Consider the following 46,033-nt stretch of genomic DNA (forward strand, 5'->3'; position numbering starts at 1 on the left):
CGACCCGCCGGCCCGGCTCACCCCCGGCACCCCGGTGCGCCTGCTGCCGACATGAGCGAGATCGAGGTGCTGACCGCCGGGGCGTTGACCACCGTGCAGGATCTGGGCCGCCCCGGCTGGGCGCACCTCGGGGTCCCCCGCTCGGGCGCGCTCGACCCGGACGCGTTACGGCTGGCCAACCGGCTGGTCGGCAACCCGGAACCGACGGCCGGTCTGGAGATCACCATGACCGGCTGCGAACTTCGCCTCACCCGGGCCGGCACCGTTGCCGTCGTGGGGGCCGAGGTCGACGTGCGGGTCGGCGACCGGCCCGGCGACACCGGTCGCCCGTTGGCCGTACCGGCGGGGGCGGTGTTGCGGATCGGCCCCGCCCGACGGGGTCTGCGCTGCTGGCTGGCGGTGGCCGGCGGCATCGCCGTGGAGCCGGTGCTGGGCAGCCGGGCCACCGACACCCTCGCCGGACTCGGACCGGCGCCACTGCGCGACGGCGACCGGCTGCCGGTGGGCGTCCCGGTCGGCCCACCCGCCCCGGTCGACGTCACCGTGCCGACGGCGTACCCGCAGGAACTGCACCTGACCGCCCGGCTCGGGCCGCGACACGACTGGTTCGACGCCGTGGCGCTGGACCGGCTGTACGGCACGGCGTACACGGTGAGTCCGTTGAGCAACCGGGTCGGCGCGCGACTGACCGGCGCACCGCTGCCCCGCGCGGTGCCCGGGGAACTGCCCAGCGAGGGTGTCGTCCTCGGCGCGGTCCAGGTGCCGGCGGACGGCCAGCCGTTGATCTTCCTCGCCGACCATCCCACCACCGGCGGATATCCCGTCATCGCCGTGGTGGACGACGTGACCCCGCTCGCCCAGGCCAGACCAGGCACTACCGTCAGGTTCCATGGACCTCAACGCTGATCTCGGTGAAGGCTTCGGTGTCTGGCAACTCGGCGACGACGAGGCACTGCTGGACCTGGTCACCTCGGCCAACGTGGCCTGCGGCTTCCACGCCGGCGACCCGGTGACGATGCGCCGGGTCTGCGCCGCCGCAGCCGAACGCCGGGTCGCCGTCGGCGCCCAGGTCGGCTACCGCGACCTGGCCGGCTTCGGCCGTCGACACATCGCGTACGAGTTCGCGGAACTGCGTGACGAGGTCCTGTACCAGCTCGGGGCGCTCGACGCCTTCTGTCGCGCGTACCGCACCCGGGTCCGCTACCTGAAGCCGCACGGCGCGCTCTACCACGCGGCGGCCCGTGACGAGACCCAGGCGGCGGCGGTGGTCGCCGCCGTCAACGACTACGACCCGGAACTGCCCCTGCTCTGCCTGCCCGGTTCGGTGCTGGCCCAACTCGCCCAGGGCGCGGGACTGAGGGTGGTCGCCGAGGGCTTCGCCGACCGCAACTACCTGCCCAACGGCCAACTGGTGCCGCGTACCTCGCCCGACGCGCTGGTCACCGATCCGCACGAGGTGGCCCGCCGGGCCGTACGGATGGCCACCGAGCAGACGGTGGTGGCCATCGACGGCAGCGTTTTCCCGTGCGTCGTCGACTCGATCTGCCTGCACGGCGACAGCCCCGGCGCGGTGGCCGCCGCGGAACTCGTCCGCGCCGCCCTCATCGACGCCGGCGCCACCCCCACCCCCTTCACCTGAGGTGAAAGGAAGGGCACCTTGTTAACGCCTGCGGTAGAGGAGGGGCCCCCTCTTAACACAATCCGCCCGATGCCCGCGTCAGCCGGCGTCGAGGCCGCGTAGCACCAGCGGAAGGCGGGTCGCGCTGCCGGTGGCGACGCGTACCGGGATGCCCCAGTCCTGTCGGGTCAGGTGGCACGCCGCGTGCTCGACGTCGGCGTCGCAGGTGGCCGCCTGGGCGGTCACCTGGAGCACGCCCTCGGTCACCGAGTCGGAGAGCACCAGTCGGCGGGACAGTTCGGTGCTGGTGCCGGCCCCCTCGACCAGCAACTCCGGCGGGGACGCGGACACCATCACCCGGGTCGACGGGCCGTACGTCTCGTCGAGCTTCTGCCCGGGCGCCGGGGTGAAGATCACGTCCAGCGTCACCTCACCGGCCGCCAGGTCGGTCGGCTTGCGTTCGGTGCGGTGGCGCTGGCCGTCGACGGTGCTCGCGCCGACGGCGGAGAGCGCGCCCGGAGCCAACCGGGTGATCCGGTGCCCGGCGGACTCCACCACCAGCACCGCACCGTCCGGGGTGAGCGCCAGGTCGCTCGGCTCGGCCAGGTCGGTGGCCACTGTCGACACCTCGCCCGTCGCCGGGTCGTAGCGCCGCACCGCCCCGTTGTAGGTGTCCGCGATCAGCACCGAACCGTCGGGCAGCGCGCAGACACCCAGGGGATGCTGGAGCAGCGCCTGCGCCGCCGGCCCGTCCACGTGACCGAAGTCGAACAGACCCTGGCCCACCGATGTACCCATGACGTCGTCCTCGACGTACCGGATGGCACTGCTCTCGCTGTCGGCGACCCAGAGTCGGCGGCCGTCGGCGGAGACGGCGAGCCCGGACGGCTGCGCCAGCCAGGCCTCCGCCAGCGGCCCATCGCGCAGCGCCTCCACGGTCGTGCCGGCGTACATGCCGGCGGTCCGCTTGATCGGATCGAACCACCACAGCTGGTGGATGCCGGCCATGGCGATGACGACCTTGTCGTCGTACCAGGCGAGGTCCCAGGGTGAGGAGAGGTCGACCGAGAGCGCGTCGTGGGCGTGGTCGTCGACCGTGGAGCGCCACTGCCGCCCGGTGCCGGCCACGGTGACCACCTCACCGCTGCTCAGGCGTACGCCGCGCAGCAGGTGGTTGACCGTGTCGGCGACCACCAGGTCGTAGCCGGCCACCTCGGCCACGTGCCGCGGGAGCCGGCAGAGCCCCTGTGGCTCGGAGAAGGTCGCGGTGTCGGCCGTACCGTCGACCCGGCCTCGGCTGCCGGTGCCGATGGCGCGCAGCAGCGTCTCCCCGTCGGAGGCCAACTCGACCACCCGGTGCCGGGCGGAGTCCGACACCAGCAGGGTGCCGTCCGGCCCGACCACCAGCTTGCCGGGGAAACGCAGGGTCGTCTGCGGCTCCGCCGGTGGGACGTACGGGCCGTCGCCCCGGTGCAGCGTGCCCTTGGCCTCGTGGGTGGCGACCAGGTCGTCGATCAACCGGGCCAACCCTTCGGCGTGACCCTCGCCGGCCATCGTGGCCACCACGTAGCCCTCGGGGTCGATCACCGCGAGGGTCGGCCAGGCGCGGGCTGCGTACTGCTGCCACATGTCCATTTCAGGATCATCGAGTACGGGGTGGTGCACGCCGTACCGCTCGACGGCGTCGGCAAGCGCGACCGGGTCCTTCTCGTGCTCGAACTTCGGCGAGTGCACCCCGATCACGACGAGGACGTCCGCGTACTTCTCCTCGAGCGGGCGCAGTTCGTCAAGCACGTGCAGGCAGTTGATGCAGCAGAACGTCCAGAAGTCGGCGATCACGATCTTGCCGCGGAGGTCGGCGAGCGTCAGCTCACGCCCACCGGTGTTCAGCCAACCCCGACCCCGCAGCTCCGGCGCCCGTACGCGTGCACTCATACCCCCATCGTGCCGTACGGCCGGCCGGGACCGACCCGCTGGGCGCGATCTCCGGGTGATCTGCACAGTTGCACCGAAGTTGCGGCATCCAAGCCGCCGGGATACCGCAACTCCGGCGCAACGGAGTGATCAGCCGGTGGAGTTCTTCAGGCAGAGCACCGGGTTGGCCACGTCGCCGCGCAACTCGACGTACGGCAGGGCCGGGTCGGGGCACTTGTCCTTCGACTCGACCTTCGACACCACGCTGAACGACTCCGGCTCCCCGCACACCGCCTCGACGGCGGAGTCGCCCGAGCGCTTGACGCAGGAGCCGACCGCCGGGTCGAAGGCGTTGTCGTCCGAGCCGCCGAACTTGCCGAGCAGCAGCAGCAGGCCGAGCGGGATGGCGAGGATGAGCACCGCGGCGACAAGTACCGCGGCGAGCACCCGGCCGTTGCGTACCTTCGGTGGCGGTGCGTCGGCGGCCGGCTCGGCGACCGGCTTGAACGCGTCGAAGCGGCCCTGCTCCGGCTCGCCTGCCGGCGTGCCCGGACTCCACGGCGCGTTCGGCTGGGGCCCCGGCGGGAAGGCCGACGTGTGGTCTGGGCCCGACTCCGGACGGGCGGGCGAACCGTAGGTGACGCCGGGGCGGTCGGCCGCGCCGCCGAACGGGTCACGGGCCGCGCCGCCGAACGGGTCACCGGCCGGGCCGCCGAAGGGATCCCCGGCCGGGCCGCCGAAGGGATCCCCGGCCGCGCCGCCGAAGCGGTCGGCCGGTCGGTCCGGCTCGGGGTGCGGCTTGACGCCGTTGACCGGCCGATCAGTGGCCGGCGCGTCGGCGAAGGCGGGCAGTCCCGGCGGGAAAGCCGGGGACGCGGGAGCGGCCGCGCCGGTGAAGGCGGCCGGTCCGGCCTGCTCGTGATCGGCGAAGCGTGGTTCGGGGCCCTGGCCGAACCGGGGCGGCTGGGGCTGCTCCTCGCGCTCCTGGACCGGCTCCTCCGGCTCCGGGCGGGCCGGTCGGCCGTACACCCGAGGTGCCGGCGCGCCGGTCGGAAGGGCCGTGTGGTCGGCCGGCGGGGTGACCCGGCTGGCCGTCGGCACCGACGCGCTCGCCGAGACGCCGCCGGCCGCCGCCGTCGGAGTGGCCCGGCCGACCGACTCGGGCGAGGTACGGGGGGCGGGGATCGACGCCTCAGCCGACGGCTGCGGCTCGTCCGGCCGCGACTCGGGCTGCCCCCAGCTGCCGGCCGGCTGGTCGGCACCGGGGCGCTGACTCGGCACGGACTGGTCGCCGGGGTACTGACCCGGGGCGGGGTAGTCGGTGGGGGGTGCCGCGGCCAGGCTGGCACCGGGGACCCGCTGCTCCTGTGGCGGCAGCGGAACCATGTTGGCCGGTGAGATGCCGGGCGCCGGCGCGGGCTGGTACACCGGGCTCTCCTCGGCACGCCCGGTGTCGGATCGGGACGGCCCTGCCTCGGGTGCCCCGCCACCACCCCAGGCCTCGCCGGGTGCCCACGGCTCGACCTCGGTCAGCGGCGCGCGGTCACCGGCGTTGCGGGACGGCAGCGGCGATGCCGATCCGCTGGCGGCCTCGGTGGGCGTCCAGGCCGGGGCCTGGTCCTGAGCCCACCCGCCCGTTTCCGGCTGGCGTCCCTGGCCGCCGGCCCAACCGGGTTGTTCCTGCTCGCCAGGCCAGGCACCGGCACGGGCCGGGTCGCCGGGGGCGGAATGCTGCTGCGGCGCGGGGTCGGCCGGTGGCACCTGGGCGGTGGCCCGGGCGGCCGGCTCGGCGCGCGTCGCGGCCTGATCGGTCTGCGCCCAGTCCGGCTGCGCGGAGGGACCGCCCTGCGCCCACTCCGGTTGGGCGGCCGGGCTGGTCTGCGCCCAGTCCGGCTGCGCCGGCGGGTTGGCCTGCGCCCAGTCGGGCTGCGCGGGCGAGTTGCCTTGCGCCCAGTCGGGCTGCGCGGGCGAGTTGCCCTGCGCCCAGTCCGGCTGTGCGGGCGAGTTGCCCTGCGCCCAGTCCGGCTGCGCAGGCGGGCTGCTCTGCGTCCAGTTGGGCTGTGCGGGGGCGTTGCCCTGCGCCCAGTCGGGCTGCGAAGGCTTCGCCTGCGCCCAGTCCGGCTGCGCCGACTCGGGTGCGCCTGCGGCCCAGCCGGGCGGTTGCTCCGCGGGGCGGGGGGTGGCGTTCCACTCCGGCTGCTGGTTGCCCTGCCAACTGGCGGGCGGGGAACCTGACTGGCTGCTGGCGGACTGGTCCGACGAGGTCTGGTGGGGTGTCCACTCAGCTGGCTGGGTGCTCTCTGATGTGGTGGCACCACCCCAGGCCGGATTGCTCTGCCCAGCGCTGGCCCAGGCCGGCTGGTCCGACGTGGACGCTGCCGGCCAGTTGGCGGCGGGCTGCTCGCCCGGTGGGGTCCAGGACGGCTGGCCGCCGGCAGCCGGCGTCCAGGTGCCGGAGTTCGACGCCTGCGCCTGCCGGTTGGCCTGCTGGCTGCCCCAGCCGGCACCCGGCTGACTCGCCCAGGCGGGAGCGGCCTGGTCGGGGCGGGCCGGCGGTGGGGGTGCCCAGCCGAGGTCCGGGGCGGGTGCGCCGTAGCCGTTGTCCTGCTGAACCGGGCGGTCGCCGTACGGCGCCGATCCGCCGCCGCCCGGCGGCACCTCGTCCGGCTCGTGGCCGGGGTGGTGCGGGCCCTCGGACGTCATGCGTGCGCCTCCTCCATCACATGTCGGCCGCCGTCGCCGAATGTCTCGGCCGGGCAGCCGGCGGTGCCGGCGTGCCGGCCGTGCCGGCTCCCCCCGCACCGTATCCGGTGGTCACCGGGGCGCATCCGGGGAGCGCCAGTCATCACTGTCCGTTGCCGGGTGGTGTCGATTCGCATCTATCGCATCGACCTTCCCGAGCCGGGGATGACGACCGTGCCCCACCGTACCGGGCGCTGGGGCGAGGCGGTATCCCGGTGTCAGGGCATGGGCGCAATGACAACGACCCGCCCGGTGATCCGGGCGGGTCGTCGTCGGGGAGGAGGTGAATAAATGTCGTGGGCGTCAGTGCATGTGACGCTGGGCGATGACGAGGATCTCGTCGCGTACGGCCGGCGAGCTGGCGGAGCGCAGGGCCCGCTCGATGGCCCGGGCGCGGCGGTTGGCGTCGCGGCGGCTACGGATTCGCTCGATCATGCTCATGGTTTTCTCCTGCTGGCTATTCGGTTGTCGGCCCGTTGATGTCTCTATTGAACAGCAAAACCCGGCCAACATCCATCGATTATTAGGTGAGCTGCGCCACGAGCCTACGAATCGTAGGTATCGGATGCGATGTGGACCGGCATTCTTCGCCCAACGGCAACGGCCGGTGTGCCGGGCGTTCACCCGTGGCACACCGGCCGTCGTCGCAGTGCGTCAGGTCCAGGCGAGCAGTGCCGCCTCGGGGTCGGTGAGGAAGTCACCGATGTCGCGCAGGAACTTCGAGCCCAGCTCACCGTCGATGATCCGGTGGTCGAAGGAGAGCGCGAGCGTCGTCACCATGCGTGGCTTGACCTTGCCCTTGTGCACCCAGGGCTGCTCCCGCACCGCCCCGAAGGCCAGGATCGCAGACTCCCCCGGCGGCAGGATCGGGGTCCCGGTGTCCACCCCGAACACACCGACGTTGGTGATGGTCAGCGTGCCGCCCGACATGGCAGCCGGCGAGGTTTTGCCGGCCTTGGCGGTCTGCACCAGGTCCGTCATCGCGTCCGCCAACTCGCGCAGGGTCAGCCGGCCGGCATCCTTGATGTTCGGCACGATCAGGCCGCGCTCGGTGGCCGCCGCGATGCCCAGGTTGACGTACTCCTTGACGACGATCTCGTCGCCGGCCCAGGTCGAGTTGACCATCGGGTGTCGCTTGACCGCCAGCAGCACCGCCTTCGCCACCAGCAGCAGCGGCGAGACCCGTACGTCGCGCCACTCCCGCCGGCCACGCAGCCGGTCCAGCGCCTTCATCGCCCGGGTCATGTCGATGGTGAGGAACTCGGTGACGTGCGGCGCGGTGAACGCCGAGCGGGACATGTTCTCGGCGGTGAGCTTGCGTACCCCCTTGACCGGGATGCGCTGCTCACGGTCGGCGCCGAAGCTCGCGGCGGAGGTGGCCGCCGCGCCGACCGTCAGCGGCTCGGCCGACGACGCCGCCACTGCCTGCTGGACGTCCTCCCGGGTGATCGAGCCGAGCGGGCCCGAGCCGGTCAGCGTACGCAGATCGATGCCGAGATCCTTGGCGAGCTTGCGTACCGGCGGCTTGGCCAGCACCGGGCCGCCGTGGTGACCGTTGCCGTTCACCGTCGGCGCGGCCTGCACCGGCACCGGAGCCGCGACGACCGGGGCCGGCGCGGCGGGGGTGGCCGGGGCGGTGGCCTGGGCCGCGCCCTTGCGGGGACGGCGCTTCGCGGCGGTGGTGCGCGGGCCGTAGCCGACCAGCACGGCCGTACGACCGCCCGGTGCGGGACCACCGATCAGGCCCGGCTCGACCGCGCCCTCCGCCGGGGCGATGTCGACGGCGGCCAGCGAGGCCGCCGAGGGCGTGGGCAGTTCCTCGGCCGAGGACTCGATGGGCCCGGCGCCCGGGTCGGTGTCGATCGCGATGATCGGCGTACCGACCTCGACCGTGGTGCCCTCCGGGTGGAAGATCGCCTGCACCTGACCGGCCCACTTCGCGGGGATCTCCACCGCCGCCTTGGCGGTCTCCACCTCGACGATCGGCTGGTTCAGCTCGATGGTGTCGCCCACCTTGACCAGCCAGGCGAGGATCTCGCCCTCGGTCAGGCCCTCACCCAGGTCGGGAAGGTTGAACTCCTTGATCCGGGACATGCCGCTCACCAGCCGAAGGTGCGGTCGACGGCGTCGAGCACCCGGTCGAGATCGGGCAGGTACTCCTCCTCCACCCGGGCGGCCGGGTAGGGGGTGTCGAAGCCGGTCACCCGCAGCACCGGCGACTCCAGCGAGTAGAAGCACTCCTCGGTGATCCGGGCGGCGATCTCCGCGCCAAGACCCACGTTGGACGGTGCCTCGTGCACCACCACCGCGCGGCCGGTGCGCCGCACCGACTCGTACACCGCGCCCAGGTCCAGCGGGGAGAGCGTGCGCAGGTCGATGACCTCCAGGTCGCGGCCGTCCTCGGCCGCGGCGGTCGCCGCGTCCAGGCAGGTGCGCACCATCGGGCCGTACGCCAGCACTGTGGCGTCCGTGCCGGGCCGCACCACCCGGGCCGAGTGCAGCGGGTACGCCTCGGCGAGCGGGGCGTCCAGGTCGACCTGCCCCTTCTCCCAGTAACGCCGCTTCGGCTCCAGGAAGACGATCGGGTCGTCCGAGGCGATCGCCTGCTGGATCATCACGTACGCGTCCTGCGGGTTGGCGCAGGAGACGACCTTGAGCCCGGCGGTGTGGGCGAAGTACGCCTCGGGCGACTCCGAGTGGTGCTCGACCGCGCCGATGCCACCGCCGAAGGGAATCCGGATGACCATCGGGATGCTCAGCTTGCCGCCCGAGCGGTAGTGCATCTTCGCCACCTGCGACACGATCTGGTCGTACGCGGGGTAGACGAAGCCGTCGAACTGGATCTCGCAGACCGGCCGGTAGCCCCGGATGGCCAGGCCGACCGCGGTGCCGATGATGCCCGACTCGGCGAGCGGCGTGTCGATCACCCGCTGGTCGCCGAAGTCCTTCTGCAACCCGTCGGTGATCCGGAAGACGCCGCCGAGCTTGCCGACGTCCTCGCCCATGATGACGACCTTGGGGTCGTTCTCCAGGGCCTTGCGCAGGCCGACGTTGAGGGCCTTGCCGAGGGTGAGCGTCTCCGTGGCCATCAGTGCGCGCTCCCCTCGAACGAGTCGAAGTACCTGTTGAACTGTGTGCGCTGCTCGTCGAGCAGCGGCGACCCGTTGGGGTAGACGTGGTCGAACATGGTGACCGGTTCCGGGTTCGGCATGGCCAGCACCCGCTCGCGCAGGTCGATCGCCTCCCGGCGGGCCTGCTCGTCGACCTCGGCGAAGAAGTCGCTGTCGGCGATCTTCTCCCGCTCCAGGAAGGCCTTCATCCGGGCGATCGGGTCCTTGGCCTGCCAGGCCTCGACCTCGCTGGCGATGCGGTAGCGGGTCGGGTCGTCGGAGGTGGTGTGCGCCCCCATCCGGTAGGTGTACGCCTCGATCAGGCTCGGGCCCTGCCCGTTGCGGGCGTTGTCCAGCGCGTGCCGGGCCACCGCGTACGTGGCCAGCACGTCGTTGCCGTCCACCCGCACACCGGGGAAGCCGAAGCCGGCGGCCCGTCGGTACAGCGGAACCCGGGTCTGCCGCTCCAGGGGCTCGGAGATGGCGTACTGGTTGTTCTGGCAGAAGAACACCAGCGGGGCGTTGAAGACGCTGGCCCAGACGAACGCCTCGTTCACGTCGCCCTGGCTGGTGGCGCCGTCGCCGAAGTAGGCGATGACCGCCTCGCCGTCCTCGCCGCCGGTCTTGCCGTCCATGGCGACACCCATGGCGTACCCGGTCGCGTGCAGGGTCTGCGCCCCGATCACGATCGTGTACATGTTGAACTTGAATTCGTTCGGATCCCAGCCGCCCTGATCGACGCCGCGGAACAGGCCCAGGGGCATGATCGGATCGATGCCACGGCAGTAGAGGACGCCGTGCTCCCGGTAGGTCGGGAAGGCCATGTCCTGGGCGCGTAGCGCCCGTCCGGAACCGACCTGCGCGGCCTCCTGGCCCAGCAGGCTGGCCCACAGGCCCAGTTCGCCCTGCCGTTGCAGGGCGGTGGCCTCGGCGTCCAACTTCCGCACGAGTACCAGGTCACGGTAGAGGCCGCGGTACTCCTCGTCGGTGAAGTCGACGCGGTATTCGACGCCGTCCGGGCCGGTGACGCTGTCGATGCGCTCACCCGACGGGGTGAGCAGTTGCACCAGTTCCGGGTCGCCGGTCGCGGCCTTCCTGGATCGGGGTGCGGCTCGCCGGCCGCGGGTGCTGGCCCCGGGGTCGCCCTTTGCCATCCGTCTCTCCCTGTCGTGTCTGCGTCGGCACCGGGGGGTCACCCGGCCGCGCGACTCGTGAGCCCGCCCCGGCTGGTGCCGGGATCGGTTCCTGGCGACCGCGCCTAGCCCCGGTGGGGGTTGCCGCGCGGCCTGAGCCGGATTCATGGCCGAACCCGGTTCGGGAGCGCCGGCGCCCAGTCGCGCCTTCCGCGTGGGTGCGCGGAGGTCACGGCTGCGCTGCCGTCGTGGCTCCATATTCGCATCACAGGTGAGCCGCCCCACACCCTGCCTGCCCCGCATCCCAGGGCCGGTCCGGTTCGTTACCTGAAATGCCGGGGTGTCGGCTCCAATGACGCCCGGACGTTCCGGTGATGATTTGTCGCTATTCGGCCATATGAGCGTTTCGACACGCGGTGGGGGGTTGGCTGACCCGGAGTCGCTGACCGACGCTGTTTCCGGCTGGACCCCGATCTCACTCGGCGGTCCGCCGGGGCAGCTCATCACGGTCCAGGCCCCGGGCGACGACGAGGAGTGCGTGGTGTCGGAACCAGACGAGGGCGCCGGGAGTTCCGGCCGGCACCGGGCACCCGGCAGCTACCGCCGGATGGTGGGTACCCACCGCGCCGTACGCACCGCCGGTCCGTCCCGCGGTTACCTGCTGACCGTGGCGCTGCTCGCCGGCACGGCCTCGATGCCGGTTCTCGCCGCGATCAGCACCGGCTCGGCGACGGTGGGCAGCACCGCCCTGCCGGACAGCGGTATGCCGTTCATCCCGACGCCGTCCATCGGGCCGGTGGTCATCCCGCCGCCGCCCACCGGTGCCCCCGCAGCCACCTCGACGGCGGTGCCGTCGACCGCTCCGGCCGCCCCGCCGGTCGACCCCGCCCGGCCTGACCCGGGGCCGACGCTTGTGGACCTGAGGCCCGAGCGGCGCCCGGAGCTACCTGACAACGAACCCCGACCTCGGCCGCCCAGCCCGGTGCCCGCGCCGCTCCCGCGCCCGACCCCGACGCCCCACCCCACGCCGACCCGGCCGGTGCCGGGAGTTCCTTCCGCGCCGACTGCCACACCGACCTCGCCACCACCGGTCCCAAGTGACCCGCCGGTGTCGAGCGATCCGGCCAGCCCGTCCGCCTCGCCGGACCCGGACGGTGCCGGGCCGAGCACATCGGCGGAACCGCCGGACCCGACCGACCCGTCGGCGAGCACCGACCCACCCGCCACCGACCCTCCTGCCACCGATCCGCCCGCCACCGATCCGCCTGCCGCGACGGAGCCGTCCACGTCGGCGAACCCCCACCTGCCCCGGGACCCCGCCACGCCGGACGGGCCCAGCGCCTCGGCGGGTCCGAGCAGGTCGGGCGAGCCGGCCTGCCCCACTCCGGATCACTCGGGAAGCACCGGGTCACCGACGGTACGGTGAGGAGGCCGTCGACGGACCGGAGCGGGGCGGGGGGATCTGATCTTGGTCGACCGTGACCTGGTCGCTGACGACGTCGCTGCGGCCCGGCCGGGCCCAGGGCTGCGAGTGGCCCGGATCGTCACCGAGTTGACCGCGCCCGCCGTCCTGGTCTCGCTGCTCACCGTCGTGATCGGCTGGCACAGCGCCCAGGGCAGGCTGAGCGGTGTGGGCTGGGGGTTGGTCGCGGTCTTCTTCGCCAGCCTGCTCCCGATGGCGTACATCGTCGGCGGGGTGCGCCGTGGCCGCCTCACCGATCATCACGTCCGGGTACGCGAACAGCGGCGCAATCCGCTGCTGTTCGGGCTCGGTTCGGTGGCGGCCGGGCTGGCCCTGCTCGCGGTGCTCGGCGCGCCGCGACCCGTGCTGGCCCTGGTCGCCGCCGGACTGGTGGGCCTGGTGGTCGCGGTGACGGTCAGCCAGTGGTGGAAGATGTCGATCCACTCCGCGGTCGCGGTCGGCACGCTGGCGGTACTGCTAGTCACCTTCGGCATCTGGGTGCTCGTGGCCACCCCACTGCTCGGGCTGGTCGGCTGGTCACGGGTGCGGCTCGGCGATCACACCCCCGCCCAGGTGCTCGCCGGTGGCGTGCTCGGTGGCCTGGTCGCGGCCGTGGTCTTCACCGTGCTGCGCTGACCCGGGTCGATCCGACTGCGGGTCAGCCGTCGTCGGAGAGGCGGTGCCGGTTGGCGTCGATCCAGGCGTCGAGCGCGGCCGGATCGTCCGGGTCGACCCCGTCGGCCATCAACTGCGCCACCGCCGCGGTCGCCGGGCTGCGCCGCTCGCCGGTGGCGTAGAGCCGGACGAACTCGGGCACCATCTCGGCGATCGCGGTGTCCGTACCGGCGGCGGCCGTCTCCGGCAGCCCACGTCTGCGGGCGGCGTACGCGGCCCAGGCCCGCAGCACCCGGGGCAGCATCGCCGCGTCGTCCATGTCGAGTACGGCCCGACGGTGCACCCAGTCGAGCAGGAAGAACCCGGCCACCGTCGGGCTCCAACGCAGCGGGTCGGCGTCGGCGAAGGTGGCCGCGTGGTCGAGCAGCAGGCCCAGGCAGAAGTGCAGCGAGGCCAACTCGGCACCGTCGACGTCGTCGAAGCCCGCCCGACTCGCCTCCGGCGAGGCGAGGAAACGCCGGATCTCGTCGGCCCGTACGGCTGCCGGCAGCGGATCGTCGGACGGCACCGGCACCGCACCCTGCCAGGCCGGCAGGATCGCCAACCGGGCCCCGACCAGCGCCCGATCCGTGGCCAGTGACGTCGTCCCCGGCAACTGCCCCAGGTGGTCGGTGACCGCCAGATGCCGGCTCACCTCGCCACGCATCCGGCTCGGATCCTCCTCCCGGAACCAGGTCAGCTCGTCCTCGGCGCACAACTGCCGGACCTGGGCCAGGATTCGGCTCGCCGGTCCGCCGACGAAGACGTCCTTGGCGATGCCGATGTTGTGGTCCACCAACGCGATAAGCGCATGTTCCGGCCCGCCGACGGTGTCGTCGTAGGCGAAGGTCGCCAGGTAGGAGGTCTGGTCGCCGTAGACGTCGCCGTACGCCCAGGTGCCGGTGAGGTGCACCCGGCCGAGGTGACCCGACCAGGCTGGTGCGGCAGCGCCGGGACGGACCCGGTCCGCGCCCTTCGCGTCCGGCACGAGGGCGGCGAAGACGGCGCGTACGGTGGTGGCGGCGAGAGCCCGACGTCGCGAGGTCGCCGCGAGAAAACCGGCCACGAACTCGCGTACGGCCGTCTCCCGGTCCGTCTCCGCGACCTCGTACACGCTGCCCAGCAGGGCCGCGCCGAGCATCTCCGCATCGAGGGCGGTGTCGAGCTTGGTCACGTCGCGGGCGGCGTGCAGCACCGCTTCGTACGGGGTCTGTGGCGTGGCCATGACCCGACACTACGCCGCTCGGGGCCCGATGACCGGTGAGCAGACGTCCGGCGTTGCTCAGCGATGCCGGGCGACCTCGAGGACGGTCCGCGCGTCGGCGTGCGCGGCGATCACCGCCCGAACCGGCGTGAGCACGTACTCCTCGCCGACCTTGGTCACCGCGCCGGTCAACCGGGCCTCGGCGCGCTGTCGGGCCCGCCGGGCGGCCCACCGTGCCACCGGCCGGGTCAGGGCCGCCATCAGCAGCCCGGCGAGGAGCCCACCGAGCAGCAGCAGGGTCGGCACGGGCACCTCACCGACCATCGGATGACGCAGCTCCGGCAACCCCAGGGCCCGCAGCGCGTAGCCGAGGGCGAGCCAGCCGAGCCCGGCCACGGCGGCCAGGGTCACCAGCCACTGCAACCCGCCGACCAGTCGCCACCAGAGGCGGGGCCGGTTCATCCCCAGGTCGGTGTCGGCGATCGCGCGGTCCAGCGCGTCCGGCAGGTCGCCGAGCCGGGACCGGGCCGCCGCGGTGACCGCGTTCGGCCAGGCGCTCGGCAGGCCGGCACCCGCCCGCTCGGCCACCGTGCGGACCGCGAGCCCGAGCGCGGACCGGTCGGCGACGCTGGGCTCGGGCACGGATGTCGCGGCGACCAGGCTCTCCGCCGGGTCGCGCGGATCGCCCGACCGGTCGGGAAGGTGCAACCGGCGCAGCGGATCGGGACGCAGCCGCCGCCAGAGGCGTACCAGCGGCCAACCGGTCGTGGCGGCGGCCCGGTGTCGGTACGCCTGCTCGACCGCTTCCGCCACCGTCGGTACGCCCGCCACGGCGACAAGCGCCCGATCCAGCGTGGCCACCGCCGGGTCGCCAGCGGTCAACGCCGGGCCTGGCGCGCCGACCATCTCGTCCAGCGCGGCGACCACCGCGTCCACGTCACCGGAGAGTCGACGCAGCGCGGCCTGCCGTTCGGCGACGCAGCGCTCCAGCGCTCCGCGCAGCCCCTCGGTCCCGCCCGGGTCGGTGATCGTGGTGGGCAGCAGCGGTACCCCGTCGAGCCCGTCGGAGTCGAGCAGTCGGCGCAGATCGGCCACCACCCGGTCGACGTCGGCCGGGGGCAGTCGATCGACCTGGTTGAGCACGACCACTGTGACGTCGCGGTGCCTGTGGAACTCGCGCAGGTAGCTGCCGTGCACCACCCGGTCGGCGTACTTCTGCGGGTCGACCACCCAGACCACCAGGTCCACCAGGCCGAGCAGCCGGTCCACCTCCAGCCGGTGCGAGTGCTGCACCGAGTCGAAGTCCGGCAGGTCGAGCAGGATCAGCCCGTGCAGTGTGGACTCGTCGTCGCCGTCGAGTAGGCTCTCCCGGACGAACCGGTGCCGGGGCAGTACGCCGAGCCAGTCCAGCAGTCGGGTGCCGCCGTCGAGCGGCCCCCACACGCAGGCGTGCGTCACGCCGGTGGTGGGTCGGCGCACCCCGACCGGAGAGAGATCCATCCGGGCCATCGCGTTGAACAGGCTCGACTTGCCGCTGCCGGTCGCGCCGGCGAGCGCCACGACGGTGTGGTCGCGGGAGAGCGACAGCCGGGTGCCGGCCCGCTCGACAAGCGTGCGTGCCGGTACCAACGGAGTGTCCGGCAGTTTGCCGTCGACGATGCCGAGGAACCGGCGGATCGCCTCCAGCCGGGCGACCAACTGGTCGGCGTCGACCCGGCCGTCGGCCCGTAACGCCTCACGCAGGCGTCCGCCCATCCCCATCACAGCCGCTCCCGGGCGCTTGTCGCGTCGGCGAATCCGCTGGCCAGTCGGGCCGCCTCCACCCGCTCGGCGGCCTGGCGCAACGCGGTGGCGGCCTGGTCCGCCGGCCGGGCCTGCTCGGTCCGGGTGAGGAAGCGGGCGGCCTCGGCGTCCAGCAGGACGCGCACCCGTTCCAGCAGGTCCGCCCGGGCCTTGTCGGCGAGCGTCCGCACGGCCTGGTCACCGAAGATCGCTTGCAGCACCGCCTGTCCGGCGAGGGTGGTGCCCGCGCCGGTGGCGACCTCCAGCCCGGTCGGGATGAACGCGGTCGAGGTGAACACGGCGATCATGACAACCAGCCCGGTGGCGTTCACCGCGTACGCCGCCGTACGGGCCACGAACCGCCGGTCACCACCCTCGGTGCGGACCAGCTCCAGCACACCCCGCTGCCAGTCCCGGACCAGCCGCTCGGCGCGCTCGGGCAGGTCGTCGCCGTGGTGGGCGAGGTCCGGCACGAGCAGCGCGGCCCCGGCCGGATGAGCCTTCCAGCCGGTGTACGCCTGCTCGGCCGCTTCGGCGGCCACCGCCCGCAGCAGGGTGACAAGCTGAGACTCGATCGCCTCGCGCAGCTCGGTGGCGGGGGCGGCCGGACGTCGGCTGAACGCGGCCACGAGCCGGTCCCGTAGCCTGCCGATCCGCGCCTCCAGAGTGCGGAAGAAGTCGCTGGTGCCGACGAACTCCTGCCAGCGGGCAAGCACCTCGCCGCGGAGCAGCCGACCGTCGCGCAGCCCCTGCTCGACCGTCCGGTTCGCGGCCCGGTACGCGGCGTGTACCCGATCGTCAAGCGCGTCGGCGGCGGCCACCTGCTCGTCTGCGGCGGCGGCCAGGCTCTCGACGGCCGGTTGCAGCGCGACGAGCGCGCCACCCAGGGTCTGCCGGACCACCGCCGAGCGGGCGTCGGCGTCGGCGGCGAGTCGGGCGAACCAGTCGGCCAGCGGCGCGGTGACCCGGGCGGGCAGCAGGCCCTGCCCGTCGACCCAGGTCTCCGGCAGCACGAACAGCGGCGCCGAGCCCAGGTCCTGTTCGGCGAGCATCTCGGCGAGGTGGCCGGCGACCTCGTCGGTGGCCTCGGCCGGCACCCGGTCGAGCACCATGGCGATCACCGCGCCTCGGGCCCGCGCGCCGCGCAGCAGTTCCCAGGGGACGGCGTCGGCGTAGCGGGCGGCGGTGGTCACGAAGAGCCACAGGTCGGCGGCGGCGAGCAGTTGACCGGCCAACGCCCGGTTGGCGTCGACCACCGAGTCGATGTCGGGGGCGTCCAGGAACGCCAGGCCGGGGGCGAGCGCGGGGGCGGTGACCAGGTGCAGGGTGCGCGGGTCGTCGCTGGGCTGGTTGGTACGGGTGAGGCCGGGCAGCAACTCGCCCCGGCGGAACCAGGACGAGTCGGCCGGGTTGCACACCAGTACGGGTGAGCGGGTGGTGGGGCGCAGCACTCCGGCGGCGCTGACCCGCGCCTGTACCAGGCTGTTGACCAGGGTCGATTTGCCGGCGCCGGTGGATCCGCCGACCACCACGAGCAGCGGCGCGTCGAGCCGGGTGAGCCGGGGCAGCAGATAGTCGTCGAGTTGGTCGGCCAGCGCGGCGCCGATCCGCTCGGCGGGCTCGGCCGAGGGCAGCACCAGCGGGAACCTGGCGGCCCCGATCGCGGCACGCAGGCCGGACAGGGCGTCGGGCAGGCGGTCGTCGGCGTCCGGCCGGTCCTCCCCGGCGTCGGTACGGCCGGTGCGGGCTGCGACGGCGGGCGCGCCGGAGAGTGAGGCGGGATCGCCGTTCGTCGTCACCGCTAAAGCGTGCCCGACCGACACAAGGTAAGACAACCGGTCAGTAGCGAGGGGTGAGTTGCGCCGAGTCGACTCAACCTTGACTTGACGATTGCGGTGGGCGTGGCACTATTGAGTCAAGTTCACTCAACTTGAGGTGGGGTCGCTGCGGGCGGCGCCCGCCGGGCAGCGCGACGGGGGTGCTCGTCACCTGCCCAACGTTACGAAGCGAGGAAGCGAAGATGGCACGTGCGGTCGGTATCGACCTCGGCACGACGAACTCCTGCGTCAGCGTCCTGGAGGGCGGTGAGCCCACCGTCATCGCCAACGCTGAGGGCTCGCGGACGACCCCGTCGATCGTCGCGTTCGCCCGCAACGGCGAGGTGCTCGTCGGTGAGGTCGCCAAGCGTCAGGCGGTGACGAACCCGGACCGGACGATCCGTTCGGTCAAGCGGGAGATCGGCACCAACTGGTCCGTCGACATCGACGGCAAGCAGTACACCCCGCAGGAGATCTCGGCCCGGACGCTGATGAAGCTCAAGCGGGACGCCGAGGCATACCTGGGCGAGCAGATCACCGACGCGGTGATCACCGTCCCGGCGTACTTCAACGACGGCCAGCGTCAGGCCACCAAGGAGGCCGGTGAGATCGCCGGCTTCAACGTGCTGCGGATCGTCAACGAGCCGACCGCGGCGGCCCTGGCGTACGGGCTGGACAAGGGCTCCAAGGAGCAGACCGTCCTGGTCTTCGACCTCGGTGGTGGCACCTTCGACGTGTCGCTGCTGGAGTTGGCCGAGGGCGTCATCGAGGTCAAGTCGACGAGCGGTGACAACCTGCTCGGCGGTGACGACTGGGACCAGCGGATCATGGATCACCTGGTCAAGACCTTCCGTGGCGAGCACGGCATCGACCTGTCGCAGGACAAGATGGCGATGCAGCGGCTCAAGGAGGCGGCCGAGAAGGCCAAGATCGAGCTGTCCGCCGCCACCACCACCAACATCAACCTGCCGTACATCACCGCCGGTGCGGCCGGCCCGCTGCACCTGGACGTGACGCTGAGCCGGGCCGAGTTCCAGCGCATGACGCAGGACCTGCTGGACCGCTGCAAGGGCCCGTTCGAGCAGGCCGTCAAGGACGCCGGGATCAAGGTCGCCGACGTCGACCACGTGATCCTGGTCGGCGGCTCGACCCGGATGCCGGCCGTGACCGACCTGGTCAAGCAGATGACCGGCCGGGACCCCAACAAGGGCGTCAACCCGGACGAGGTCGTCGCCGTCGGCGCGGCCCTGCAGGCCGGTGTGCTCAAGGGCGAGGTCAAGGACGTCCTGCTGCTCGACGTGACCCCGCTGAGCCTGGGCATCGAGACCAAGGGCGGCATCTTCACCAAGCTGATCGAGCGCAACACCACCATCCCGACCAAGCGGTCCGAGGTGTTCACCACCGCCGACGACAACCAGCCGTCGGTGCTGATCCAGGTCTTCCAGGGTGAGCGCGACATCGCCGCGTACAACAAGAAGCTCGGCACCTTCGAGCTGACCGGTCTTCCGCCGGCCCCGCGTGGCGTGCCGCAGATCGAGGTCACCTTCGACATCGACGCGAACGGCATCGTCAACGTCCACGCGAAGGACCTGGGCACCGGCAAGGAGCAGAAGATGACCATCACCGGCGGCTCCTCGCTGCCGAAGGATGACATCGAGCGGATGCGCCGCGACGCCGAGGAGCACGCGGAGGAGGACAAGCGCCGCCGCGACGAGGCGGAGGCCCGCAACGTGGCCGAGGCCCTCCAGTGGCAGACCGAGAAGTTCCTCGCCGAGAACGGCGACAAGCTCCCCGCCGAGAACCGCGAGAAGCTCAACGAGGCTCTCGGTGAGCTGCGTGGTGCCCTCGGTGGCAGCGACATCGATAAGATCAAGTCGGCGCACGAGCGGCTGGCGCAGGTCTCCCAGGAGGCGGGCTCGCTGCTCTACGCCCAGCAGGGCGAGCAGGCCGAGGCGGGCGGCGCTGCGGGTGGTGCCGGTGCCGGCGCCGCTGGTGCGGCCGGCGCGGCTGGCGCTGGTCAGGCCGGCGCGCGGCCGGGTGCCGACGACGTGCTCGACGCGGAAATCGTCGACGAGGACAAGAAGTGACGGTCCGGACGCAGGCTCACGGGCAGAGGGATGAGGTAGTCGTATGACGGAGAAGCCACGAGCCGCTGACCCGGGTGACACCGGGTCGGCGCCGGGTGGCTCGGCGTCGGAGCCGGCCGCCGGCGATGCGCCGCGGGTCGTCATCCGCAACAACCGCAAGATCAGCCAGACCTCCGAGCCGGAGGGCGCGGCTGCCGACGCCGGGTCGGACGTTCCGGCCGAGGGCCTGGTCGAGGATGCCGAGGTGGTGGTCGACGCCATCCAGGTCGAGGCCGCCGCGTTGAGCGAGCCGGCCACCGAAGGCCCACCGGTGGTGGACTCTCCGGCGAGTCCGGTCGGCGAGTCCACGGCCGGGTCGGACGGGGCCGGCGGGCTCGGTGCCGAGTTGGCGGCACTGCGCTCCGACCTCGACGAGCGCACCCGGGACCTGCAGCGGGTCACGGCCGAGTACGCCAACTACCGCAAGCGGGTCGAGCGTGACCGTGCACTGGTCACCGAGCAGGCGACCGGCTCGGTGCTGGCCGCGCTGCTGCCGATCCTGGACGACCTGGACCGGGCTCGGGAACACGGCGACCTGGTCGGCCCGTTCGGTTCGGTGGCCGAGCAGCTGATCGCCGCGTTGGGCAAGTTCGGCCTGACTCCCTTCGGGGAGCAGGGCGACCCGTTCGACCCGACGCGGCACGAGGCGGTGGCCCATCAGACCTCGCCCGACGTCACCGAGCCGACCTGCGTGCAGGTGATGCGACGGGGCTACCAGATGGGTGAGCGACTGCTGCGGCCGGCGATGGTCGCGGTGGCCGATCCGGAATAGTGCGCGACGGTGACCGGGGTCGTCTCATCCGCCGATCGACGGCGGGCGGGACGGCCTCGGCCCGGCAGTGGGGAGGAGGTGGACGTTGAGTTCCAAGGACTGGATCGAGAAGGACTACTACGCGGTCCTGGGCGTGGCGAAGACCGCCTCCGCTGACGAGATCAAAAAGGCGTACCGGAAGCTGGCCCGCGAGTCGCACCCGGACCACAACCCCGGTGACCCCAAGGCCGAGGAGCGCTTCAAGGCGGTCTCCGAGGCGTACGCGGTGCTGGGCGACGACACCAAGCGCCGCGAGTACGACGAGATGCGGTCACTGTTCGGCTCGGGCGCGTTCCGCCGGGGCGCCCGCCAGCCGGGCCAGCCCGGCGGGATGCCCTTCGACGTCTCCGACCTGTTCGGCGGGGGAGCTCCCGGCGGGGGTGGTCGGTTCGCCGGCGGCAACATCTCCGACCTGTTCAGTTCGATCTTCACGGGCGGCCAGGGCGGCGGCGCAGGGGGCGGTGCGCCCGGTCCGGCGCGCGGGCGGGACGTCGAGACCGAGGTGGCGCTCGACTTCGACGACGCGGTGCGGGGTGTGACCCTGCCGCTGACGCTGCGGGCCCCCGGGGTCTGCGACACCTGCCACGGCAACGGTGCCAAGCCGGGCACCCAGCCGAGGGCCTGTCCGGTCTGTCACGGCGCCGGGGTGACCACCCGCAACCAGGGTGCCTTCAGCTTCTCCGAGCCGTGCCGCAACTGTCAGAGCGTCGGCACGGTCGTCGACGAGAAGTGCCCGGAGTGCCAGGGCACCGGCGGCGTCACCAAGACCCGTACGCTCAACGTCCGCTTCCCGGCGGGGGTGGCCGACGGACAGCGGATCCGGCTGGCCGGCCGGGGCGAGCCGGGCAGCCGCGGCGGCCCGGCCGGTGACCTGTTCGTGCATGTCAAGGTCCGGCCCGACGACCTGTTCGGGCGCACCGGCGACGACCTCACCCTGACCGTCCCGATCACCTTCACCGAGGCGGTACTCGGCACGGATCTGCGGGTGCCGACCCTCGACGGTGCGGTGACCCTGCGGGTGCCGCCGGGTACGCCGAGCGGGCGGATCCTGCGGGCCCGGGGCAAGGGCGTGAGTCGCCGGGACGGGCAGGCCGGCGATCTGCTCGTCACGCTGGACGTGGTGGTGCCCGCCGGGGTCTCCGACGAGGCGCGGACGGCCCTGGAGACGTTCGCGGCGCACACCCCGCCGGCGGCTCGGGAACATCTCGACGCGCGGGTGCGTCGGTTCAGTTGACTCGGTGAAGCGGTGCGGAGGTGAGCGGCATGGACGGGTTCGTCGGTTCGGATGACCCCGCCTACGAGGCCAAGGTGCTGATGATCTCGGTTGCGGCGCGGATGGCGGGGATGCACCCGCAGACGCTGCGTCAGTACGACCGGCTGGGCCTGGTTCAGCCCGGCCGGGCAGCAGGTGGCGGGCGGCGGTACAGCGTCCGGGACGTGGTGCTGCTGCGTGAGGTGCAGCGGCTCAGCCAGGACGACGGGGTGAACCTCGCCGGGATCAAGCGGATCATCGGCCTGGAGCGGCTGTTGGAGCAGGCGCAGCAGCGGGTCGCCCAGTTGGAGGCCGAGCTGGAGGCCGCGTACCGGCGGATGGCCGAACTGGAGTCGCTGGCCCGCTTCCCCGGTCGCGATCTCGTGCCGACCAACCAGACCTCCACGGCCTTGGTGGTCTGGCGTCCCCGCCGCAACCCCGACCGCTGACCAACAATTCGAAGATCGCGCTCGATCACGGATCGAGTGGCCGTGCACGACCGCCGGCCCACTCGATCCAGGATCGAGCGCAATCCCTTTTCGTGGGCGGGCGGAATTCGTTTCCGGCCTGTTTCCGCAAACCCGAGCGGGAGACAGGTTGTCTTCGTTAGCCTCCGCGTTAATGGTCTAACTATCCCAATCCGGACTCGGCGGGGGGAGCCATGGCGGATTCGGCGAAAAAGGTGGCCGAAGCGGCGGAGCACCGGCTCGACAACCTGGCCGAGAACGTACGGGAGCGGTTCAACCGGCTCACCAAGGGCCGCTTCGCCGACCAGGTCAGGTCCGGCCGCTTCGGTGGCGACACCAACAGGCCCGGCGACCGGAATGCAAACGGCAGCCGGAGCGTTCGGCCTGTGCAGAGCGGTCGAGGCGGTCACGGCGCCGGCCAGGCGCGCACCGACCAGCATCGACGCGAGCGAGGCGGATCGCACTGACGATCCGCCGACGTGCGGGCCGGGAGCCACGGGGGGTCCCGGCCCGTTCGCGTGAACTCACCTCACCGACCCGGCCGGCCACCCAGCGGCCGCGCCCCTGAGCAGGCCCGGAGCTGACGGCCCCGCCCCTCAACGGGCCTGACGGCCCTCCCGGACCAGGCTCAGAGCCGGCGGCCCTCGCGGACCAGGCCGCCCTCACACCATTCGCGGTAGACGAACAGCTCCGGACGGCTCAGCAGCACCCGGCTGTTGTGCGCCCAGGTGCGCATCATCTCGTCGCCGTTGCGCTCGGCCTGGTCCACCAGCTTGCGGAAGCGTCGCCGAGGATGCGCCCGGAAGTTCGTCCGGATGCCGTCCGCGGCGTAGATGTAGAGGCAGTGCAGGGCGAACCGTCGCGCCGGACAGGTCGGGTCCATGGCCAGGTCGAAGAGCGTCATCACCAGCCGGTCGCCGGAGACCAGCAGATCCCAGTCCGGCGGCATGGAGGCCAACGGGACCGAATCGGGGTTGTAGGCCCACGTCCGCAACTCCGCCGGGGACGGGTCGACGGGGTTGGCGAAGCCGTGGAACGTTGACTCCTGCACGCTCACCGGCCAACCTTCCGCTCTGCCCGCGGGGGCGTCGTCCGCTCTCCGCGAACCCTGGCTGCTGGGGCGACACGGTAACGCGATACCGGCGGGTACGGGTAGCCCCTGCCCGAAGCATATTCACCGTCCGTTGGACGGGTCGGGTCCTCCGTACGGCCGATTTCAGGCGGGGCGGGGCCGCAGGTCCGTCATCAGGTCGTGGCGTACCTCTCAGGCTGGTGCCGCTAGCCTGACCGCCACGAAGACCAGCTCAGGTGACGGAGACTGGATGATCACTCGACAAAGACGTGGAATGGCGCTGCTGGCCGTGGTGCCGTTGCTTGTGGGTTGCTCCGTCGGGGACATCCGTCGGCCCCCGCCCACGCCGGCCCCGGTGCCGTCGAGTGCGACGCCGTCGAGTCCGGCCCCGACCCGGATCGCAGAGATCCGGGCAAGCCGACTAGCCGTACCTGAGCGCTACGACGAGCCGTACGTCGAGTTCGTCGGCGCCGTGCAGGGCTACGCCCTCTTCGCTTCCTGCGAGGGCCTGCCACCCGGACCGGACTGCCCCGCCCTGATCTTCTCCACCGGAGACGGCGGCCGGTCCTGGCAGGAACTCCGGCACCCCAAGCCGGTCGCCGACAACCAGCAGTTGTACGCCGTGCCGGGGATGTTGGCCCTGTGGGCCGAGCCGTACGGCTGGTGGACCTCCACCGACGAGGGCCGGACCTTCCAGCACAGCCCGGGTGAGGCCGCGCCACCGCAGTGGCAGGCCAGCCAGGGCAGGTTCCAGATCATCGAGAAGACCGGCAAGGTCGGCCGGTGGACCGGCAAGAGGTTGCGCCCCCTGGCCACCCAACCGTCGCTGCCCAGGCTGGACTCGCTGGCGCTGGGCGAGGGGTGGATGGTCCGCGACGGTACGGAGTACCGCGGGCCGCTGGTGGCGGCCGGGGCGGGTGAGGACGGTAAGCCGTACGCTGCGATCTCCTGGGACGAGGGGCGGCGCTGGCAGGAGACCCCGTTGCCCGCCCCCGACGGCGCGGTGTGGATGCTCCGGGCGGAGTCGGCGGCCGGGGAACTCTGGCTGATCGGGGAGGCGGAGAACCGGGTCGAGTTCCCGGCGCTGTGGCACCTGGAGGGCGACACCTGGCGAGCGGTACGCGCCGAGGGGCAGCCCGGTGCCGGACGGGCCGTTCCGCTGGGCGCCGGAATCGTGGCGGTGGTCAGTTCTCGCGGTGCGGGGGCCCTGCTCGGCGACCGGTACCTCGACCTGTCCTGGCCGGTGACCGACCGGCACTATCTGCGGCGACTGCCCGACGGCACCCTGTTCGCCGGCACCTCGGAGAGCATCCTGCTGGGCCTGGGTCAGTTCGGCGACCGCACCTGGGTGCAGGTGGTGCTGGAGCGGGACTGACAGGTGTGGCTGTGGGGTAGCTCACATCGTTAGAGTTGAGCGGAATAGACTCAACTCTGGTTCTGTCGGTACCAGTGGACACGCCGATCCAGGGGAGCCCATGAACACCGAACGCCTCACCACCCGCAGCCGCGAGACCATCACCGGCGCCGTCGCCCTGGCCAACCAGCGCGGGCACGCCACCGTGGAGCCGTGGCACCTGCTGCTGTCGTTGCTCGACACCGAGGGTTCGACCGCTGCCGGCCTGCTGCGCGCCGTCGGGGCGGACCCCGCCGAGCTGCGCCGAGTCACCCAGCGGGCCCTTGACGCGCTGCCCGCCGCCCGGGGTTCCAGCATCGCCGAGCCGACCCTGGCCCGTGAGTTCGTCAACGCCATCGGTGCGGCCGAGCAGATCGCCCGCCCGCTCGGCGACGAGTACACCTCCACCGAGCACCTGCTGGCCGGGCTCGCCCGGGTCGGCGGTGCCGTCTCCGGGGCGCTGAAGGCCGCCGGTGCCACCGAGGAGACGCTTGTCGCCGCCTTCCCGAAGGTGCGGGGTGGGGACCGCCGGGTCACCAGCGCCGACCCGGAGCAGACCTACCAGGCCCTGGCCAAGTACGGCGTCGACCTGACCGCGAGCGCCCGTGACGGCAAGATCGACCCGGTGATCGGCCGGGACTCCGAGATCCGTCGGGTGATCCAGGTGCTGTCCCGGCGTACCAAGAACAACCCGGTGCTGATCGGCGAGCCGGGCGTCGGCAAGACCGCCATCGTGGAGGGCCTGGCCCAGCGCATCGTCGCCGGAGACGTGCCCGAGTCGCTGCGCGACAAGAAGCTCGTCTCGCTCGACCTCGGCGCGATGGTCGCCGGTGCCTCGTACCGGGGGCAGTTCGAGGAGCGGCTCAAGTCCGTCCTGGAGGAGATCAAGAACTCCGACGGGCAGGTCATCACCTTCCTCGACGAGCTGCACACCGTCGTCGGTGCCGGCAAGGGCGAGGGCTCGATGGACGCCGGCAACATGCTCAAGCCGATGCTGGCCCGCGGTGAGCTGCGGATGGTCGGTGCGACCACGCTCGACGAGTACCGCGAGCACATCGAGAAGGACCCGGCTCTGGAGCGCCGCTTCCAGCCGGTGCTGGTCGGCGAGCCCACCGTCGAGGACACCATCGGCATCCTGCGCGGGCTCAAGGAGCGCTACGAGGTGCACCACGGCGTACGCATCACCGACGCCGCCCTGGTCGCCGCCGCCGCGCTCTCCGACCGGTACATCACCGACCGCTTCCTGCCGGACAAGGCGATCGACCTGGTCGACGAGTCGGCGTCCCGGCTCCGGATGGAGATCGACTCCCGGCCGGTGGAGGTGGACGAGATCGAGCGGGCGGTTCGCCGGCTCGAAATCGAGGAGATGGCGTTGGCCAAGGAGCCGGACGCCGCCTCCGCCGAGCGCCTCGAACGGCTGCGCAAGGAGTTGGCCGACAAGCGCGAGCAGCTCACCGCCCTGTCCGAGCGGTGGCAGCTGGAGAAGACCCACATCACCAAGCTCTCCACCGCCAAGGAGGAGCTGGAGCGCCTCGGTGGTGAGGCTGAGCGGGCCGAGCGTGACGGCGAGCTGGAACGCGCTGCCGAGCTGCGCTACGGCCGCATCCCCGCGCTGCACAACGAGCTGAAGCAGGCGGCGGAGGAGCTGGCCCGGCTCCAGGCCGACGGCGCGATGCTCAAGGAGGAGGTCGGCGCCGACGACATCGCCGCCGTGGTCGCCTCCTGGACCGGCATCCCCGCCGGCCGGCTGCTGGAGGGCGAGACCGCCAAGCTGCTGCGGATGGAGGAGTCGCTGCGCGAGCGGGTCGTCGGCCAGGCCGAGGCCGTCGGCGCGGTCTCCGACGCGGTACGTCGCGCCCGGGCCGGCGTCGCCGACCCGGACCGTCCGACCGGCAGCTTCCTGTTCCTCGGCCCGACCGGTGTCGGCAAGACCGAGCTGGCCAAGGCACTCGCCGAGTTCCTCTTCGACGACGAGCGGGCGATGGTCCGCATCGACATGAGCGAGTACGGCGAGAAGCACTCCGTGGCCCGCCTGGTCGGTGCCCCACCCGGCTACGTCGGGTACGAGGAGGGTGGTCAGCTCACCGAGGCGGTACGCCGCCGCCCCTACTCGGTGATCCTGCTCGACGAGGTGGAGAAGGCCCACCCGGACGTCTTCGACGTCCTGCTCCAGGTGCTCGACGACGGCCGGCTCACCGACGGTCAGGGGCGTACTGTCGACTTCCGCAACGCCATTCTGATCCTCACCTCGAACCTGGGCTCGTCGGTGATCAGCGACCTGACCCTCGCCGAGGAGCAGCGGCGTGAGGGTGTGCTCGCGGTGGTCCGGTCGCACTTCAAGCCGGAGTTCCTCAACCGGCTCGACGACATCGTGGTCTTCGCCGCCCTCCAGGGCGACGACCTGCGGGCCATCGTGGACATCCAGATCGCCCGGCTGCGCCGCCGGCTCGCCGACCGCCGGTTGACGCTGGACGTCACCGACGCCGCGCGCACCTGGCTGGCCGAGCACGGGTACGACCCGATCTACGGTGCCCGGCCGCTGCGCCGGTTGGTCCAGTCCGCGATCGGAGACCAGCTCGCCAAGGCGCTGCTCGCCGGCAAGATCCGAGACGGCGACACCGTACGGGTCGACCTCGCCGACACCAGGGACGGCCTATCGGTGACCGCCGCCTGACCGCCGAACCACCCACGACGGGCCCGCGTCCTCGCGACGCGGGCCCGTCGCCGTCAGCGGCGTGGAACCCGCTCTCGTCAGCGGCGTGGAACCCGCTCTCGTCAGCGGCGTGGAACCCGCTCTCGTCAACGGCGCGGGCCCGCTGTCACCAGCGGCGTGGGTCGCCGCGGAACAGGGCGTGCGCCGCACCTGGGTCCGGGTCAGGATGGAGGCATGTTCGCGATGGGACGACAGCACGACGAGTTGGCGGATGCGGCTGCGGCCCTCGCCAACGCCGAGACGGTCACCTTCGGCGGGGTGGGGCTGGCCGGAACCATGTTGCCGGAGACCGAGGCATACCAACGGATCGAGGAACTGGCGGCCGACCGCCCCGACGAGGTACGCGGGCACCTCGAACGCCTGCTGTCGGAAGGCACACCGGCCGCCCGGGTGTACGCGGCCACTCTCCTGGAACGGCTCGATCCGGCAGCCGGACAGGCGGCCTGGGCCGGGCTGCGCGCCGATTCCGCGCAAGTGCAGACCGCCACCGGCTGCGTGCTGGACAGCATCACCGTCGGTGAGTACGCCGCGAACCGGCTCGCCGAATCCTGAGCCCGTCGGTGGTCGGGGCGCGTCGCACCATGGATCGGTCTCGACTGATCTACCGCCATTGCCGCAGGTGACGCGCTGTACGACCGGCACCTCAGGCGTGCCGAACTGGTCGGGTGCCGATACGGTGAAGCGCGTTCCCGAGAAGGAGAGAGATGGCTGATCCTCAGAACACTCCGACCCGGTCTCGGCCGGGTGTGGTAACCGTATCCACCTATTTACTGTGGTTGTTTGCGATCTGCCAGCTGATCAGCGCGATCATCACCCTGGCCACCATCGGCGCCGTACGCGACGCGATGGAGGAAGCCCTGGAGGGCAGCAGTGGCGAAGGGCTGGAGGGGATCGCCGACCTGACGGTCGCCGTCGGCGTCGGCACCTCCATCTTCATGCTGGCGGCGGCGCTGGCACTGGCCGGTCTGGGCCTGGTGAACCTGCGGGGCAAGAACGGTTCGCGGATCGCCACCTGGGTCGTCGGCGGCATCCTGTTCTGCTGCAACGGGTTCAACATGCTCGGCAGCCTGGGCGGTGGCCTGGCCACACCGAGCGACACCAGCGGGGACATGCCCAGCGCGGAGGAGATCCAGCGTCGGGTCGAGGAGGCGCTGCCCTCCTGGGCGACTCCGGTCAGCATCCTGCTCGGCGTGATCAGCCTGATCTCGCTGCTGGTGGCGCTGATCCTGCTGGCGCTGCCGAAGGCCAACGAGTTCTTCCGCAAGCCGGCGGCGCAGTGGGAGCCGCCGACTCCCGGTGCCACCTACCCCGGCTACCCGGCCCAGCCGGGTTACCTGGCCCAGCCGGGCTATCCAGGCCAGCCAGGCCAGCCGGGTTACCCGGGCCAGCCGGGCTACCCCGGCCAGTCCGCTGAACCCGGCTATCCGGCGACGCCGGGCCAGCCGCCGCAGCAGTCCGGTGAGCCCGGCTACCCGTCGATCCCGGGACAGACGTCCTCGGGCCCGTCGGGCGAGCAGGGCGGCCAGAATCCGCCGGGGCAACCGGGCGATCAGCCGCCCAGCGGCAACTCCAACTGATCGAGGTTGATCGGCTGGTCGAGCCCCGGCCCGGCCCGGACGGCCTGCGCCGGGGCCTCGACACGCCCGAACCGCCGCGACTGTGACGGTCCCTCCGAGTAGGTTGCTTCCCGAACGCCTACCGGAGGGACTCGTCGTGTCGTACCCCGAACAGGTGCCGGTCGGTCGGCCTGGCGCGGTCCGGCTCGCTGTGGCGGTGCTGGCGGTGATGGCGCTCGGTGCCCTCGGTTACGCGCTGGCGGGCCTGATCGCGTTCGGCGAAATCGGTGGCCGGCTGCGTGCCGCGGCCGCCAGCAGTTCGCTGAGCGGCGGCGAGATCGACGCGATGGCCACCCTCCTGCGGACCTCGGTCCTGCTGTCGGCGGTGGTGAGTGTGCTCGCCGGGTTCCTCCTCGCCGGCCTCGCGCTCGGTGTGGTGGCAGGTCGATCCGGTGCCCGGGTGGGCACCTGGGTGATCGCCGGCTTCGGCGTGTCATTCGGCTGCTGTGGCCTGCTGGTTCAGCTCATCCAGTACGTCACACCCTTGAATCTCCGCAACGATCCGTCCCTCACCGAGCTTCTCGGTCTGGCCACGGACGGCTACCCGTCCTGGTGGATTCCGCTCACTGTGACCCTTTCGGTCGCCCAGGTGCTCGGTTACCTTGTGGTAGCCGTACTGCTGGCCCTGCCGTCGGTCGGTTCCTGGTTCCGTCGCCGCTCGGCGCCTGCGGCGATGCCGCCTCAGCCGGGCGGCACACCCCCGCACCAGCCCTATCCGCCGCCCGGGGCAGCGCCGCCGCCCTCCTACCCGCCGAGGTGAGCAGTTCCGTGACCATGCCGTCCGACCAGCCGACCGCCGGCCGCTGGGCGCTGATCACCGGGGCGACCGCAGGCATCGGAGCGGCCTTCGCCGGTCGACTGGCCGCCGACGGGTGGCACCTGGTGCTGGTGGCCCGGGACGGGACCCGGCTCGCTGCTCAGGCCGCCGAGCTGACCGGCCGGTACGGCGTGGAGACCGAGACCATCGCCGCCGATCTGTCCACTGACGACGGTTGTGCGCAGGTGGAGCAACGACTCGCCGCGACCCCGCCCGTCGAGTTGCTGGTCAACAACGCGGGCATCAGTCTGAACACGCCGTTCCTGCGATCGTCGGTGGCGGACGAGATCCGGTTGCTCCGGCTCAACGTGCACGCCGTCATGCGACTGACCCTGGCCGCGCTGGTCACGATGACCGAACGGCGGAACGGGGCAGTGATTAATGTCTCCTCCGTCGCCGGGTTCGGCGCGCTCATGCCCGGATCGACGTACTCGGCGAGCAAGGCGTGGGTCACCAACTTCAGTGAGTCGGTGGGCCAGTCCGCGCGTCCGTTCGGCGTACGGGTGATGGCGCTCTGCCCCGGCTACACGCGTACCGAATTTCATCAGCGAGCCGGCATCGACATGTCGAAAACCCCGGAATGGATGTGGCTCAACGCCACCGACGTGGTCGACGACGCCTTACGTGACCTGGGAAAAGGCAAGTTCGTCAGTGTTCCGTCGTGGAAGTACAAGCTGGCCGTGGCGGGCCTGCGGCACGCGCCCCGTGGGCTGCTCGACCGGGTCGCCCGGGACACCCGTGGCCGCATCGGCCGGGACCGCGGCTGACTGACGCAGCTCGGTGGGCCGGGAACGACCGCTCCGAGGCTGGATCACTCGAATCACGGTGATGGCTAACCGAGTGTAACGGGCATCGTCACTCATCGGTCGCCCGGACGGGTTGCCGCAGGTAGCCCGCGCACGCGGCACACAGGTGTGCGCAGTACCCTCTACCCCCATGGGGGACCACGACGACCTGCGTAAATTCATCTCTGACCTGGCTGTGGTCCACGGCCGGGTGGTGCTCTCCTCAGGGCAGGAGGCCGACTGGTATGTCGACCTCAGGCGCGTCACGCTCCATCACCGGGCGGCCCCGTTGGTCGGCCGAGTGATGCGGGACCTGACCGCCGACTGGTCGTACGACGCGGTGGGTGGCCTGACATTGGGAGCTGACCCGATCGCCCTGTCGATGCTGCACGCCACCGGGCGTCCGTTGGATGCTTTCGTGGTGCGCAAAACCGGCAAGGCGCACGGACTTCAGCGACGGATCGAAGGCCCGGATGTCGCCGGTCGTCGGGTGCTGGCGGTGGAGGACACCTCCACCACCGGTGGAAGTGTTTTGACCGCCGTCGAGGCTCTTCGCGAGGCCGGGGCCGATGTCGTGGGGGTGGCCGTTATCGTTGATCGTGGTGCCGGCGATGCGGTGCGAGCCGCCGGATTGCCCTATCGGGCGGCCTATACGTTGGCTGACCTCGGCCTTGTGGCGTAAAAGTTTGCCGATTCGGATCTGCTGATATGCAGGCGGATCGATGCTGCTGGTGGAAGGATGGAATACGTGGGAACTGCGTTGGCCGAAATGACTATGCCTCAGATCTCGCCGCTTGCCGGTGAGCCGATCGAACGCGCCGACGCCGAGCGGCTGGCGGGGGTCCTCAAGGCCCTTGCCGACCCTGCTCGGCTGCGGCTGCTCAGCCTGATCCAGTCGGCGCCAGAGGGCGAGGCGTGCGTGTGCGATCTGACCGCACCGCTCGGCCTCTCCCAGCCGACGGTCAGTCACCACCTCCGCATCCTCACCGAGGCCGGCTTGCTGGAGCGGGAGAAGCGCGGTGTGTGGGCCTACTACCGACTGGTCCCGAGCGCGATCGCCACGATCGCCGACCTGCTGACCCCGCCGCGTAAGCGGGCCACCAAGAAGGCTCGCTGACTCGCAGCCGTCTGGTGGCTGCCCACGGGTAGCCACCAGAGGGCGGGTGGTCAGTGCCGTTGAGGTGTCTCGTACGCCTCCTCGGTCAGATCCTGGGCGGCGCGGCGCAACCGTCGACGTTCGGCGACGACCATCGCCGTGACCACGGCGATGCCGACCAGGAACAGCGCGGTGATGGGCAGGATGTTGTCGCCCGGCGCGTGGAGGGTCCGCTCGTCGGACTGCCACGGCCAGAGTGCCCGAAGGCTGCCCAGCAGGGCACCGGACATGACCGCGAGGGTCATCCGGCGGTGCTGCTCCAACAGCCACTGAAGCAGCTTGACGAAGAGCGCCAGGCCGATCACCATGCCGGTCGCGAAAACCGCCAGGTAGCCGAAGTCGCGGTCGTTCAACGCGGTGATCGTCGGCTCGTACAGGCCGACGGTCAGCAGCAGGAACGACCCGGACACCCCGGGCATCACCAGGGCACACACCGCGATGGCCGCTGCCACCAGCACGATCAGCGGATGCGGGTCGAGAGTGCCCTGCGGCAGGCCGGTCAGCGTGAACGCGCCCACCGCGGCGAGGACGAGGGCTGCGATCTCCTTCGGCCGCCACTGTGCGCCGACCATCGAGACCGGCACCAGCACCGAGGCGAGCACCAGCCCGAGGAAAAGCCCTCGGGTCTGCTCCGGATAGTCGGTGAGCAGCGGTTCGAGGGTCTTCGCGGCGATCAGCAGGCCGGGCAGCATGCCGATCAGCAGCGGGACGACCACGTCCCAGTGCACCTGGCGTAGCTGCTGCTTGGCGCGGGTCCCGCCGCGCCCGCGCGGCAGGTCCGACACCGCGTAACGCACGACGTTCACCAGATGGCCAGCGGACGCGATGACTCGTTCGTACACGCCGGTGACCAGAGCGATAGTCCCGCCGCTGACTCCTGGTACCGCCTCGGCCACGCCGATGGCAGTTCCGCGGAGAACGTGTCCCAGCCGTTCGCCCAATGCCATGAAGTATCCGTTCCGTCAATCAGCCTGACCCGGATGGCCTCCGGCGCGGCCACCCAGGCTACCGGTACGTGATTCGCCGGCCTGGGCCGGTCACCGTCGAGGGTCGGCCGACCGGGTCACAGTCGAGGGTCGACCGGCTCGGACTCGCAGGCCAGAATGGCGAAGACCAACTCGTGTCGGCGCCACAGCGGTGCACCATCGGCCAGGGCGTCCAGCGCCGCCAGGCCGAGACCGTGCTCGCGCAGGGCCAGCCCCCGCTTGCGACCCAGCGACCGGCCGCGCAGTGCGGCCAGTCGGGCCGGCTCGGTGTAGCTCGGGCCGTAGATGATCCGCAGATACTCCCGCCCCCGACACTTGATGCCCGGCTGGAGCAGGGAGCCTCGATCGCTGCGTGCCGCCGGACCGGCGTACGGCTTGACGACCATGCCTTCACCGCCGTCTGCGGTCAACGCCAGCCACCAGTCGGTGGCTTCGCGTACCGCCTCGGTGTCGGACAGGTCGACCACCTGACGACGGGTCACGGTGAAGAACTCCGGATCCGCCGCGCAGAGCCGGTCGGCCAGGGCGAGGTGCCAGCCGTGATCCCGGTCGGCGTAGCTCGCCTTCCGCCCCGCCAGCACCGCGAACGGTGCCAGGGTCACGCCGCGCAGACCGTCCGTCGGGCGTACGTACGCGCGATAGGCCGCCGTGTAGGCGAGCAGGTCGGCACGCTGACCGGCGACCCGATCGCGGAGAACACCGACATCCAGCCCACGGGCGGCCGCCGCGTCCAACGCCGCCAACGCTGCCGGCAGCGCCGCCCGGCCGGCCGCGCCGACGCTCGCGTACTGCTCGCGGATCAGCCCGCCGGCCTTGGCCGACCAGGGCAGCAGCTCGCAGTCGAGCAGCAACCAGTCGGTGTCCAGTTCCTCCCAGAGTCCGGCGGCGGAGACCGCCGTGCGGACCCGGGCGAGCAGTTCGGTGTCCAGCGGAGCGCCGAAGAAGGGCCGGCCGGTGCGGGTGTGCACCACCCCGCCACCCGGACCGAACGGGCCACCGTCGGCATCCCGGTAGACCAGCACGACCGCGCGGGAGCCCATGTGCTTCTCCTCGCAGACGACCCGGTCCACCCCGGCCGCCCGGTAGTCGGCGAACGCCTCCGCCGGGTGCTCCAGGTAACCGTCCAGCTTCGAGGTCGAGCAGGGTGCCATGGTGGGCGGCAGCCAGACCAGCCAGCGCGGGTCGACCGCGAAGCGGCTCATCACCTCCAACGCGGCGGCGGTGTTCTCCGCCGGCACGGTGAGCGAGCCGTACGGGTGCTCCACGTGCCGTCGGCCGACCACGTCGGTCAACTCCAGCACCTCGTCGGGCCGGGCCGGTGCGGCGGTCAGCGGGCGGACCGGGGCGTACCACTCACGCTCCGCCGGCACCGCCACCAGCTCCCGTTCCGGGTAGCGCAGCGCGGTCAGCCGCCCGCCGAACACGCAGCCGGTGTCGATGCAGATGGTGTTGTTGACCCACTCCGGCTCCGGGGTGGGGGTGTGACCGTAGACCACCGTCGCCGAGCCCCGGTACTCCCGAGCCCACGGGTACCGCACCGGCAGGCCGTACTCGTCGGTCTCCCCGGTGGTCTCGCCGTACAGCGCGAACGCGCGTACCCGGCCGGAGGCCCGACCCTGGTACTCCTCCTTCAACCCGGCGTGCGCCACCACCAACCGGCCGCCGTCGAGCACGTAGTGGCTGACCAGGCCGTCGACGAAGGTCGCCACCTCGGTGCTGAAGTCGTCCGGCTCGGCGGCCAACTGCTCAAGCGTCTCCGCAAGACCGTGGGCCACCTTCACGTTGCGCCCGCGCAGCTTGCGCAGCAGCTTCTGCTCGTGGTTGCCCGGCACGCAGAGCGCGTGCCCGGCCGCGACCATGCCCATCACCAGGCGGAGCACGCCCGGCGAGTCCGGGCCGCGGTCCACCAGGTCACCGACGAACACGGCGGTACGCCCCGCCGGGTGCGTGGCGTCCACCGCCCGACCGGCCTCGTCGCGGTGCAGCTGCCAGCCCAGCCGACCGAGCAGCGACTCCAGTTCGGCGCGGCAGCCGTGCACGTCACCGACGATGTCGAACGGCCCGGTCAGCTCCCGCCGGTCGTTGAACAGCCGCTCGACGCGAATCTGCGCGGCGTCGATCTCGTCGACGCCCCGCAGCACGTGCACCTTGCGGAAACCCTCCCGAGCCAGCTGCGAGTACGTCCGGCGTAGGTCACGGGACATCCGGGCCAGCACCTGCCTGCCGAAGGTGCGGTCGGCCCTGGCCTCGGTACGCGCCCAGGCCAGCGCCTCCGGCACGTCCAGCACGATGGCCACCGGCAGGACGTCGTGCTCGCGGGCCACCCGGACCAGGGCGGCCCGGGCGTGCGGCTGGAGGTTCGTCGCGTCGACCACGGTCAGCCGACCGGCCCGCAGCCGCTTGCCCGCCACGTAGTGCAGGGCGTCGAAGGCGTCCGCGGAGGCGGACTGGTCGTTCTCGTCGTCGGCGACCATCGCCCGGAAGGCATCGGACGACAGCACCTGACTGGGCGTGAAGTGCCGGCGGGCGAACGTGGACTTGCCGGACCCGGAGACGCCGACCAGCGCCACCAGCGCCAGCTCCGGAACATCCAGTACAGCCACCACGCCTCCTTGAAAGGAAGGGCACCTTCTTAACGCCTCCGGTAGAGCAGGGGCCCCTTGTTAACACTCAGGTTCGGGTGAACACGGCCAGCTGGGTCGGCGCGCCGACCTGCGGGTCGTCGTCGCCGATGCCGCGTACGACGGCCGAGTAGCCGTACGTCGCACAGATCCGGTCCACCCACTCGGCGAACTCCGCACGGGTCCACTCGAAGCGGTGGTCGGAGTGCCGGAACGCGCCCGCCGCGAGACTCTCGTACCGGACGTTGTGCTCGACGTTGGGCGTGGTCAGCACGACCGTGGTCGGTCGGGCGTAACCGAAGACCGCGTCCTCCAACGCCGGCAGGCGAGGCGGATCGAGATGCTCGATAACCTCCATCAGCACGGCGGCGTCGTACCCGCGCAGCCGCTCGTCCCGGTAGGTCAGCGCGGAGTGGTGCAGGGTGACCCGGTTGCGCTGACGCTCGGGCAGCCGATCCAGCCGGATCCGGCGAGCGGCCAGGCCGAGCGCCTGGGTGGAGACGTCGGTGCCGACGATCTCGGTGAACCGACGGTCCCCGATCAACGTGGCCAGCAGCGCACCGCCGCCGCAGCCCAGATCCAGTACGCGCTGCGCACCGGCCTCGACCAGCGCGGCGTGCACCGCCTCCCGACGTCGGGCGGCCAGTGACGCCCGAGGTGCCTGGTCCGGCCGGTCCGCCACGCCGTCGTCGACACTCGGCTCGTCGGTGGGGCACTGTGCGGCCAGCCGCTCCAACGCCTGACCGGCAAGTGCCCGCCGGTGGGCCAGGTAGCGACGCACGATCAGCCCGCGCTCCGGGTGACCGGCGAGCCAACCGGCGCCGACCCGCAGCAGCTTGTCCACCTCGTCCGGGGCCACCCAGTAGTGCTTGGCGTCGTCCAGCACGGGCAGCAAGACGTACAGGTGGTTGAGGGCGTCGGCGACCCGGAGCGTGCCGGTGAGAGTGAGGTCGACGTAGCGGCTCTCGCCCCACTGCGGGTGCTGCTCGTCGAGCGCGATGGGAATGGCGGTCACCGTCCAGCCGAGTGGGCCGAACAGTCGGGTGGCCACCTCGGCACCGCCCCGGCAGCGCAGGACGGGCACGCGGATCTCCAGCGGGATGCTGGTGGCGGCCAACTCCGGCCGGTCCCGGGACTCGCCGCGCAGCGCCGACCGGTACACCCGGGACAGCGCCGAGGCGAGCAGGCTGGACGCGGCGTACGGCCGGTCGTTGACGTACCGCCCGAGGGTGAAGCTCTCCGGGGTCGCGGTCGGCTGCCGGCCACGGCCCCGCGCGGCGGCCAGCCTTGTCGGGTCGACGTCAAGCAGGAGAGCGGCGGTGCACCGCGCTTCGTCGGCCTGCGGATAGAACACGTGCGCCGTACCGACCGGCACGTCGAAGGCGTGCGTCCGGTCGGGATGCTTGACCAGCAGGTGACCGAGATCGGTCGCCGGTCGGTGCGTCGTGGTCAGGGTCAGCAGCACGGGCCAATGGTGTCAGCTCCGTCGATCTTGCGTCGTCCCGTTTTCGGCCGGTCCTTCAACGCTGCGCGGCACCAGCACGGGTCAGCGGTAGTCGTCCTCGTCGGCGGCGACCACCCGGGCCTGCTCCATCGCGTCCCAGTCGTCGACCTCGAAGCCGCGGTGTGGCTCGTCGTCGGCCCGGGTCGGATCGACCACGGCGGCCTGCTCGATCGCGTCGGCCGGCTCAGCCTCCAGATCGCGCTCCTCCGGGCTGAGGTGGTCGCCGGGGGCGAAGTCCTCGTCAGGCTGACCCATTCGATGCCTCCGGGTAGTCGGTGGACGGTACCCACCCACGGTACGGGCTGCACCCGCACCTCGCTGGCAACCGACGTGCCGGGCGCGTGAGGGTACGCCGTGACCGCAGGTCAGTCGGCCGAACCGACCCGCCGGTGGCTGCCCCGATGCCAGGATGTGATCGTGGGCTTCCTCATCCGACTGGCGACCACCGCCGTAGCACTGTGGGTCACCACGCTCATCGTGCCTGGAGTCGAGGTGACCGGACGCAGCGGCTACGACACCACCTTCACCCTGCTCATCGTGGCGTTGATCTTCGGGGTGATCAACGCGGTGCTCAAGCCGCTGATCAAGGTGGTGGGCTGCGTCTTCTACCTGGTGACTCTCGGCCTCTTCGCGTTGGTGGTCAACGCGCTGTTGTTCCTGCTGACCGACTGGGTCGCCGGGGTGCTGAAGCTACCGTTCCATGTGAACGGTTTCTGGGCGGCCTTCTGGGGAGCCATCGTGATGGCGGTGGTCACCTGGCTGATCAGCGTCATCGTGCCCGACTCGACGGACCGGCGGTGAGCGCTCGGCGCGCTGGGCCGGTTGTGCCCGGCTGTACGAGCTACGGGATACTTCCCGCGGAGGACAGCGCGGTCCGGCGTGCCCAGTGGTATCAGGCGCCGTAAACCGGCACGCAAGGAGAACAGCGGCCGTACGGCCGACAGCGGCAAGTAAGGAGCGTTCGACATGCCCATCGCTTCCCCCGAGGCTTACGCCGAGATGCTGGACCGCGCCAAGGCGGGCCGGTACGCGTACCCGGCGATCAACGTGACGTCGTCGCAGACGCTCAACGCGGCGCTCAAGGGCTTCGCCGACGCGGAGAGCGACGGCATCATCCAGGTCTCCACCGGCGGCGCCGAGTACCTCTCCGGCCCCTCGATCAAGGACATGGTCACCGGCGCGGTGGCGTTCGCCGCGTACGCGCACGAGGTGGCCAAGAAGTACCCGGTCAACATCGCGCTGCACACCGACCACTGCCCGAAGGACAAGCTGGACAAGTTCGTCCGGCCGCTGATGGCCATCTCGCAGGAGCGGGTGAAGGCCGGCCAGGAGCCGCTGTTCCAGTCGCACATGTGGGACGGCTCCGCCGTGCCGGTCGCGGAGAACCTGGAGATCGCCGAGCAGTTGCTCGCCGAGGCCGCCAAGGGCAAGATCGTCCTGGAGATCGAGGTCGGCGTCGTCGGCGGCGAAGAGGACGGTGTCGAGAACGCCATCAACGACAAGCTCTACACCACCGTCGAGGATGGCCTGGCCATGGTCGAGGCGCTCGGCCTGGGCGAGAAGGGCCGCTACATGGCGGCGCTGACCTTCGGCAACGTGCACGGCGTCTACAAGCCGGGCAACGTCAAGCTCCGTCCCGAGGTGCTCAAGCACATCCAGGAGGCGGTCGGCGCCAAGTACGGCAAGGAGAAGCCGCTCAGCCTGGTCTTCCACGGTGGCTCCGGCTCGCTGCTGTCCGAGATCCGCGAGGCGCTCGACTACGGCGTGGTGAAGATGAACATCGACACCGACACCCAGTACACCTTCTCGCGCCCGGTGGCGGACCACATGTTCCGCAACTACGACGGCGTACTCAAGGTCGACGGCGAGGTCGGCAACAAGAAGCTGTACGACCCGCGGGTGTGGGGCAAGGCCGCCGAGGCCGGCATGGCCGCCCGCGTGGTGGAGGCCTGCGAGCACCTGCGCTCCACCGGCACCACCATGACCAAGTGACGCACTAGACGTCCCGAACGACGGCGGTCAGGCTCCTTCCCGGAGCCTGGCCGCCGTCGCTTTGTTAACAAGGGGCCCTTCCTCTACCGGAGGCGTTAACAAGGTGCCCTTCCTTACCGCAGCAGTAGGCGGACGGCCTCGTGGGCGTCGTCGGTGAGGTGCACGGTGTCGGAGAGGTCGCCGAAGGGTGAGGTCGCCAGCAGCGGACGCAGCAGCGACTCCACCGGCAGTTCCTCGGTCCAGTAGGCACGGTCCAGGAACACGTAGGCCCCGCTCGCGCCGTCGGTGCCGTAGTAGGTCTTGGTGGCCGCCTGGAACACCTCCTGCACCGTGCCGGCCCGGCCGGGAGCGAAGACGATCCCGCCCCGGGCCAGCCGCAGGATGGTGTCCTCCCGGATGGCGTTCGAGAAGTACTTGGCGATCCGGCCGGCGAACAGGTTCGCCGGTTCGTGGCCGTAGAGCCAGGTCGGCACCGCCAGCCCGCCGCAGTGGGCCCAGTCCAGGTCACCGGTGGCCAGCTCGGTCGAGTCGGCCTGGTACGCCGTCGCCGGCTCGGTGTCGTCCGGTGGTGGGGTGACCGAACGGCCGAATAGTTCCCGGACGCGAAGTGCCACCGCCGTGTAGCGGTCGTGGTCACTGAAGTCGGGCGCGGTGGCGAGCAGGTCGATGGCGGCGGTCAGATCCTCGGCCGGGCGGGTCGACAGGTACGCGCCGAGGTTGGCGGCCTCCATCACGCCCGGCCCGCCGCCGGTGACCACCAGCCGGTTCGCCCGCGCCAGTTCCCGGCCGAGCACCGCGGCCATCCGGTACGACCGGCTGCCCCGGCGTACCGCGTGCCCGCCCATCACGCCGACCACCGACTGCGGCCCGTGCGCGGTCAACCAGGCACGGGTGGCATCGGCGAGCGCGTTGTCCACACCGTGGTCGTGCAGCCGTTGGCCGAGCGCCTCCCGGACGTCGGGCAGCGCCCCGCCGTGGGCCCGGAAGTGCGCGTACACCCGGGCGTCGTACATCGCCTCGAAGCCGCCCTCGGCGAAGCCGGCGGCCAACTCCTCAGGGGTGTAGAGGTGCGGCGGCTGGGTCGGGTAGGGCAGCCCGGAGAACGGCGGCACCACGTTCGCGCCGCGCCGGACCAGGTCGGCGCCGACCTGCCGGGAGGCGAAGCGGCAACCGACGAAGAGCGTTCCGGCCACCTCGACGGCGGTGAAGTCGGGGATCGGGTCGAGATCCAGCCGAAGGCCCTGGATGGTGAGGCCGACCAGGCTTCCGCTGGCCAGCCGCCGGTCGAACTCGGCCCGGGTCTGAATCTCGTTTGTCCAGGTGTGCGGCTCGATGACGTCCGCGGGGGGTGGAGTCGGCACCTGATCATCCTGCCCGGCCGGCTCAACCCGCGCCGACTGGCCCCGGGCCTGCGTCGGCCTGCTCATCGCTGGACGGGAGCGTCGGCGGTGCTGGGGCGAGGGCGTCAGCGGCGGTGGACGGGAGCCGGGAGGCGGTGGGCGGGAGCCCGGCGGCCTGGCCGGGCTCCCGCAATCCGGTTCCTGGGGAGGCTCCGGAAATTCAGTTGTAGTGGATTGTTCCGATTGGCGGCATGGGCCGCAGGCGTGACAGACCTCTCGGCCGTTCAGCCAGCCGGCTTGCCGGACCCGCTCGCGTACCGCCGGTCGATGCGGGTTGAATGGGGCGATGCAGAACCTCCTACCTGAGCCACCCGCCACGCTCCTGCCCGCCGACGAGGAGGCCGACGCCGCCCTGGCCACGGCGGAGCAGGCCGGCAGCGACGAGGCGTACGCCGAGGCGGCGGCCCGGTTCCCGAGCCACAGCGCCGCCTGGGCCGCGCTGGCCACCCGGGCCTTCGCGCAGGATCAGGCCGTCGCGGCGTACGCGTACGCCCGCACCGGCTACCACCGTGGCCTGGACCAGCTGCGCCGCAACGGTTGGAAGGGGTACGGCCCGGTGCCCTGGTCGCACGAGCCGAACCGGGGCTTCCTGCGCTGCCTGTACGTGCTCTCCCGGGCCGCCGACGAGATCGGCGAGGCCGACGAGGCGGCCCGCTGCGCCCAGTTCCTCCGCGACTGCGACCCGGCCGCCGCCGACGCCCTCGCCAGCAACTGACCCTCAACCCCGGGCCGGCCCTCACCGCAGCGACCCGCCTGCCCCGAGGGCCGCAGTGACGCCGCCGGCCCTGAGGGCCGCGGTGACGCCGCCCGCCAGCATGATCGCGCTCGATCCGGGATCGAGTGGTCTCCCTCGCGTTGGAAGCCACTCGATCCCAGATCGAGCGCGCCGCGTCCCCGCGCGGCTCCCCGCCCACGCCGCGTCCCCGCCCACGCCGCGTCCCCGCTCACGTCGCGTCTTCGCCCGCGCGGGTCCCGCTCGGGTTACAGGCCCTCGGCGACGGCTGCGGCGATCTTGAGCCAGGCGTCGCGGGTGGCCGCTGACAGACCGGCGTAACGGATGGGCTCGCCGGTGTCGATGAGCCGCTCGTACGGCGCCAGCAGCACCGCCCGGGTACGCGCGGCGAAGTGTTCCTGGATCGCCGGCAGGTCGATCTCCTTGCGCGAGGGCGGCATCGAGACGACCGTGACCGCCTGCCGGACCAGCCGTTGCCGTCCGCTCTGCTCCAGGTGGTCGAGCATCCGGGCGGCGGTCTCGGCCGAGTCGTTACGGGCCGACATGGTGACCACCAGTTGGTCGGTGGCGTCCATCGCCGCCTGCCAGTTCTGTGCCCGGACGTTGTTGCCGGTGTCCACGAAGATCAGCTTGTAGAACCGGCTGACCACCTCGCGGATCTCGCCGAAGGCCGCCGCGGTGAGCATCTCGCCCCCGGTCGCCGACTCGTCCGAGGCGAGTACGTCGAACATCCCCTCGCCCTGCGAGCGGACGTACTGCGACAGGTCGCCCACCCGGCCGTGCGCACCGTGGAACTGACCCAGATCGCGCAGCAGGTCCCGCACCGTACGGGAGTGGAAGTCCTGTTGGGCGCGCATGCCGAGGGTGCCCTGGGTCTCGTTGTTGTCCCAGGCCAGCACGTAACCGCCACGCTTCTGCCCGAAGGTCATGGCGAGCAGCAGGATGGCCACCGTCTTGCCGGCACCACCCTTGGGGTTGACAACGGTGACCTGGCGCAGCCCGCCGAAGTTGCGGCGCACCATCTCGATGTCGCGCTTGAGTTCCAGTTCGTGCCGCCCCGGCGGCAGCTTCACCAGGCCCGTCTTGTTGACCACGGCGCGTACGCCCATCGTCGCGACCGGGTCGGTGGGGCGTACCTGCCGCCGTCGCGCGAAGTCCTCGGCGGTGGGTGCACCGCCGGTCTCCTGCGTCCAGCCCTGATCCGTGAACCCGGTCCGGGACGCGGTCTCCGTCGGCTGGTACGGCACCTGCGGTGACACCGCCGGCGGGCCCTGCTGTTGCCAGGGGGTCGGTTGCCAGGCCGGCTGCGGCGGGAAGGGCCCGGGTGGTGCCGCGTACGGCGGCGTGACCTGGGGTGCGCCCGGCCCGGGGTGAGGTGCGGCAGGCGCCCTGACGTCGACCGGCGGCGGCACCGCGGCCGTGAAGGGCCCCGGCGGGAGTACGGGCGTCTCGGGACCGGCCACGACGCCCTGCTGAGGTGCGGGAACGTGCGGCACCGGATCGCCGTGCGGTGCGGAAGGGTGCAGCACCGGCTCGCCGTGCTGCGGTGCGGGATAGTGCGGCGCAGGATCGCCGTGCTGCGGTGCGGCGACACCGTGCTGTGGCACGGGGAAGCTGCCGCGCTGGGGCGGCGGGACGGCCGCCTGATGCGGTCCGGGCTGCTGGGGTGCCGCAGCGCCGGACAGCGGGGTGTCCGGCGGCGCGGACGGCACCGGCGGAAGTGGCTGAGCCGGTCCGGCCCAGGTGGGGCGGGGCACACCGACCGCAGCCTCGGCCCTGCCGCCGTTCTCCGGCGGGGTGGCGACCCCGGACCGCTGTGGCGGCTGCGCCCACGGCGACTCCGCCACCGGCCGGGTCGTCGAGGTCACGTCGCCGCTGTCCGCTGCCGCTGAGTCTGCCCCGGTGTCGAGCGCGTCACCCCGCTCCGCCTGCGCGTTGTCGCTCACCGCGCGCGGCCCGCTGTCCCGGTTCGGCGCGAGGGCGGTCGGCGGGTCGAGGGTGAACGGCAGGTCCAGGTTGACCTGACCGGACTCCGGCGGCGGCCCGACCGGGGTCGCTCGTCCGGATGCGGCAGGCGGGGCTGAGAACGAGCCGCCGTTTCCCGGTCCCCACGCGCTGGCGCCCGGAACCGGATCCGGACCAGCGGAAACAGTTGGTTCCGGCGGGGTGGGCGGTGCCGGTGCCCAGCCGGTGGCGGGCGGCCCACCGCCGGTCAGCGACGGGTAGTCGGCGGGCGACGGCGGAACGGCCGCCGGATATCCGCCCGGCGTCGCGGAGTGGGTGGCCGGCGGGTGGTCACCAGGTGACGTCGCCGGTCGACCGCCGAGCGGTGGAGCGGCAGGCGGTGCGGGCGGTGGGGCGTCCCACCCCGACGTGCCGAAGCCGTCGATCTGGTCGGGTGGCCAGAGTGGTTCGATGTCCCGTTCCGGCACCCCATGCTGGCCGGGCACGTGCACCCGGTCGGCGTTCTCGTCCACCACGGTTCCTCCCCAGTCCTCCAGCCGAGGATAGGCCCACCGGCCGATCTCGGCCGCCGGTGCGGGACGCGGTCAGGGCGTCCAGACCGCCCAGGCACCCGGCTCGGTCCACCAGGACCGCTTACGGGTCAACTCGCCCTGCACACCGTCGTCCAGGTAGGGCAGCGCGGCCTCGTCGCGAGGCAGCACCGAGGCGGCCCGACCCCGGGCCCGCCGGACCTCCAGGCGTACCCGCCGACGGCCCAGCCGCGACCGGGTGACCACAGGTACGGCCACCGCCACCTCGACCAGCCCGTCGCTCGGGTCCGGGTCGGCGAGCAGCGTGACGTCGTCGAGCCGGGCGTAACCGCCCGCGTTGCCGATCACGCAGGCCAGCAGGGGATCGTCGCCGTCGGACAGCACGGCGTCGTCCACCTCGACCCGGCCGCGCCAGTGCAGCGGTCGGCCGTCCTCGCCGGCAGCACCGAGCAGCGCGCCGTCCAGCGTGACCGAACCGCCGTCGTTGCGCAGCAGGTCGAGCCGTCGGGGCGTACCGTCGAGCACCGCGGCGGCCACCGCCGCCGGGTCGCGGGGCAGGCCGAGTTGCGCGGCCAGGTCGCGGTGCGTGGTGCTGCGGGCCGGGTCCAGCGGCAGTACGCCGATCGGCGGCAGGTCCGGCACGGTCCGGTTGCCGGCCAGGTCAGCCGGGCGGAGGCTGGGCGGTGGGGCGTACCGCCGGACCAGCCGGCGCAGCACGGCGCGCAACTGTGCGTCACCGGCGACGGCGACCACCAGGCGGGTCTTGGAGTCCGGGTCCGGCCAGGTGAGGCCGTCGGACCTGGCCGGGGCGTCCAGCCGGGCCAGCACGTCGTCGATCTCCGCGTCCGAGCGGGCGGTCACCGTCTCCACCCGGGCGCCCCGGGCGGTCAACGCGTCCGCACAGGCCAACACGGGTACGCGGGGCGTCTCGCAGCGGTCGTCGCGGTCCTTCGTCGCTGCCACGTCGCCGCCACAGCAGGCTTCGCCGCTGCCGCACCCGGCCCCGGAAGCGTCCCGCTCCGAGCCCAGAGTGAGCAGCACCACGTCGTACACGGGTAGCTCCTCCTGCTTTGTCTGCGCGACCCCTGCCGGTCGAGCCGTCACTACTTGTTAACCTGACACCCCGGGCTCGCTGACCGGTCGCCATCTGGCACCCGAGCCTTCTGGAGGCGAGAAGATGCCAGCGATCGTGCTCATCGGCGCTCAGTGGGGCGACGAGGGCAAGGGCAAGGTTACCGACCAGCTGGGTGAGCGGGTCGACTACGTCGTCCGCTACTCGGGCGGCAACAACGCCGGCCACACGGTGATCACGCCGGACGGCCAGAAGTACGCCCTGCACCTCATGCCCTCCGGGGCGCTGTCCCCGAACGCCGTGATCGTCATCGGCAACGGCGTGGTGGTCGACCCGAAGGTGCTGCTCAGCGAGATCGACGGCCTCGCCGAACGGGGCGTCGACGTCTCCCGGCTGCGGATCTCCGGCGACGCGCACCTGATCATGCCGCACCACCGGGCGTTGGACCGGGTGGTGGAGCGCTACCTGGGCAGCTCCCGCATCGGCACCACCGGCCGGGGCATCGGTCCCGCGTACGGCGACAAGGTCGCCCGGATGGGCATCCGGGTGCAGGACCTGCTCGACCCGGGCATCCTGCGCAAGAAGCTGGAACTCGCGCTGCGCGAGAAGAACCAGGTGATGTTCAAGGTCTACAACCGCAAGGCCATCGACCTCGACGCCACCATCGAGGAGTACCTGGAGTACGCGGAGCGGCTGCGGCCGTACATCGCGGAGACCCGCTCGATGCTCTGGGACGCCCTGGACCGGGGCGACACCGTCCTGCTGGAGGGTGCCCAGGCCACCATGCTCGACATGGACCACGGCACCTACCCCTTCGTCACCTCGTCGAACCCGACGGCAGGCGGGGCGTGCGTGGGCGCGGGCATCCCGCCGACCGCGATCACGAAGGTGATCGCGGTGAGCAAGGCGTACACCACCCGGGTCGGCTCCGGTCCGTTCCCGACCGAGCTGTTCGACGACAACGGCGACCACCTGCGCAAGGTCGGTCACGAGTACGGCACCACCACCGGCCGGGAGCGTCGCTGCGGCTGGTTCGACGCCGTGGTCGCCCGCTACGCCTGCCGCCTCAACGGCGTCACCGACCTGGTGATCACCAAGCTGGACGTGCTGACCGGCCTGGCCACGGTCCCCATCTGCGTCGGGTACGAGATCAACGGCAAGCGCGTCGACGACATGCCGATGACCCAGACCGACTTCCACCACGCCACCCCGATCTACGAAGAGCACGACGGCTGGTGGGAAGACATCACCAAGGCGCGCACCGAGGAAGACCTCCCCGACAACGCGAGGCGCTACATCGCCCGCATCGAAGAACTCTGCAACACCAAGGTCTCGGTGGTAGGCGTAGGCCCCGGCCGCGAAGAAAACGTAACCCGCCACCCCCTCCTCCCCTAACCGCTCCCTCCCTCCCTCTTCCCGTGTTGATCAAGAGGTTTGCGTCTAAAATCGCCGCCGGCCAGACGCAAACCTCTTGATCAACGTTGCCCCAGGGCGCTGAGGGGGGCCTGGGGGTGGTGGCTGGAGGCGGCGGCGCTGCCCCGGGGATTGGGTTATCCACAGGGTGGGTGGGGGTTATCCACAGGGGC

39 protein-coding genes (1 of these 39 only partly in view) are annotated in these 46,033 nt (G+C 71.9%); 22 read left to right on the top strand and 17 right to left on the bottom strand.

The genetic code is table 11. The features are described 5' to 3' along the window. The 3 genes in view from C1A38_RS10890 to C1A38_RS10900 are tightly spaced (each overlapping or abutting the next) and all read left to right on the top strand, a layout consistent with a single transcriptional unit that may run on beyond the window. On the top strand, window positions 1–55 hold the 3' end of the coding sequence (locus C1A38_RS10890; RefSeq protein WP_102657716.1) for a 5-oxoprolinase subunit B family protein. The gene continues 617 nt to the left of window position 1, outside the view; 55 of the gene's 672 nt are visible here — the last part of the coding sequence; its start codon lies off the left edge, out of view; the stop codon is at window positions 53–55. Next, entirely contained in the window at window positions 52–906 is an 855-nt protein-coding gene (locus tag C1A38_RS10895) for a 5-oxoprolinase subunit C family protein (RefSeq protein ID WP_102657717.1), read from the top strand. The genes C1A38_RS10890 and C1A38_RS10895 overlap by 4 nt, the downstream gene beginning before the upstream one ends. Then, on the top strand, window positions 890–1,639 hold the full coding sequence (locus tag C1A38_RS10900; protein WP_102657718.1) for a LamB/YcsF family protein: 750 nt from the start codon (window positions 890–892) through the stop codon (window positions 1,637–1,639). Before C1A38_RS10895 ends, C1A38_RS10900 begins: the two co-directional genes overlap by 17 nt. Window positions 1,640–1,717: 78 nt before the next feature. Here the strand turns inward: C1A38_RS10900 and C1A38_RS10905 are convergent, their stop codons facing one another. The 6 genes from C1A38_RS10905 to pdhA form a co-directional block, all read right to left on the bottom strand. Further along, complete coding sequence (locus C1A38_RS10905) at window positions 1,718–3,553, bottom strand: NHL domain-containing thioredoxin family protein (RefSeq protein WP_102657719.1); 1,836 nt, start codon at window positions 3,551–3,553, stop codon at window positions 1,718–1,720. Between the two features lie 129 nt (window positions 3,554–3,682). Further along, window positions 3,683–6,235 (bottom strand): hypothetical protein, encoded by a 2,553-nt coding sequence (locus C1A38_RS10910; protein WP_102657720.1) that lies wholly within the window; start codon window positions 6,233–6,235, stop codon window positions 3,683–3,685. Between the two features lie 342 nt (window positions 6,236–6,577). Further along, window positions 6,578–6,715, bottom strand: a complete 138-nt coding sequence (locus C1A38_RS31340) for a hypothetical protein (RefSeq protein WP_013730805.1) — start codon at window positions 6,713–6,715, stop codon at window positions 6,578–6,580. Window positions 6,716–6,928: 213 nt separating this feature from the next. Beyond that, entirely contained in the window at window positions 6,929–8,368 is a 1,440-nt protein-coding gene (locus C1A38_RS10915; RefSeq protein ID WP_102657721.1) for a dihydrolipoamide acetyltransferase family protein, read from the bottom strand. A 5-nt stretch (window positions 8,369–8,373) separates the two neighbouring features. Then, window positions 8,374–9,363, bottom strand: coding sequence for an alpha-ketoacid dehydrogenase subunit beta (locus C1A38_RS10920; RefSeq protein ID WP_102657722.1), 990 nt, complete (start codon window positions 9,361–9,363; stop codon window positions 8,374–8,376). Continuing rightward, window positions 9,363–10,538, bottom strand: coding sequence for a pyruvate dehydrogenase (acetyl-transferring) E1 component subunit alpha (gene pdhA / locus C1A38_RS10925; RefSeq protein WP_102657723.1), 1,176 nt, complete (start codon window positions 10,536–10,538; stop codon window positions 9,363–9,365). The genes C1A38_RS10920 and pdhA overlap by 1 nt, the downstream gene beginning before the upstream one ends. Window positions 10,539–10,941: 403 nt before the next feature. On the opposite strand from pdhA, the gene C1A38_RS30780 reads away from it, so the two are divergent. Next, window positions 10,942–11,943 carry a hypothetical protein gene (locus tag C1A38_RS30780; RefSeq protein ID WP_146017513.1) on the top strand — a complete coding sequence of 334 codons (1,002 nt, stop codon included), beginning with the start codon at window positions 10,942–10,944 and terminating at the stop codon, window positions 11,941–11,943. 42 nt (window positions 11,944–11,985) lie between these two features. Further along, window positions 11,986–12,615 (top strand): phosphatase PAP2 family protein, encoded by a 630-nt coding sequence (locus tag C1A38_RS10935; RefSeq protein ID WP_102657725.1) that lies wholly within the window; start codon window positions 11,986–11,988, stop codon window positions 12,613–12,615. 22 nt (window positions 12,616–12,637) lie between these two features. On the opposite strand, the gene C1A38_RS10940 is transcribed toward C1A38_RS10935, so the two are convergent. The 3 genes from C1A38_RS10940 to C1A38_RS10950 are packed head-to-tail and all read right to left on the bottom strand — an operon-like array spanning window position 12,638 to window position 17,418. After that, window positions 12,638–13,858: a hypothetical protein gene (locus C1A38_RS10940; RefSeq protein WP_102657726.1), complete on the bottom strand. Its 1,221-nt coding sequence runs from the start codon at window positions 13,856–13,858 to the stop codon at window positions 12,638–12,640. Between the two features lie 57 nt (window positions 13,859–13,915). Further along, the gene (locus C1A38_RS10945) at window positions 13,916–15,592 is read right to left on the bottom strand and encodes a GTPase (RefSeq protein WP_102657727.1); all 1,677 of its coding nucleotides are present in this window, start codon (window positions 15,590–15,592) and stop codon (window positions 13,916–13,918) included. A 5-nt stretch (window positions 15,593–15,597) separates the two neighbouring features. Next, entirely contained in the window at window positions 15,598–17,418 is a 1,821-nt protein-coding gene (locus C1A38_RS10950) for a GTPase family protein (RefSeq protein WP_102657728.1), read from the bottom strand. A 221-nt stretch (window positions 17,419–17,639) separates the two neighbouring features. Between C1A38_RS10950 and dnaK the strand changes: the two genes are divergently transcribed. From dnaK to C1A38_RS10975, 5 genes are all read left to right on the top strand, one after another. Beyond that, window positions 17,640–19,523: a molecular chaperone DnaK gene (dnaK, locus tag C1A38_RS10955; protein WP_102657729.1), complete on the top strand. Its 1,884-nt coding sequence runs from the start codon at window positions 17,640–17,642 to the stop codon at window positions 19,521–19,523. Between the two features lie 43 nt (window positions 19,524–19,566). Next, a complete protein-coding gene (grpE, locus tag C1A38_RS10960; RefSeq protein ID WP_102657730.1) occupies window positions 19,567–20,334 on the top strand; it encodes a nucleotide exchange factor GrpE in 768 nt (255 codons plus the stop codon). An 85-nt stretch (window positions 20,335–20,419) separates the two neighbouring features. Beyond that, on the top strand, window positions 20,420–21,607 hold the full coding sequence (gene dnaJ / locus C1A38_RS10965; RefSeq protein ID WP_102657731.1) for a molecular chaperone DnaJ: 1,188 nt from the start codon (window positions 20,420–20,422) through the stop codon (window positions 21,605–21,607). A 29-nt stretch (window positions 21,608–21,636) separates the two neighbouring features. Beyond that, window positions 21,637–22,074, top strand: a complete 438-nt coding sequence (locus tag C1A38_RS10970; RefSeq protein ID WP_102657732.1) for a heat shock protein transcriptional repressor HspR — start codon at window positions 21,637–21,639, stop codon at window positions 22,072–22,074. 212 nt (window positions 22,075–22,286) lie between these two features. Beyond that, the gene (locus tag C1A38_RS10975; RefSeq protein ID WP_102657733.1) at window positions 22,287–22,559 is read left to right on the top strand and encodes a hypothetical protein; all 273 of its coding nucleotides are present in this window, start codon (window positions 22,287–22,289) and stop codon (window positions 22,557–22,559) included. A gap of 161 nt (window positions 22,560–22,720) precedes the next feature. Here C1A38_RS10975 and C1A38_RS10980 read toward each other — a convergent pair whose 3' ends face one another. Further along, on the bottom strand, window positions 22,721–23,149 hold the full coding sequence (locus C1A38_RS10980) for a hypothetical protein (protein ID WP_102657734.1): 429 nt from the start codon (window positions 23,147–23,149) through the stop codon (window positions 22,721–22,723). 265 nt (window positions 23,150–23,414) lie between these two features. On the opposite strand from C1A38_RS10980, the gene C1A38_RS10985 reads away from it, so the two are divergent. The 8 genes from C1A38_RS10985 (at window position 23,415) to C1A38_RS11020 (ending at window position 31,605) form a co-directional block, all read left to right on the top strand. After that, a complete protein-coding gene (locus C1A38_RS10985) occupies window positions 23,415–24,539 on the top strand; it encodes a hypothetical protein (RefSeq protein WP_146017514.1) in 1,125 nt (374 codons plus the stop codon). 100 nt (window positions 24,540–24,639) lie between these two features. After that, entirely contained in the window at window positions 24,640–27,231 is a 2,592-nt protein-coding gene (gene clpB / locus C1A38_RS10990) for an ATP-dependent chaperone ClpB (protein WP_102657736.1), read from the top strand. 213 nt (window positions 27,232–27,444) lie between these two features. Continuing rightward, window positions 27,445–27,822 carry a hypothetical protein gene (locus C1A38_RS10995; RefSeq protein WP_102657737.1) on the top strand — a complete coding sequence of 126 codons (378 nt, stop codon included), beginning with the start codon at window positions 27,445–27,447 and terminating at the stop codon, window positions 27,820–27,822. 224 nt (window positions 27,823–28,046) lie between these two features. Continuing rightward, entirely contained in the window at window positions 28,047–28,847 is an 801-nt protein-coding gene (locus C1A38_RS11000; protein ID WP_233196765.1) for a hypothetical protein, read from the top strand. Between the two features lie 136 nt (window positions 28,848–28,983). Then, window positions 28,984–29,646: a hypothetical protein gene (locus C1A38_RS11005; protein ID WP_102657739.1), complete on the top strand. Its 663-nt coding sequence runs from the start codon at window positions 28,984–28,986 to the stop codon at window positions 29,644–29,646. Window positions 29,647–29,660: 14 nt separating this feature from the next. Next, window positions 29,661–30,470, top strand: a complete 810-nt coding sequence (locus tag C1A38_RS11010) for an SDR family NAD(P)-dependent oxidoreductase (RefSeq protein ID WP_102657758.1) — start codon at window positions 29,661–29,663, stop codon at window positions 30,468–30,470. Between the two features lie 169 nt (window positions 30,471–30,639). Then, a complete protein-coding gene (locus C1A38_RS11015) occupies window positions 30,640–31,170 on the top strand; it encodes an orotate phosphoribosyltransferase (protein WP_102657740.1) in 531 nt (176 codons plus the stop codon). 57 nt (window positions 31,171–31,227) lie between these two features. After that, complete coding sequence (locus C1A38_RS11020) at window positions 31,228–31,605, top strand: ArsR/SmtB family transcription factor (protein WP_007454255.1); 378 nt, start codon at window positions 31,228–31,230, stop codon at window positions 31,603–31,605. A gap of 50 nt (window positions 31,606–31,655) precedes the next feature. Here C1A38_RS11020 and C1A38_RS11025 read toward each other — a convergent pair whose 3' ends face one another. From C1A38_RS11025 to C1A38_RS11040, 4 genes are all read right to left on the bottom strand, one after another. Continuing rightward, window positions 31,656–32,591 carry a DUF368 domain-containing protein gene (locus C1A38_RS11025; protein ID WP_102657741.1) on the bottom strand — a complete coding sequence of 312 codons (936 nt, stop codon included), beginning with the start codon at window positions 32,589–32,591 and terminating at the stop codon, window positions 31,656–31,658. A gap of 116 nt (window positions 32,592–32,707) precedes the next feature. Continuing rightward, on the bottom strand, window positions 32,708–35,233 hold the full coding sequence (locus tag C1A38_RS11030; protein WP_102657759.1) for a polynucleotide kinase-phosphatase: 2,526 nt from the start codon (window positions 35,231–35,233) through the stop codon (window positions 32,708–32,710). Between the two features lie 67 nt (window positions 35,234–35,300). Beyond that, window positions 35,301–36,716 (bottom strand): 3' terminal RNA ribose 2'-O-methyltransferase Hen1, encoded by a 1,416-nt coding sequence (locus tag C1A38_RS11035; protein ID WP_102657742.1) that lies wholly within the window; start codon window positions 36,714–36,716, stop codon window positions 35,301–35,303. Between the two features lie 81 nt (window positions 36,717–36,797). Then, window positions 36,798–37,010 carry a hypothetical protein gene (locus C1A38_RS11040; RefSeq protein WP_013730832.1) on the bottom strand — a complete coding sequence of 71 codons (213 nt, stop codon included), beginning with the start codon at window positions 37,008–37,010 and terminating at the stop codon, window positions 36,798–36,800. 162 nt (window positions 37,011–37,172) lie between these two features. On the opposite strand from C1A38_RS11040, the gene C1A38_RS11045 reads away from it, so the two are divergent. Both C1A38_RS11045 and fbaA read left to right on the top strand, forming a co-directional pair. Continuing rightward, on the top strand, window positions 37,173–37,556 hold the full coding sequence (locus C1A38_RS11045; RefSeq protein ID WP_102657760.1) for a phage holin family protein: 384 nt from the start codon (window positions 37,173–37,175) through the stop codon (window positions 37,554–37,556). 165 nt (window positions 37,557–37,721) lie between these two features. After that, entirely contained in the window at window positions 37,722–38,747 is a 1,026-nt protein-coding gene (gene fbaA / locus C1A38_RS11050) for a class II fructose-bisphosphate aldolase (protein WP_102657743.1), read from the top strand. 113 nt (window positions 38,748–38,860) lie between these two features. Here fbaA and C1A38_RS11055 read toward each other — a convergent pair whose 3' ends face one another. Then, window positions 38,861–40,108 (bottom strand): LOG family protein, encoded by a 1,248-nt coding sequence (locus tag C1A38_RS11055; RefSeq protein WP_199180174.1) that lies wholly within the window; start codon window positions 40,106–40,108, stop codon window positions 38,861–38,863. Between the two features lie 325 nt (window positions 40,109–40,433). On the opposite strand from C1A38_RS11055, the gene C1A38_RS11060 reads away from it, so the two are divergent. Continuing rightward, window positions 40,434–40,862, top strand: coding sequence for a DUF3151 domain-containing protein (locus C1A38_RS11060; protein WP_102657745.1), 429 nt, complete (start codon window positions 40,434–40,436; stop codon window positions 40,860–40,862). Between the two features lie 266 nt (window positions 40,863–41,128). Here C1A38_RS11060 and C1A38_RS11065 read toward each other — a convergent pair whose 3' ends face one another. Continuing rightward, a complete protein-coding gene (locus C1A38_RS11065; protein ID WP_502696929.1) occupies window positions 41,129–42,748 on the bottom strand; it encodes a MinD/ParA family ATP-binding protein in 1,620 nt (539 codons plus the stop codon). Between the two features lie 681 nt (window positions 42,749–43,429). Then, complete coding sequence (locus C1A38_RS11070) at window positions 43,430–44,428, bottom strand: diacylglycerol kinase family protein (protein ID WP_102657747.1); 999 nt, start codon at window positions 44,426–44,428, stop codon at window positions 43,430–43,432. A gap of 124 nt (window positions 44,429–44,552) precedes the next feature. Between C1A38_RS11070 and C1A38_RS11075 the strand changes: the two genes are divergently transcribed. Beyond that, window positions 44,553–45,842: an adenylosuccinate synthase gene (locus C1A38_RS11075; protein WP_102657748.1), complete on the top strand. Its 1,290-nt coding sequence runs from the start codon at window positions 44,553–44,555 to the stop codon at window positions 45,840–45,842. Window positions 45,843–46,033 lie beyond the last annotated feature (191 nt).

The organism is Verrucosispora sp. ts21, from assembly GCF_002879555.1.
Taxonomy (GTDB): domain Bacteria; phylum Actinomycetota; class Actinomycetes; order Mycobacteriales; family Micromonosporaceae; genus Micromonospora; species Micromonospora gifhornensis.

Coding starts and splice junctions, on each gene's coding strand:
- C1A38_RS10900 (WP_102657718.1), top strand. CDS start 890: ATGGACCTCAACGCTGATCTCGGTGAAGGCTTCGGTGTCTGGCAACTC.
- C1A38_RS31340 (WP_013730805.1), bottom strand. CDS start 6,715: ATGAGCATGATCGAGCGAATCCGTAGCCGCCGCGACGCCAACCGCCGC.
- C1A38_RS10975 (WP_102657733.1), top strand. CDS start 22,287: ATGGCGGATTCGGCGAAAAAGGTGGCCGAAGCGGCGGAGCACCGGCTC.
- clpB (WP_102657736.1), top strand. CDS start 24,640: ATGAACACCGAACGCCTCACCACCCGCAGCCGCGAGACCATCACCGGC.
- C1A38_RS10915 (WP_102657721.1), bottom strand. CDS start 8,368: ATGTCCCGGATCAAGGAGTTCAACCTTCCCGACCTGGGTGAGGGCCTG.
- dnaK (WP_102657729.1), top strand. CDS start 17,640: ATGGCACGTGCGGTCGGTATCGACCTCGGCACGACGAACTCCTGCGTC.
- C1A38_RS10970 (WP_102657732.1), top strand. CDS start 21,637: ATGGACGGGTTCGTCGGTTCGGATGACCCCGCCTACGAGGCCAAGGTG.
- C1A38_RS10920 (WP_102657722.1), bottom strand. CDS start 9,363: ATGGCCACGGAGACGCTCACCCTCGGCAAGGCCCTCAACGTCGGCCTG.
- pdhA (WP_102657723.1), bottom strand. CDS start 10,538: ATGGCAAAGGGCGACCCCGGGGCCAGCACCCGCGGCCGGCGAGCCGCA.
- C1A38_RS10910 (WP_102657720.1), bottom strand. CDS start 6,235: ATGACGTCCGAGGGCCCGCACCACCCCGGCCACGAGCCGGACGAGGTG.
- C1A38_RS10945 (WP_102657727.1), bottom strand. CDS start 15,592: ATGGGCGGACGCCTGCGTGAGGCGTTACGGGCCGACGGCCGGGTCGAC.
- C1A38_RS10985 (WP_146017514.1), top strand. CDS start 23,415: ATGATCACTCGACAAAGACGTGGAATGGCGCTGCTGGCCGTGGTGCCG.
- C1A38_RS11015 (WP_102657740.1), top strand. CDS start 30,640: ATGGGGGACCACGACGACCTGCGTAAATTCATCTCTGACCTGGCTGTG.
- C1A38_RS11025 (WP_102657741.1), bottom strand. CDS start 32,591: ATGGCATTGGGCGAACGGCTGGGACACGTTCTCCGCGGAACTGCCATC.
- fbaA (WP_102657743.1), top strand. CDS start 37,722: ATGCCCATCGCTTCCCCCGAGGCTTACGCCGAGATGCTGGACCGCGCC.
- C1A38_RS10905 (WP_102657719.1), bottom strand. CDS start 3,553: ATGAGTGCACGCGTACGGGCGCCGGAGCTGCGGGGTCGGGGTTGGCTG.
- C1A38_RS11010 (WP_102657758.1), top strand. CDS start 29,661: ATGCCGTCCGACCAGCCGACCGCCGGCCGCTGGGCGCTGATCACCGGG.
- C1A38_RS10940 (WP_102657726.1), bottom strand. CDS start 13,858: ATGGCCACGCCACAGACCCCGTACGAAGCGGTGCTGCACGCCGCCCGC.
- C1A38_RS11060 (WP_102657745.1), top strand. CDS start 40,434: ATGCAGAACCTCCTACCTGAGCCACCCGCCACGCTCCTGCCCGCCGAC.
- grpE (WP_102657730.1), top strand. CDS start 19,567: ATGACGGAGAAGCCACGAGCCGCTGACCCGGGTGACACCGGGTCGGCG.
- C1A38_RS11020 (WP_007454255.1), top strand. CDS start 31,228: ATGGAATACGTGGGAACTGCGTTGGCCGAAATGACTATGCCTCAGATC.
- C1A38_RS10995 (WP_102657737.1), top strand. CDS start 27,445: ATGTTCGCGATGGGACGACAGCACGACGAGTTGGCGGATGCGGCTGCG.
- C1A38_RS11040 (WP_013730832.1), bottom strand. CDS start 37,010: ATGGGTCAGCCTGACGAGGACTTCGCCCCCGGCGACCACCTCAGCCCG.
- C1A38_RS10895 (WP_102657717.1), top strand. CDS start 52: ATGAGCGAGATCGAGGTGCTGACCGCCGGGGCGTTGACCACCGTGCAG.
- C1A38_RS11075 (WP_102657748.1), top strand. CDS start 44,553: ATGCCAGCGATCGTGCTCATCGGCGCTCAGTGGGGCGACGAGGGCAAG.